The organism is Halomonas campaniensis (assembly GCF_014193375.1).
Lineage (GTDB): Bacteria > Pseudomonadota > Gammaproteobacteria > Pseudomonadales > Halomonadaceae > Halomonas > Halomonas campaniensis.
The window spans coordinates 1-50,834 of the sequence record NZ_JACHZF010000026.1 but is presented as its reverse complement, the minus strand read 5'-3'; the positions used below and the strand labels follow the sequence as shown (position 1 = coordinate 50,834).

Here is a 50,834-nt window from a genome sequence, read left to right as displayed (position 1 = left end):
CGATCCTTGAATGGATGTCTCTTCCATTCTGGCGCATTGCGACGCCGTTAAAGGGGGAGGAGACCATCTCATCATCCCTGGGCGCTACCGACGCCATCTCTGGCGTAGGACCTCCTCTTCGGCTTGTACCCGGCGCTCCTCGCTTCGGCTCGCCATCGGGAAGTTCCAGGTGATCGGCGGCGGCCTCGGCCATGGCCCCGGGAGACTCCCCCGCCAGCCACGGCACCACGCCCAGGCAGGGGGCGGGCAGGTGGTGCGCCAGGGTGGCCAGGTTGTCGCGGTAGAGGGCGTCGTCCGCGGCGAAGGCGGGGTCCACCAGGCTGCCGGCCCAGCCGGCCAGACGCAGACCAGAGGCCGCGACGGCCTCGGCCGTCAGCCGCGCATGGCCGATGCAGCCCAGGCGCAGGCCCACCACCAGGAGCACCGGCAGCCCGAGCCGCACCGCCAGGTCGGCCAGGTCCTCGTCGTCGTTGAGGGGGACTCGCCAGCCGCCGGCGCCCTCGATCAGGGTCAGGTCCCGCCCCGCGGCCAGCGGGGGACGAACCCGCTCGACCAGGGTGTCCAGGCGCAGTGACACCCCGGCCTGTCGGGCCGCCAGGTGCGGGGCGATGGCGGGGGCAAAGGCGACGGGATTGACCGTGGCGTAGTCCACCGCGGGGTGGCTTTCGCCCTGGAGCGCCAGGGCATCGGCGTTGCGCAGGCCCTCGGGAGTGGTCGCGCTGCCCGAGGCCACGGGCTTGAGGCCCAGGGTGGTGAGGCCGGCGCGGCGGGCGCGGGCCAGCAGGCCGGCGGTGACCAGGGTCTTGCCGGCGTCGGTGTCGGTACCGGTGACGAAGAAGGCACTCATCTCAGGCGTGAAGCTCCAGGGTCAGCAGGCGATAGGTCACGGGCAGGCCGTCGGGTTCGCGCAGGGCTTCATAGCGACGTGCGGCGCGGGCCAGGTCGGTGCGGGTCAGGCGGGCGCCGGGACGCGCGGCCTGGGCGCCGATCCCCTTGATGGAGGCCATCACCGCGGCCAGGTCGGGGTAGTGGAAGCGCTGGGTGCTGGCCTCGACCAGGACGCGGGAGAAGCCCGCCAGGCGTGCCGCGCGCCGGTGGCGGTCGCGCCCCTGGAAGCCCAGCAGGGCGGCGGGGCGGCCGGGTCGCGACCAGGCATGGTTCACCTCCGCCAGGGTGCCGAGGGCCAGGGTATTGATCAGCGCGCGGCCCCCGGGGCGGAGCACCCGGCGCAGCTCCGCGAGCGTTCCTTCCAGGTCCGGGCACCACTGCAGGGCCAGGTTGGAGAACACCAGGTCCAGGGCGGCATCGGGCAGCGGCAGGGCGGCGGCATCGGCGCAGAGCCAGCGGACCCGGTCGCCGTGGCGCCGCCGGGCCTCCTCGAGCATGCCCGGTGCCAGGTCGAGGCCGGTGACCGCGCCGCCCTCGCCGATGCGGCCGGCCAGCCGCGCACTCCAGTGGCCCGGGCCGCAGCCCAGGTCGAGGACCGACGAGGCGCGTTCGGGCAGTCGGGCCCAGAGGCGCTCGCCCATGACGCGCTGGGCCCCGGCGAGGCGCGCGTAGTCCGGGGCCGCCCGGGAGAAGGCCCGCGCCACGCGGCGCTGCCAGTCGGCCGCTGGCGCCGGATCATGGGCACGGGGCAGGGCGGTGGCGGCGGTCATGCCGGCGCCTCCTCGGCTCGCGCCGAACGGGCGGCCCGCATGTCGGTGGCGAGCGCCACCAGGGCCTCGGCCAGGGCCGCCGGCCGCGACAGCATCGGGCAGTGGCCGGCGTGGTCGAGGACCCGGTCGGCCCCGGCGATGGCGGCCGGGGGCAGCAGCGGGTCGTGGCGGCCGGCGAGGCGCTTCACCGGGCAGGGGGTGTCGGCCAGCACGCGCGATACATCCAGCGCGGCGAGCTGGTTGAGGCCCGCGGCCAGGGTGGCGGGGTCGACGTCGTCGTCGATCAGGTCGAGCAGGCGGCGATGGGCCCCCCGGGGGTCGGGCTCACCGCCGAGCTGCCAGCGCAGGAAGTGGCGACGGGTCGCCGCCGGGTCCCGGGCGAAGGCGCGGCGGAAGGCGGTCAGCTCCGCGCGGGTGACGCCTTCGGGGTCGCAGAAGCGTGTGCCCATGCCGAGCAGGATCAGCGTACGGGGAGGGGACAGCCTGGCGAGCAGCGCCCCAGCCAGCAGCCCGCCCAGCGACCAGCCGACCCAGACGGCATCGGCGGGCAGGTCCACCGCCATGGCCTCGGCCAGTCCGGCCAGGCTGCCCGGCGCCGCCAGCGGGGTGCGGACCCCGTACCCGGGCCAGTCCGGCGCGGTGACCGTCACGCCACCCGGCCAGTGGCCGGCCAGCGGCCGCCAGATCCGCGAGTCGACGCCCCAGCCGGAGAGCAGCACCAGCCGCGTCATGTCGTGACCTCCTGCCGGTCGGCGTCATGGGCCTGGCAGGCCGCCAGCCCCTCGAGCAGGGCATCGAGGTCGGCCTCGGTGTGGGCGGCGGAGAGGGTGATGCGCAGCCGTGCCTGGCCCCGGGGCACCGTGGGCTCGCGGATGGCGCCGACCAACAGCCCGCGCTCGGCCAGCCGGGCCGCCCAGGCCATCACCCGGTGGCTCTCGCCCAGTACCAGCGGCTGGATCGGCGTGTGGCTTTCCGCCAGCGGCAGTCCCAGGGTTGCCGCCTCGCGGCGGAAGCAGGCGATCCGCGCGCCCAGCCGGGCGCGGCGCTCGGGCTCGGCGGCGAGGAGCTCCAGGGCCCTGAGGGTCGCCGCCGCCACCCCGGGCGGCTGGGCGGAGGTGTAGACGTAGGGGCGGGCGAACTGGATCAGGTGCTCGATCAGCTCATGGCTGCCCGCCACGAAGGCGCCCGCGGTGCCCAGCGCCTTGCCCAGGGTGCCCACCAGCACCGGTACGGCGTCGATGCCGTGGGCGCGGCCCACGCAGCCGTCGCCGACCTCGCCGAGCACGCCCAGGCCGTGGGCGTCGTCGACCATCAGCCAGGCGCCATGTCGGCGCGCCGTCTCGGCCAGCCCGGCGATATCGGCCACGTCGCCGTCCATGCTGAACACGCCGTCGCTTACCACCAGGCGGGGGGCGTCGGCCGGGCTGCGGGCCAGCAGGCGGTCGAGGTCGGCCAGGTCGCCATGGTGGAAGCGCCGCGAGGGGGCCCCGGCCAGGGCCGCGCCATCGAGCAGCGAGGCGTGGTTGAGGCGGTCCTGGAAGACCCGGGTCTCGCCATCGCAGAGCGCCTGGAGGGTGCCCAGGTTGGCCATGTAGCCGGTGGAGAAGAGCAGCGCCCGGGGCCGACCGGTGAGCGCGGCCAGCCGCGCTTCCAGTGCCTCGTGGACCGCCAGGTGGCCGCTGACCAGGTGCGAGGCCCGGGCGCCGGCGCCGTGGCACCGCGCGCCTTCCGCCATGGCCTCGGCCAGCCGCGGGTCCCGGGCCAGGCCCAGGTAGTCGTTGCCGGCGAAGTCGCGTACCGCATCCGTCGGTTGCACGGTGCGGCGACGCCACAGGCCGGCCGTCCGGCGGCCCTGGGCCCGGGCGGCGAGGCGAGTGGGCCAGTCGGTGCTCATGCTCGGGGGCATGGTCAGTCGCCGCTGGCGCGGGTGGCGTCGTAGGCGAGCGCCTCTGCCCGGGCGGCGGCCTGTCGGGCCGCCCGGCGGGCGAGGTCGGCCTCGAGCGCATCCTCCACCCGGGCCCGGGCGTCATCGGCACAGGTCTGGCGCACGCCTTCTTCCTTCACTTCTGGATGCAGGCCCAGCCGGGCGAACAGTGCCCGGTCCCGTTCCGCCCGGGGGTTGGCGGTGGTCAGCAGCTGGTCGCCGTAGAAGATCGAGTTGGCCCCGGCCAGGAAGGCCAGCGCCTGGGTGGCATCGTCCATCTGCTCGCGCCCGGCGGAGAGGCGCACGTGGCTGGCCGGCATCAGGATCCGCGCCACGGCGATGGCGCGGATGAAGGCGATGGGGTCCAGGTCCTCCACGTCTTCCAGGGGCGTGCCCGGCACCTTGACCAGCATGTTGATCGGCACCGACTCCGGGTGCGGCTCCAGGCGCGTGAGCTGCTGGAGCAGGGCGGCGCGGTCGCGGGGCGCCTCGCCCATGCCCAGGATCCCGCCCGAACAGACCTTCATGCCGGCGTCGCGTACGTGGCCCAGGGTCGCCAGGCGGTCGGCGTAGGTGCGGGTGGTGATGATCTCGCCATAGAACTCGGGCGAGGTGTCCAGGTTGTGGTTGTAGTAGTCGAGCCCGGCCGCGGCCAGGCGGCCGGCCTGGTCGCCGTCCACCATCCCCAGGGTCATGCAGGTCTCGAGCCCCAGCGCCTTGACCCGGGCGACCATCTCCAGCACCACGTCCAGGTCCTTCTCGCGTGGGCTCTTCCAGGCCGCGCCCATGCAGAAGCGGCTGGCGCCGGCGTCTTTGGCCGCCCGGGCCTGCTCGACCACCTTCTCGACCTCCAGCAGCTTCTCCCTGCCCAGGCCGGTGTTGTAGTGGCCCGACTGGGGGCAGTACTTGCAGTCTTCGGGGCAGGCCCCGGTCTTGATCGAGAGCAGGGTCGAGACCTGCACGGCGTTGGGGTCGAAGTGGGCGCGGTGCACCCGCTGGGCGCGGAACAGCAGGTCGTTGAAGGGCAGCGCGAACAGCGCCTCGATCTCGTCGAGGGGCCAGTCGTGGCGAATCGCCGCCGGGCTGGCTAGGGTCTGGGTATCGGTGCCGGTGGGCGCGTCGTGGGGCGCAGGAGTCATGGGAGGCTCGCCTATGGTCAACTTGTCTGAGGGTATGAAGTTGACGGACAGCTTAAGGCGGCTGCGACACTTGTCAACCTCAGGAATTCATAAGGTTGACGAAGCGCTGCGGCGCGCCCTGCCGGGCCGCTGCGCCTTCTGCCTGGCGCCCGCCCTGGGCGAGCGCCCCTGGTGCGCGGCCTGCCACGAGGCGCTGCCCTGGAACCTGCCGGCCTGTCCGCACTGTGCCGAGCCGCAGCCGGGGGCCCTGGCCGGGCGCCCCTGCGGGGCCTGCCTGCGTCGGCCGCCGGCCTTCGACCGGGCCCGGGTGCCGCTGCGCTACGAGGGCGAGGTGAGCGGGCTGGTGCAGCGCTTCAAGTTCCATGCCTCGCCGCGGGCCGGGGCGATCCTGCTGGCCCTGCTGGAGGAGGCCCTGCCGGCCTCGGTACGGGCCTTTCCCGGGGCGCTGATGGGGGTGCCGCTGCATCCCGCCCGGGCGCGGGAGCGGGGTTTCGACCAGGCCGACTGGCTGGCGCGGCGGCTGGCCCGCCGCCTGGGGGTCGCGCACCGCGTCGCCCGCCGTCGGCGCGACACCCGCAGCCAGCGTGGCCTGGACCGGGGCGAGCGGCGCGCCAACCTGCGCGGGGCCTTCGCGGTGGCGGGGCGACTGCCGCCCCGCCTGGTGCTGCTGGACGACGTGATGACCACCGGTGCGACCCTGGATGCCCTGGCGCGAGCCTGCCGGCGGGCCGGGGCCGAGGAGATCGAGGTGTGGGTCCCGGCGCGAACGCCGCTCCACGCCCCCTGATCGCGCCGGCTCTGTTAGGATGCCCCCTTTGGCCCTGCCCGGAGTCACGCCATGGAACGCACCCCCCATCCCTTCGCCGAGCTGTCGCCTGCCCGGGTGGTGGCCGCCGTGGAGTCGCTGGGCTTCTGGCTGCCTGGCGAGCCCTTCGCACTCAACAGCTACGAGAACCGGGTCTACCTGATCCACGACGACGAGCGGCGGCGCTGGGTGGTGAAGTTCTACCGCCCGGAGCGCTGGACGGATGCCCAGATCCAGGAGGAGCACGACTTCCTGGCCGAGCTGGTCGCCGAGGAGGTGGCGGTGGCCGCGCCGTGGCGCGACGCGGCGAGGACGAGCCTGCACCGGGCCGAGGGCTTCCGCTTCGCGCTCTTCCCCCAGCTGCCAGGCCAGGCGCCGGAGCTGGAGAATCCCGCCCACCTGTTCGTGCTCGGTGAGCTGATCGGGGCGGTGCATGCGGTGGGGGAGCGCTCGCGCTTCGTCCACCGCACCACCCAGGACCTGGACCGGATGGTGCTGGAGGCCCGCGAGGGCGTGCTGGACAGCCCCTGGCTGGATCGGCGCCAGCGCGAGGCCTACGGCCGGATCACCCTGGCCCTGCATGAGCGCCTGGCAGGCCACGCCTGGCGCCCGGAGCGGGCGATCCGCGTGCACGGGGATTGCCACATCGGCAACATCCTGGGGCGCGACGAGGCCTTCGCGCTGGTCGACTTCGACGACTGCCTGATGGCCCCGGCGGTGCAGGACCTGTGGATGCTGCTCACCGCCGAGCAGGACGAGGAGCGCCACATGCAGCTCTCCGAGGTGATCGAGGGCTACGAGCAGCATCGTGAGTTCGACCGCCACGAGCTCTCGCTCGTCGAGCCGCTGCGCACCCTGCGGCTGCTGCGCCACAGCGCCTGGCTGGTGGCGCGCTGGGAGGACCCGGCCTTCCCCAGCGCCTTCCCCTGGCTGGCGGATGCCGGCTACTGGGACGGCCATATCCGCCTGCTGGAGCAGCAGCGCCAGGTGCTGGAACGCGCCCCGCGCTGGCTGGCCTGACGCGCCGCCCGAAACGCGAGACGCACCCCGTGGGGTGCGTCTGCATCATGCCGTGGCGCTGCCGCGGTTACCGGTCGGGGTCGGGCTACTCGGAAAGCGGGTTGGTCGCGCCGGCGCCGTCGGCCTGGCGGCGCTGCTCGTTGATCTGGGCGGAGGGGTTCTCCTGCTCCTCTATCACCAGGTCGCTGGCCAGGCGCAGCTCGAAGCCGTGGTCGGGGGCCAGCTCGCAGCGGCCATCCTGGCAGACCGCCACGCCGTAGCTGCCGTCGGCCTCGTAGGCGGCGGAGGACATCTCGCCGCTGTAGATGTCGCTGTCGGCGCCGTCGGTGGCGATGCAGGTGACGGCCTTGGTGGTCACGCGCAGGCGTTCGCCTTCCAGGCGGGCGTCGCCGATCATCACGCAGTGGTCCGGCAGCTGGTGGGAGCCGCGGCCATCGGCCACCGGGCGCATCAGGATGTCGTCACGGCGCGGTTCGTCCCGGTCCAGCGTCAGGCTGTCGATGGCCTGCACCTCGATCCGGGCATCGGCGGGCAGCTCGAGGCTCGCGCCGAAGGCCAGGGAGGGCATCAGCAGGGCGGCCAGCAGCAGTGTCTTGGGGGTCTTGATCATGTCGGGCTCTCGAGAAGAGGTGACGTGGCACAGCATGAGAGGCTCCGATTCTAGCACAGCGGAGTGAGCTTCAGGCAGCGCAGGGGGCGGGGGAGTGCGGCAGGTTGTCACGTGGTGGGGCCCGGCCTGTCCATCCTGCGGCGCGGGTGGCGGCCGCGGAGGGGGCCTGCGCCGGCGGGAGCCATGCGCTAGAATGCAGGGTTCCCGAGGATTGATATTGTACAAGGTCAATTTCTTGTATATCTTCTGTACATGAATGGCCGTTGCGACGGTCCGATACCCGGCCATGTCGGCTCCGCCGACCCGACAGGGCCATGCCGCATGACGACAACCGATGGGGCCCCCACGATGACCGAAGAACTCGCCAACCACTACCGGCAGATCATCCTCGCCCTGGGCGAGGACCCGGAGCGTGAGGGCCTGCGCGACACGCCGAAGCGCGCCGCCAAGGCGATGCAGTTCCTCAATCGCGGCTACGTGCAGTCGCTGGAGGAGATCGTCAACGGGGCAGTCTTCGAGTCCGAGACCGACGAGATGGTGCTGGTCAAGGACATCGAGCTCTACTCCATGTGCGAGCACCACCTGCTGCCCTTCATCGGCCGCTGCCACATCGCCTACCTGCCCCGCGGCAGGGTGCTGGGTCTCTCCAAGTTCGCCCGCATCGTCGACATGTACGCCCGGCGCATGCAGATCCAGGAGAACCTCACCCGCCAGATCGCCGAGGCGGTGCAGCGGGTCACCGAGGCCCGCGGCGTGGCGGTGGTGATCGAGGCCAAGCACATGTGCATGATGATGCGCGGGGTCGAGAAGCAGAACTCGAGCATGACCTCCTCGGTGATGCTGGGGGCCTTCCGGGAGAACCAGTCGACCCGCCAGGAGTTCCTGACCCTGATCAACGGGCGCTGAGTCACGCCATCCAAGGAGATCGCCATGCCGCTGCATGCCATCGACGACCAGCACTTCGACCACGACCTGGCGACCATTCGCATCAAGAACCTCCGCCTGCGCACCTACATCGGCATCAAGGAGGAGGAGATCAAGAACCGCCAGGACGTGGTGATCAACGCGGTCATCCGCTACCGGGCCGACAAGGCCGTGGCCTTCAACCATATCGAGCAGGCGCTGAACTATCGCACCATCACCAAGCAGGTGATCGCCCACGTGGAGGAGAACCGCTTCCTGCTGCTGGAGCGCATGACCCGCGAGGTGCTCGACCTGGTGATGGCCCACGAGCCGGTGCTCACCGCCCAGGTGGAGATCGACAAGCCCCACGCCCTGCGCTTCGCCGATTCCGTCTCGGTCACCCTCTCCGCCACGCGGGAGCCTCGCCGCTAGCCCCTGTCGCGGAAAAGCGCGCGATACCCGACCCCGGTGCTTGGAGCATCGGGGTCTTTGCGCTTAGCATGGGGGGCAGCTTCGAAGCCCACTGATATCGGGAGCCTTGCTTGGACGGCGACAACGCCACTCGTTCCCCCGCACGCCGACGCTATTCCCCGTGGGCCATGGCCGCCATCGTCACGGCACTCTTCGCCCTGCTGCTGCAGGGAAGCCTGGTGCCGCTGAACCTGGCCGCCGCGCTGATGGCCCTGGTGGGACTGCGACAGATTCGCCGCGAGCCCGAACGCTACATCGGGCGCGCCTTCTGCTGGCTGGCCATCGCCCTGGTGCTGGTGCTGGCGCTCCTCACGGCCATGGTCGAGCCGATGGCCCCCGCCGTGCTCGATGACGTCATGGTGCCCGACGACGGGGCCGGCAGCCGATGACCCGGCCCCGCCACGCTCTTGCTTGCCTATCCCCATAACAACACCGCATTGCGGTCAGGAGACCCTCATGGAAGCCCTCAAGGAAACGCAGCTCTACTGTCCCTTCGCCTACATCGACGGCAGCTGGGTCGCCGCCGACAGCGGCGAGCAGATCAAGGTCGTCAACCCGGCCACCGGTGAGCCCATGGGCGACGTGCCGCGCCTGGGCCGCGCCGAAAGCGAGCGCGCCATCGAGGCCGCCCACGCGGCCCTGCCGGCCTGGAAGGCGCTGACTGCCCAGGAGCGCGCCGACATCCTGATGAAGTGGCACGACCTGATGCTCGAACACCAGGACGACCTGGCGATGATCATGACCTTCGAGCAGGGCAAGCCGCTCAAGGAGGCCGCCGGCGAGATCGCCTACGCGGCGAGCTTCCTGCGCTGGTTCGCCGAGGAGGCGCGGCGCGTCTACGGCGAGACCATTCCCCCCGCCAAGGCCAACCAGCGCATCGTGGTCACCAAGCAGCCGGTGGGCGTGGTCGGCGCCATCACCCCGTGGAACTTCCCGGCGGCGATGATCACCCGCAAGGCGGGCGCGGCCCTGGCCGCCGGCTGCACCATCGTCTGCAAGCCGGCCAGCCAGACCCCGTTCTCGGCCACCGCGCTGGCGCTGCTGGCCGAGCGTGCCGGCGTGCCGCGCGGGGTGTTCAACGTGGTGCCGGGCCGGGCCAGCGAGATCGCCGCGGCCATGACCGAGTCGCCGCTGGTCCGCAAGATCACCTTCACCGGTTCCACCGAGGTGGGCCGCGAGCTGATGGCCAATGCCGCCCGGCACATCCAGAAGATCTCCCTGGAACTTGGCGGCAACGCGCCGTTCATCGTCTTCGAGGACGCCGACCTCGACGCCGCGGTGGAGGGCGCCATGGCCGCCAAGTTCCGCAACGCCGGCCAGACCTGCGTCTGCACCAACCGCTTCCTGGTGCAGTCCAGCGTGGTCAACGCCTTCTGCGAGAAGCTCGCCGTGGCCATGAACAGCGAGCTGAAGGTGGGCGACGGCACCCAGGCCGGCATCAACATCGGCCCGCTGATCGACGAGAACGCGGTGGCCAAGGTCAGCGAGCACGTCCAGGATGCCGTGAACCACGGCGCCGAGCTGCTGCTGGGCGGCCACCCGCACCCGCTGGGCGGCAACTTCTTCTCGCCGACCCTGGTCAGCTTCGCCAACGCCAGCATGAAGGTGGCCCACGAGGAGACCTTCGGTCCGCTGGCCGCGGTGTTCCCCTTCGATGACGAGGAGAGCGCGGTGGAGATGGCCAACGACACCGAGTACGGCCTCGCCGCCTACTTCTACTCCCGCGACCTGGGCCGCGTGTGGCGCGTCGCCGACGCCCTGGAGTACGGCATGGTGGGCATCAACACCGGCCTGATCTCCAACGCCGCCGCCCCCTTCGGCGGGGTCAAGGCGTCCGGCCTCGGCCGCGAGGGCGGCCACCAGGGGCTCGAGGAGTTTCTCGAGACCAAGTACCTCTGCATCGATCTGGGCTGATAGCGCAGAGCTGATGCGGTAGGAGGGCAACTTGTTGCGCGACTGGCGCCGTCAGGCGCCCGATGGTTTGGATATGCATCGATTGACTGCCGCAGGGAGGCCTTCGGCCTCCTGTCGCCCGGCAGAGCCGGCCTCCTACATCTAGCTAGACCCCAAGGCCCACAACCGAAGAACCCCACCGCGCCCGAGGCCCGGTGGGGTTCTTGCTTGTGGCGTGCCGCTTGTGCCTTGCGGCTCGCCGCAGGCGTCAGTGGCGGAAGTGGCGCATGCCGGTAAACACCATGGCGATGCCCGCCTCGTTGGCGGCGTCGATCACCTCCTGATCGCGCATGGAGCCGCCGGGCTGGATCACCGCGGCGATGCCGGCGGCGGCGGCGGCGTCGATGCCGTCACGGAAGGGGAAGAAGGCGTCACTGGCCATCACCGAGCCGGGCACCGAGAGGCCCTCGTCGGCGGCCTTGATGCCGGCGATCTTCGCCGAGTAGACGCGGCTCATCTGGCCGGCGCCGACGCCGATGGTCTGGCCATCCTTGGCGTAGACGATGGCGTTGGACTTGACGTACTTGGCCACCTTCCAGGCGAAGGCCAGGTCGCGCATCTCCTGCTCGGTGGGCACCCGTTCGGTGACCACGGTGAGCTCGTCGCGGCCGACCATGCCCAGGTCGCGATCCTGCACCAGCAGGCCGCCGGTGACGCGCTTGAGGTCGTGGGCGTGCTGGCGCTCGCCGGGCCAGTGCTGGCCCACGTCGAGCAGGCGCACGTTCTGCTTCTCGGCGACGATCTCGGCGGCCTCGGCCGCCACCCCGGGGGCGATGATCACCTCCACGAACTGGCGGTCGATGATGGCGCGGGCGGTCTCGGCATCCAGCGGCACATTGAAGGCGATGATGCCGCCGAAGGCGCTGGTGGGGTCGGTGGCGAAGGCCTTGTCGTAGGCCTCGACGGCCGTGGCACCTACCGCCACGCCGCAGGGGTTGGCGTGCTTGACGATCACGCAGGCGGTATCGGTGAACGCCTTGACGCACTCGAAGGCGGCATCGGTGTCGGCGACGTTGTTGAAGGAGAGCGCCTTGCCGTTGAGCTGTACGGCGGTGGCCACGCTGGGCTCGCTGGCATCGGCCTCGACGTAGAAGGCGGCGCTCTGGTGCGGGTTCTCGCCGTAGCGCATGGCCTGCTTCTTCTCGAACTGCAGGTTGTAGGTGCGCGGGAAGCCGTCCTCGCCGCCGGGCACCCGCTGGCCCAGGTAGTCGGCGATGGCGGCGTCGTAGCCGGCGGTATGCTCGAAGGCCTTCACCGCCAGGTCGAAGCGGGTGGCGTCACTCACCGCACCGTCCTGGGCGGCGATCTCGCCCAGCACCCGGGCGTAGTCGCCGGCGTCCACCACGATGGTGGTGTGGGCGTGGTTCTTGGCGCAGGCGCGCACCATGGTGGGGCCGCCGATGTCGATGTTCTCGATAGCATCCGTGAGGGTGCAGTCCGGCTTCGCCACGGTCTGGGCGAAGGGGTAGAGGTTGACCACCACCATGTCGATGGGCGCTATGTCGTGCTCGGCCATCACCGCGTCGTCCTGGCCGCGGCGCCCCAGGATGCCGCCGTGGATCTTCGGGTGCAGGGTCTTGACCCGGCCGTCCATGATCTCGGGGAAGCCGGTGTGCTCGGAGACCTCGGTGACCGCGATGCCGTTCTCCTGGAGCAGGCGGAAGGTACCGCCGGTGGAGAGTAGCTCGACGCCGCGCTCGGACAGCCCGCGGGCGAAGTCGACGATGCCGGTCTTGTCGGAGACGCTGATCAGCGCGCGGCGGACCGGGGTGGGGGAGGCTTGGGCCATGGGATCACTCTCTGCTGGCATGAAGGAACGGGGCGGGGATCGGTGCCGTGCCGGGCATGGGCCGACACGCGGAAGGGAGCCCTCGGGCTCCCTTCGCTGGATTCGGGTCAGATCAGGTCATACTGCTTGAGCTTCTTGCGCAGGGTGCCGCGGTTGAGGCCGAGCATCTCGGCGGCGCGGGTCTGGTTGCCCTGGGTGTGGTCGAGGACGGCGGCGAGCAGCGGCGCCTCGACCTCGGCCATCACCATGGCGTAGAGCCCGGTGACCTCCCCGCCGTCCAGGTGGGCGAAGTAGCGGCGCATGGCGCCATCCACCGCCTCGCGCAGCGGCTGCTGCCCGGACGTGCCCGCCAGGGGACGCTCCTGGCCCTCGCCGGCCAGGTCGCGACGGCTGCCCGACAGGTCGGGATGCTGGGGGAAGGCTTGGCTGGTCATGCGGCTCGGGTTCCTTTCGACGTCACGCGGGCCGCCACGGGCTCGGTGGCCTCGGCGGGGGCATGACGAAACAGTTCGTCAATGAAGCGCTGCTGGGCGTTCGGGCATTCCAGGCCGTTGAAGGTGCCCCTGAGGGCACGCCTGGCGGCCTCGTCCAGGCGGCCGTCGCCGGCCAGGTACCAGCCGACGTGCTTGCGCGCGATGCGCACGCCCATGTGCTCGCCATAGAAATCGTGCAGGGCCGCGAGATGGGCGCGCAGCACGGCGGCGCGCTCCTCGTCGGCCGGGGGAGCGAGGGGCTCCCCGTGGCGCAGGTAGTGGTCGATCTCGCGGAAGATCCAGGGGTTGCCCTGGGCGCCGCGGCCGACCATCACCGCATCCGCCCCAGTATAGTCGAGGACGCGGGCGGCCTTCTCGGCAGAATCGATATCGCCGTTGGCGAACACCGGAATCGACACCGCGGCCTTGATGGCGGCGATGGTGTCGTACTCGGCGTGGCCGGTGTAGCGCTGCTGGCGGTGGCGGCCATGGACCGCCAGCGCCTGGATGCCGGCGGCTTCGGCCAGCCGTGCCACGCGCACCCCGTTGTTGCTGTCGGCACACCAGCCGGTGCGGATCTTCAGGGTCACCGGCACCTTTACCGCGGCCACCACCGCCTCGAGGATCTCGGCCACCAGCGCCTCGTCGCGCAGCAGGGCGGAGCCGGCGGCCTTGTTGCACACCTTCTTGGCGGGACAGCCCATGTTGATGTCGATGATCTCGGCGCCCTGGGCGGCGTTGAGTCGCGCCGCCTCGGCGAGCATCTCGGCATCTCCGCCGGCGATCTGCACCGCCCGGGGGCCGGGCTCGCCGCGATGGTCCATGCGCAGCCGTGACTTGCGGGTATGCCACAGGCTGGGGTCCGAGGTGACCATCTCGCCCACCACCAGGCCCGCGCCCAGCCGCCGGCAGAGCTGGCGGAAGGGGCGATCGGTGACGCCGGCCATGGGCGCCAGGATCACCCGGTTGGGCAGTTCATGGCGACCGATCCGGGGCAGGGGACGAGAGTCGGGCATGGCGCTGTCTGGTGGCTGGAAAGGGGGCCATATCATACGCCCCCCGCGGGTCCGATTGAAGTGGCAGGACGAGGTTGCCGACGCGGCCCCCTCCCGGGGCCCGCGCTCACGTTTGCCCGCGCTCACGCTCAACTGGGCCGGCGGCCGCTGAGGCGCACCCAGCCCTCGCGCGTCACCGGCTCGTCCATGCGCAGTCTCTGGGCGCGGTAGGCCTCCAGCACCTCCTCGGCCTGGGCCTCGAGGATGCCGGAGAGTGCCAGCCGGCCGCCGGGGGCGACGTGGCCGGCGATCATCGGTGCCAGCTCCACCAGGGGGCCAGCGAGGATATTGGCCACCACGATGGGAAAGCGCTCGGCATCGTCGAGCTGCTCGGGATAGCAGACCCGGAAGGCCGCCTCGTCCACCGCGTTGCGCTCGGCGTTGTCGCGGCTCGCCTGCAGCGCCTGGGGGTCGATATCGGTGCCGGTGGCCCGTTGTGCCCCGAGCCTGAGGGCGGCGATGGCCAGTATCCCCGAGCCGCAGCCGACGTCGAGCACCGCCTGGCCGTCGAGGGCGTCGCTGATGGCGAGACCATCCAGCCAGGCCAGGCAGAGCGCCGTGGTGGGGTGGGTGCCGGTGCCGAAGGCCAGCCCCGGGTCCAGGTGCAGGTTGACGGCGCCGGGCTCCGGCGGCTCGTGCCAGCTCGGCACGATCCACAGCCGCTCGCCCATCTGCAGCGGCTGGAAGTCATCCATCCACTCGCGTTCCCAGTCGCGGTCGGCCAGCAGCTCGACCTCGATCTCGGGGCAGGGCTCCTCGGGCGTCTCGACGGCCCAGGCCTGGCGCACCCGCTCGAGCATGGCGTCGACCCCCTCGAGGTCGTCGTAGAGGCCGGTGAGCACCGTCTCGTGCCACAGCGGGGTGGTGCCGCGCTCGGGCTCGAAGACCGGGTCGTCGTGGGCGTCCTGCAGGGTGATGGCGGTGGCGCCCTCGGCGAGCAGCAGCTCCTCGAGGGTCTCGGCCTGTTCCGGGGCGATCCGGGCCTTGAGTTGCAGCCAGGGCATAAGGGTTCCCGTGGTGGCTCAGGAATGAAAAGGCCGCACGGCAGTGTCGATGCGGCCTGGAATAATGGCTTGGCTCGGCGGTGAGGGGCGCCGGGGGCAGGCTTGGAGGGGGTCCTACGCCAGGGATGGCGTCGGTAGCGCCCAGGGAGGGGTTCACAGCGCCCCCGAACAGGCCTGCCGCCGGATCAGCCCCGAGCCATGCGGCACTCCGGGCCGACCAGTATCGGCGATCCAGGGCTCAGAGCCCCAGCTTCTTCTCCAGGTAGTGGATATTGACCCCACCCTGCTGGAAGTAGCCGTCGCGGACCAGGTCCTTGTGCAGGTCGGTGTTGGTCTTGATGCCCTCCACCAGCAGCTCGTCCAGGGCCACGCGCATGCGGGTCAGCGCGGTCTCGCGGTCGGCGCCCCAGGTGATCAGCTTGCCGATCAGCGAATCGTAGTGGGGCGGCACCGTGTAGCCGGTGTAGACGTGGGAGTCCATGCGCACACCCAGGCCGCCGGGCGGGTGGTAGAGGGTCACCTTGCCGGGGGAGGGCATGAAGGTGCGGGCATCCTCGGCGTTGATGCGGCACTCGAAGGCGTGGCCGGCGAGCTTGACCTCGTCCTGGGAGATCGACAGCGGCAGGCCGGAGGCGATGCGCAGCTGCTCGCGGACGATGTCGACGCCGGTGACCATCTCGGTGACCGGGTGCTCCACCTGGACGCGGGTGTTCATCTCGATGAAGAAGAACTCGCCATCCTCGTAGAGGAACTCGAAGGTGCCGGCGCCGCGGTAGCCGATGGTGATGCAGGCCTGGCGACACGCCTCGAGCACCTCGGCGCGGGCGGTCTCGTCGATGCCCGGGGCGGGGGCCTCCTCGATCACCTTCTGGTGGCGGCGCTGCAGCGAGCAGTCGCGGTCATAGAGGTGGATGGCGTTGCCCTGGCCGTCGGCCAGCACCTGGACCTCCACGTGGCGCGGGTTCTCGAGGAACTTCTCCATGTAGACGGTGCCGTCGCCGAAGGCTGAGTGGGCCTCGGTGCGGGTCACGTTAACCGCCGAGAGCAGGTGGGCCTCGGTGTGCACCACGCGCATGCCGCGCCCGCCGCCGCCGGCAGCGGCCTTGATGATCACCGGGTAGCCGATGCGCCGGGCGATGGCGACGATCTCGCCCTCGTCATCCTCCGGCAGCGGTCCGTCGGAGCCCGGCACCGTGGGAACGCCGGCCTTCTTCATCGACTCGATGGCGCTGACCTTGTCGCCCATCAGGCGAATGGTCTCGGCGCGGGGGCCGATGAAGGTGAAGCCCGAACGCTCGACCTGCTCGGCGAAGTTGGCGTTCTCGGAGAGGAAGCCGTAGCCGGGGTGGATGGCGCTGGAGTCGGTGACCTCGGCGGCACTGATCAGCGCCGGGATGTTGAGGTAGGACTGCGCCGAGGGCGCCGGGCCGATGCACACGGCCTCGTCGGCCAGGCGCACGTGCATCAGCTCGCGGTCGGCCTTGGAGTGGACCGCCACCGTCTTGATGCCCAGCTCCTTGCAGGCGCGCAGGATACGCAGGGCGATCTCGCCGCGATTGGCGATGAGTACCTTGTCCAGCATGATGAATCCGCCAGTGTCGGGTGAATGGGGAGGACAGCGGTGATCAGGCGATCACGATCATCGGCTGGTCATATTCGACCGGCTCGCCATCCTCGACCAGGATCGCCTCGACCACGCCGTCGCGGTCGGCCTCGATCTGGTTCATCATCTTCATCGCCTCGACGATGCACACGGTATCGCCCTTCTTGACGCTGGAGCCCACCTCGATGAAGGGCTTGGAGCCCGGGGCCGGGGAGCGATAGAAGGTGCCGACCATTGGCGAGGTCACCGCCTGGCCACGGAAGGTGGGGGCGTCGTCGGCGGCCGGCTCGGCGGCAGCGGCGGGTGCCGGGGCGGCCTGGGCCTGGGGCGCCGGTGCGGCATAGCCCTGGGGCATGGCGGGCTGCCAGCTGCCGCCGTTGGGGTGACGGCTGATGCGCACCGACTCCTCGCCTTCCTGGATCTCGATTTCGCTGATGTTCGACTCTTCGAGCAGCTCGATCAGCTTCTTGACCTTGCGGATATCCATGACGTTGTCCCGATCGCTTGGGTTCGGTGGTTGGCGGTTGGCCCGGGACGCTGTCAACCCGAGCCAACTTTCAATAGATCGCGGCAAGATAGCGTCTCTTGGCGCGTCTATCGGCCTCTGAAAAGGGGTTGACGCCGGAGTTTGCCGAAAATCATGGAGGATGTCCAGCCTCGCGGAGAACGCCGTTCGAACCCCGCAGTTAAACGTGCGTTTGACGACGTTCGCGGCATCTCGGCGGGGGCTCAGCCCCGGCGACCACCCAGCCAGTCAAGCACGCCATCGAGGTGGCTGGCCAGTCCGGCGGCACGCACCTCGCCCTGGATGCGGGCATCGCGGAGCTCCTGCTGGCCGTCGAAGAACAGCAGGCTGGGGGGGCCGAAGAGGCCGAAGTGGTCCAGCAGTTCGCGGCTGATGTCGTTGGTCGCGGTGACATCGACATTGATGCGGGCGAAGGCCGACAGCGGCTCGGCCACCTGCGGGGAGGGATAGACCTGGCGCTCCATCTGCTTGCACGAGATGCACCAGTCGGCGGTGAAGTGCACGAAGGCGGGGCGGCCGTCACTGACCGAGGCCAGGGCCCGCTGGAGCCCATCGAGGCTCTCCACGGTGGTGACCTCGGCGGGTTCGGCCGTGGCCCCGCCGCCGCTGCCGAGGTGGGCCAGCGGGCGCAGCAGGTCCGTGGCGCCGCCGGCGGCGCCCAGCACCAGGGCGACGCCCCAGGCGAGCAGCAGCAGGCCGGCGGCCTGGCGCACCCGCGGCCAGCCCTGTGCCTGGTTGACGGTCATGGCGCCCAGCGCCAGGGCGCTGCCGATGGCCAGTGCGGCCCACAGCAGCAGGGCCACGCTGGCGGGCAGCAGGCGCTCGACCAGCCAGATGGCCACCCCCAGCATCAGGATGCCGAAGGCGATCTTGACGCCGTTCATCCAGGCCCCGGTGCGCGGCAGCAGGGTGGTGCCGAAGGTGCCCACCAGCAGCAGCGGCACGCCCATGCCGAGCCCGAGGGCGAGCAGGGCGGCCCCGCCCATCAGGGCGTCGCCGGTGGTGGAGATGAACACCAGGGCGCCGGCCAGGGGCGCCGAGACGCAGGGGGAGACCACCAGCACCGAGAGCGCGCCGGCCAGCGCCAGCCCGCCCGGGCCGCTGCGCTGGGCGCGGGCCTGCCAGGCATCGATGCGTCCGGAGAGCCGCGACGACATGCGCAGCTCGAAGGCGCCGAACATCGCCAGGGCGAAGAGGGCGAAGAGTACCGCGAAGGTGATCAGCACCGGGGCCGACTGCAGGCGGGCCTGCAGGTTGAGCCCGGCGCCGAACAGGCCCATCAGCACCCCCACCGCCGCGTAGGTGAGGGCCATGCCGCCCACGTAGCTGGCGGAGAGCGCGAAGGCGCGGGGCCGGGTGGGGTTCTGGCCGACGATGATCGAGGAGAGGATCGGCACCATGGGCAGCACGCAGGGCGTGAAGGTCAGGCCCAGGCCGGCGAGGAAGAACAGGCCCAGCGCCAGGGGCAGGCTGGCGTCGGCCATGAGGGCGCTGAAGCGGCCATCGTCGCTCTGGGGCGCGAGGGACGAGGAGGCGCTGTCCGTCCCCGCGGCGTCGCCTCCCGCGCTGCCGTCGCCGCCATCGGCCCGCCAGCCGGCGAAGGCGGCCGGCGCCGAGCGCTCGGCGGCCTCGAGGTCGACCCGCTCGGGCGGGTAGCAGAGGCCGGCATCGGCGCAGCCCTGGAAGGTCATCGTCACCGGCAGCACGCCGCTGGCGCCCCCCTCGATGGGTACCTCGAAGACCACGGTCTCGCGGAACACGTAGACGTCGCCGAGGAACTCGTCGCTGGTGAACTCCCCCTGGGGGATCTCGGGCTCGCCGAGGGTCGCGTCGTCGGACGCCACCGCGAACTGGTGGCGATAGAGGTAGTGCTCGGGCGTGACCTCGACCCCCACGTAGAGGGTCTCGCCGTCGTGCCAGGCGTCGGGCTGGAAGGCCTCCAGCACCGGCAGGAATTCGGAGCTGTTGGAGGAGGAGAACCACTGCGCCTGGCCGGTGAGCGGCAGCAGCATCAGGCAGAACAGCATGGCGAGGCGTCTGGCGGTCAACACGGGCATCCGTTTCCTTGGTCCATGGGCGGGTCTCGATGTCTGACCCGTCGCGTCGGTGCGCGGTTCCGCTTCGGGGGTGGCCGAGCCGGGTGACCGACGGGCGAGGGTCAGTGCTAGGATATCGCAGGAAGCGAAGGCATTTTACCGCCGCCGGGTGATGGCGCTGCGCTACATTGTCGCACTCCTTCACTCCGCTGGCCACGGACAGGGAAACATCGACATGGCTTGGATGGGCAAGGCCGGCGCCAGGCGCCGCAGGAGCAACGAGGTGCTGGAGCGTCCCCAGTACGGCTGGATCTGGAAGCCGCTGCTGACCCTGCTGGGGCTCTACCTGGTGGTCACCGTGGGGCTGGGGATCTGGTGGAGCCAGGCGCCGGCCCCCTTCGACGTGGAGCAGGCCACCCTGGAGCGGCGCGGCGAGGCTGCCCTCGAGCCCGCGGCCCGGGGCGCCGTGACCACCGCGACCCTGGCGGCCACGGTCGCCACCCTGCTCGACAAGCCGGGGGGCTACCTGCGCAACGACATCGCCCCACCGGGGCTGTGGCTCGACAACATGCCCCACTGGGAGCTGGGCGTGCTGAACCAGGCCCGCGACCTGGCCCGTGCCCTGCCGGGCATGACGGCGGGCTCCCCGGACGCCCTGGAGGTCGCCTCCGAGCGTCTGATGGGCGACGACCGCGACTGGTTCTACCCGTCTACCGAGCAGCGCCTCGAGGAGGCCGTGGAGGCCCTCGACGCCTACCTGGCCACCCTGGGCGAGCCCGACCCGGCGGGCCTGGTCGCGGGCCTGGGGCTGGCCGCCTGGCTGGCCGGCGTCGCCGAGCGCCTCGACGACCTGGGGCTGCGGCTCTCGGCGAGCGTGGGGCAGCGCGGCGCCCTGCGCGGGCTCGACGTGGATGCCGATGCATTGCCGCCGCGCACGCCCTGGCATCGGGTCGACGATATCTTCTTCGAGGCCCGCGGCACCGGCTGGGGCCTGCTGCACCTGCTGGAAGGGGTGCACCGCGACCAGGCGGACGTGCTGGCCGAGGCGGGCGCCGATGCGGCCTGGGAGCGGCTGATCGCCGAGCTGGCGATGACCCAGCGGCGGCTGTGGAGCCCGCTGGTGCTCAACGGCTCGGGCTTCGGCCCGTTCGCCAACCACTCCCTGGTGATGGCCCACCACGTGATCCGCGCCCGTGACGCGGCCTCGGCGCTGGCCGAGCGGCTGGAGGCGCTGCCGTCGCCACCCGCCGCTCCCGACGAGGCGCCGCCGGCGCCGGTCGAGCCGCCGGTGGTGGAGGTGGAGCAGAGCGACGATGCGGACGTGGCGCCACCGCCCGAGGCGCTGGCCGAGCCGGACGCGGCCCCGGAGGCCCTGGCCGACGAGGTGGCGGAGGAGGCCGCCACGACCGAGTGACCCGCCCCCATCGAAAACGCGACGGGCCGCCCCTGGGGCGGCCCGTCGTCATTGGCTGACCCCGCCCCGTAGGGCGGCCCGGTCAGGCCTTCTCGTGGGCGGCGACCGCCTTCTCGATGGCCTTGCGGGCGGCCTCGGCGCCTTCCCAGGACTCCACCTTCACCCACTTGCCCTTCTCGAGATCCTTGTAGTTCTCGAAGAAGTGGGCGATCTGCTGGCGAAGCAGCTCGGGCAGGTCGGTGACCTCCTGGACGTCATCGTAGAGGCTGGAGAGCTTGGAGTGGGGCACGCAGACCAGCTTGGCGTCCTCGCCGGCCTCGTCGGTCATGTTGAGGATACCGACCGGGCGGGCGCGGATGATGCTGCCGGGGGCCACCGGGTAGGGGGTGACCACCAGGGCGTCCAGCGCATCGCCATCGTCGGCCAGGGTGTGCGGGATGAAGCCGTAGTTGGCCGGGTAGAACATCGGGGTGGCCATGAAACGGTCGACCAGCAGCGCCCCCATGTCCTTGTCGATCTCGTACTTGATCGGGGCGTGGTTGGCCGGGATCTCGATCGCCACGTAGACGTCGTTGGGGAGGTCCTTGCCGGCGGGGATGTTGTCGAAGTTCATCGTCGCTTCCTTGGGTTGGCAAAAAGTCAGGCCTGGCGAATCGGATTGCCGAAAAAATCCGCCGAATTATACGGAGCCGCCGAGGGGATTACCAATGCGACATAGGTGCCGAGGGGCGTCGGCCGCCTCTGCGTCTTTCGTTGACACCCCGGCATCGCGCCACGAGTGTATCATGGGCCGCCACGGGAACGGTCGGCGCCCGCAGGCCGGGGGCGTGGCGATCGTCGAGGCTTCGGATCGAGGAGAACGACTTGGCATCTGCGCAGCTTTCATTGAGTTACGGTCAGGCCTTCGTGGCCCCGGATCGGCGCCACCACCGCAGTTCCATGTCGGTGCGCTTTCCGGAGCCGGCGCTGCTCAATGCCAAGGGCGCCAGCGCCCTGATCAGTGACTCCACCTCGCGCAACGCCATCGCCAAGCAGGCCGGCGACCTCAGCGTGCGGGGCTTCCTGGCCGACTACTACTCGACCCCCGACCACTGGGACGTCAAGACCTCGGCCACCCGGGTGCTGCGCGCCCTCAACGGCTGGTGCTACAGCCAGAGCCAGTTCGTGGCCGAGGGCAGCTTCGTCTCGTCGCTCTCCGCCATGGTCTATCGCTGCCGCGAGGCCCACCTCTTCCACCTGGGCGATACCCTGGTGTTTCGCCTGCGCGGCGCCGAGTTCGAGCAGCTGACCCGCGACCACGTCACGGACCTGGGCGGCTACCGCTACCCCTCCCGGGCGCTGGGCATGGACGTCAGCATCGACATCGACTACGTGCAGGTGCCGCTCAAGCAGGGCGACATCTTCCTGTTCACCACGCAGGCGGTGCTCGGCACCCTGATGCCGTCGGAGTACGTGCAGCTGATCCGCCAGGATGCCAGCGACCTCAACGCCGCCTGCGACCGCCTGGCCGAGGCGGCGGTGCAGCGCGCCCAGTCCCGCGGCTACGGCGCCGAGCAGTTCTGCTTCCAGCTGGTGCGCATCGACGAGCTGCCCGACGAGCAGCCCGACATGCCGGGACGCCCCTACGGCGACCTGCCGATCCCGCCCGAGCTCTCGCCGGGGGATCGCCTGGATGGTCTCGAGGTGCAGGCGGTGCTGTCGCGCACCGCCCAGTCGCGGGTCTACCGGGTCCGCGATGCCCATACCGAGCGCGAGATGGTGATGAAGGCGCCGAGCCCGGAGCTCTCCACCCGCAACGCCTACCTGGAGCACTTCCTGCTGCAGCAGTGGGTGGTGGAGCGGGTCAAGTCGCCCTTCGTGGTGCGCATCATGGAGCCGTCACGGCCGCGCCGCTATCTCTACTACCTGATGGCCTACGTCGAGGGGGAGACCCTGGCCGAGTGGGCGCGGCGGCATCCCCAGGCCAGCCTGGTGCAGCGGCTGGACATCGCCAACCAGCTCGGCAAGGCGGTCCAGGCGCTGCACCACCGCGACCTGCTCCACCAGCAGATCCATCCCGGCAACGTGCTGATCGACCGCCACGGCCAGGTGGTGCTGACCGACTTCAGCGCCTGCCGGATGCGCGACGGCAGCAACCACAAGGCCGCCCGGGAGCTCGCCCGGCAGGTGGGACTCACCGAGCACAGCGCGCCGGAGTATGCCCTGGACGACGAGATCGGCCGGCGCAGCGACCAGTACTCCCTGGCGTCCACCGTCTACTGGCTGCTGACCGGGGAGCTGCCCTACGAGCTGACCCCCAACCGGCTGCGCAGCCATACCGACCTGGAGCAGCTGGTCTACCGCAGTGCGCGGACCCGCAACCCGGAGGTGACCCCGGCGATGGACGAGGCCCTGCGCCGCGCCCTGGATCCCCAGCGTTCGCTGCGCTTCCGGCGCATGTCGGAATTCCGCCATGCCCTGCGCCAGCCGGCCGGCGCCGCACGCGGCGACGCGCAGGGTGGCCGGCGGCGTGACACGGCCCACTTCTGGCAGGGGGTGGCGGGCATCCTGCTGCTGCTGCTGGTGCTCTCCTGGTTATTGAGATAGGGCAGCGCCCAGCTGCGAGCGCCTAGCGCCAAGCTGCTTGGTGACGGGCGACAGGTGTTCAGGAAGAAAGTGAGAAGCCCCGTCGGATCGAGAATCCAGCGGGGCTTCTTGTAGACGTCTACTGTGCGGCGAATACCATCCTGCTCGGCGCTCGGCGCCTAGATCTTGAACTCCGGCAGCTTGCGCTCGACCCGGGCCAGCTTGAGGTGCGCCACCTTGGGCAGGCCGTTCTCGAAGGGCGGGAAGTCCTCGCCCTGGATCAGCGGCGAGAGGTACTGGCGGCAGGCCTCGGTGATGCCGAAGCCATCCTCGCGGATGTACTCGCGGGGCATGAACTTCTCGCGGTTGGCGACCTCGGCCAGCGGGGCCGGCTCGATGGTCCAGCTGTAGGGATTGTCGGAGACCCGCTTGATCGCCGGCATCATGGAGTTCTTGCCCTCGATGGCCAGCTCCACGGCCTTCTCGCCCACGGCGTAGGCCTGCTCCACGTCGGTCCGGGACGCCAGGTGGCGGGCGGCCCGCTGCAGGTAGTCGGCCACGGCCCAGTGGTACTTGTAGCCCAGGTCCTGCTTGACCATGCCGGCCAGGGTCGGGGCCACGCCGCCCAGCTGGCGGTGGCCGAAGGCATCGGTGTTGCCGGAGTCGGCCAGGAAGGTGCCGTCCTCGTAGCGGGCGCCCTCGGAGACCACGATCACGCAGTAGCCGTAGTTCTTGACCGCCTCATCGACCCGCGCCATCACCGCCTCGCGGTTGAAGGCCACCTCGGGGAAGATCACCAGGTGGGGCGGCTCGCCCTCGCCCCGGCCGGCCAGGGCGCCGGCGGCGGCGATCCAGCCGGCGTGGCGGCCCATCACCTCGAGCACGAACACCTTGGTGGAGGTGGCGCACATGGAGGCGATGTCCAGGGAGGCCTCCAGGGTGGAGGTGGCGATGTACTTGGCCACGCTGCCGAAGCCCGGGGAGTTGTCGGTGATCGGCAGGTCGTTGTCCACGGTCTTGGGCACGTGGATGGCGGTCAGCGGGTAGCCGAGCTTCTCGGAGAGCTGCGAGACCTTGAGGCAGGTGTCGGCGCTGTCGCCGCCGCCGTTGTAGAAGAAGTAGCGGATATCGTGGGCGCGGAACACCTCGATCAGCCGCTCGTACTGGGCGCGGTGGGACTCGATGTCCTTGAGCTTGTAGCGGCAGGAGCCGAAGGCACCGCCCGGCGTGTGGCGCAGCGCGGCGATGGCCTCGTCGGATTCCTGGCTGACGTCGATCAGGTCCTCGGTGAGGGCGCCGATGATGCCGTTGTGGCCGGCATAGACCTTGCCGATCTGGTCCGGGTGGCGGCGGCAGGCCTCGATCACGCCGCAGGCGCTGGCATTGATCACGGCGGTGACGCCGCCGGACTGGGCGTAGAAGGCATTGTGCTTGGCCATGGGGCTTTCCTGCTCCTGGTCGCGTCTGGTCGGGGGATGGGGGGACGAAAGTCGTGGGATTCTAGCCGAAAGCGCCTGGGGCTGCATCTGCGCGGGCCGCCGGCCCAAGCCTCCCTGTGGCCGGGCAGCGACGCCGCCGGCTGGAGCGCCGCGGTGGCGCCATGCTAGTCTCGCCACACCCCGCAGCCGCGCCCCGCGGCGTCACGACGCAGTCGGAGAGACTCCATGCACCTTCATATCCTCGGCATCTGCGGCACCTTCATGGGCAGCCTGGCGCTGCTGGCCCGCGAGCTGGGCCACACGGTCAGCGGCTCGGATGCCAATGTCTATCCGCCCATGAGCACCCAGCTCGAGGAGGCCGGCATCAGCCTGTGCGAGGGGTACTCGGCGGACAACCTCGTGCCGCGCCCGGACCGGGTGGTGATCGGCAATGCGCTGTCGCGGGGCAACCCCGAGGTGGAGGCGGTGCTGGACCTGGGGCTGCCCTACGTCTCCGGCCCCCAGTGGCTGGCCGAGGCGGTGCTTCCCGGGCGGCGGGTGATCGCCGTGGCCGGCACCCACGGCAAGACCACCACGGCCAGCATGACCGCCTGGCTGCTGGAGTCGGCGGGACTCTCGCCGGGCTTCCTGATCGGCGGGGTGCCGCGCAACTTCGGCGTCTCGGCGCGCCTCGGCGCCCACGACGCCCCCTTCGTGGTGGAGGCCGACGAGTACGACACCGCCTTCTTCGACAAGCGCTCCAAGTTCGTGCACTACCGCCCCGAGATCGCGGTGCTGGGCAACCTCGAGTTCGACCACGCCGACATCTTCGATGACCTGGCCGCCATCGAGCGGCAGTTTCACCACCTGGTGCGCACCGTGCCCGGCCGGGGGCGGCTGCTGGTGGCCGACGGCGAGCCGGCCCTCGACCGGGTGCTGGCCATGGGGGCCTGGACACCGGTGGCGCGCTTCGGCAGCGCCGCGGAGAGCCCCTGGCGGCTCGAGCTCGAGCGCGACGACGCCTCGCGCTTCCGGGTGATCCATCAGGAGGGTGAGGGCGCGGGGAGCGTCGACGAGGATGCCGTGGTCGACTGGCCGCTGACCGGTGCCTACAACGCCCGTAACGGCCTGGCGGCCCTGGCCGCCGCCCACGCCTGCGGGGTCGACCTGGCCCGCGGCGCGGCGGCCCTGGCCCGCTTCGAGACCCCGCGTCGCCGCCAGGAGCTGCGCGGCGAGGTGGCCGGCATCCAGGTGATCGACGACTTCGCCCACCACCCCACGGCCATCGCCGCCACCCTGGAGGGGCTGCGTGCCGCCACCGCCCGCGGGCGGCTGCTGGCGGTGATCGAGCCGCGCTCCAACACCATGCGCCTGGGTACCCTGCGCGACCGGCTGGCCGCGAGCGTGGCCGCCGCGGACGCGGCCTTCTGGTACCAGCCGCCGGGGCTGGACTGGTCGCTGGCGCCGCTGCTGGAGGCGAGCCCGGTGCCGGCGCGTCTCGAGCAGGACCTCGAGGCCCTGGTGGCCGCGCTGGTCGAGGAGGCGCGGCCCCTCGACCGCATCGTGGTGATGTCCAACGGCGGCTTCGGCGGCATCCACGACAAGCTGATCGCCGCCCTGGAGGTGGCCCATGGCTGAGGTACGGCAGGCGGCGCGCTTCCATCCCCCGGTGACTGTGGCGCTGACCGGGGCCTCCGGTGCCCAGTACGGCCTGCGGCTGATCGAGGCGCTGGTGGCGGCGGGCCATGAGGTCTGGGTGATGATCTCCAAGGCGGCCCACCTGGTGATCGCCACCGAGACCGACGTCGCGCTGCCGGCCCGGCCCGAACGGCTCGCCGAGGCGCTCATCCGGCGCAGCGGCGCCCGCCCCGGCCAGGTCCGCTGCTTCGGCCGCGAGGACTGGATGGCGCCGGTGGCCTCCGGCTCCGGGGCGCCATCCTCCATGGTGATCTGCCCCTGCTCCACCGGGACCCTCTCCGCGGTGGCCACGGGGGCCAGCAACAACCTGATCGAGCGCGCCGCCGACGTGGCCCTCAAGGAGCGCCGCCGGCTGATCCTGGTGCCCCGCGAGACCCCCTTCTCGGCGATCCACCTGGAGCACATGCTGGCGCTGACGCGCATGGGGGCGGTGATCCTGCCCGCCGCGCCGGGCTTCTACCACCAGCCGCGCTCGGTCGAGGACCTGGTCGACTTCATCGTGGCGCGCATCCTCAACCAGCTGGGCATCGAGCACCGGCTCATGCCGCGCTGGGGGGAGTGAGCCCCGGGCTTCCTGCCGTTCCACCCTGCCGATGACTCACGGATGAGGCCGTGCCGATGATCAAGCTGTCCCTGCTGTCGGTGTTCGTGCCGACCTTCCTGTTCGTGTCGCTGACCCCGGGCATGTGCATGACCCTCTCCATGGTGCTGGGCATGACCCAGGGCGTTCGGCGCACCCTGTGGATGATGGCCGGCGAGCTGGTCGGGGTGGGGCTGGTGGCCGCCGCCGCGGGGGCCGGGGTGGCCACCCTGATGCTGCGCCAGCCGGAGCTGTTCGCGCTCTTCAAGTGGGTCGGTGGCGGCTACCTGGGCTATCTCGGCGTGATGATGTGGCGCTCCCGGGGGCGCATGGCGATTCCCCTGGAGCGGGTCGAGCTGGCCCCGGCCGGCCGCGGCCAGCTGGCCCTGCAGGGCTTCGTCACGGCGGTGGCCAACCCCAAGGGCTGGGCCTTCTTCGTCGCGCTGCTGCCCCCCTTCCTCGAGGCCTCGCGGCCCCTCGCCGGCCAGCTGGGGGTGCTGATCACGATCATCCTGGCCATCGAGTTTCTCTGCCTGCTGCTCTACGCCGCCGGCGGGCGCGGCCTGCGCCGGGTGCTGGGCGAGGACGGCAACGTGCGCCTGCTCAACCGCATCGCCGGCACCCTGATGGTCGGCGTCGGGATCTGGCTGGCCCTGGGATGATAGGTGGCGGCGCTAGACGGGCGGCAGCCAGGCGATGCGCGCGGCCACCAGCGCCAGCGAGCCGGCGGTCAGCCAGGCCCAGGGGCAGGGCGCCAGCCGGCCCCGGGGCCTGGCCTGCCAGGCGAGCTGCACCAGGGCGCAGACCACCAGGCCCAGCAGGGCGCCGCCCACCAGGTCGCTGAGCCAGTGGACCCCGATCACCAGCCGGGAGAGTGCCATGGGCACCACCAGCAGGATCCCCCCCCAGTAGACCCAGTGGCGCTGCGCGTGGGGCAGCTCCCGGGCAACGAAGGCCGCCGCCATGCCGGCCAGCACCACCATGGTCGAGGTATGGCCGCTGGGGTAGGCCAGCGAGCCGGCGAGGTACTCCGGGGTGTCGGGACGGGCGCGCCCGACCAGCACCTTGCCCAGCGTGTTCAGGGCGGCGATGCCGCCCAGGCCCGCGGCGAGATGGGCGAAGGCGGCCAGGTGGCGACGCCACAGCAGCCAGCCCGCCCAGGGCAGCACCAGCGCCAGCACGCCGAGCCGGTCGCCCGCCCGGGCCAGCGCCTCGCCGAGGTGGGTCAGCCAGGGGGTGGCCAGCGCGGCGAACAGCGCCTGCAGGCGCAGGTCCATGGGCAGCGGCCCGTGCTGGTGGATCACCAGCAGGGTCCAGCCCGAGAGGCCGCCCAGGGTGAGGACCAGCAGCAGCCAGCTGGCCAGCGGGACCTCGCCCTGGCCGCGGGCGCTCTGGGCCAGCCACAGGCGCCGCATCACCGGATGGCGCCGCGCGCCGATGGCCAGCAGCCGGTAGACGCGCCCGGTGCGGGTGACCTGCTGGCGCAGCCAGGAGAACACCACCGCCAGCGCCACCAGCAGGCCGGCCAGCGCCACCAGCCAGGCCTGCACGCCGGGCGGCACGTCCAGCAGCTGCTGCCAGGTGCGGCCCAGTAGGTAGCCCGGCAGCACGTAGGCGGGCGCCCACAGGGCCGCCGACGCCAGGTTGGCCCAGGTGAAGGCCCGGGGGGACATCCTGAGCATGCCGGCGATCATCGGCACCACCGGACGCACCGGCCCGACGAAGCGCCCGAAGAACACCGACAGGGTGCCGTAGCGCTGGAAGAAGCGCGCGCCCCGGGCCAGCCACTCCGGGTGGCGGGAGAGCGGCCACAGCCGGGTGACGCGTTCGTGCTGGGTATAGCCGAGCAGGAAGCTGGCGCCGTCGCCGATCACCGCGCCCAGGAAGGCGGCGAGGATGATGGCCGGCAGCGCCAGCTCCTGGTGGCCGGCCAGGGAGGCGGCGGCGGTGATCAGCAGCACCCCCGGCACCAGCAGCCCCACCAGGGCCAGGGACTCGACCAGGGCGATGGCGGCGATGATCAGCAGCAGCAGGGTGGGGGAGGGCGTCAGCTGGTAGAGGGCGTCGGCAAGGTTCAAGACGGGGCTCCGGTGTCGGTGTCGGGTCTCAGGCGTCGCCGAGGCGCTGGGTGCGGGCCTGCAGCCGCTGGAGGAAGTGGTCGGGCGTCTCCCCGGGCCGCAGGTGGCTGATCATCATGCGCGTCTCCACCACGCCGGTATCCAGCAGGACCGTGCGGTGCAGGGCCTCCTCGATGCGCTGGCGGACCAGCAGGGCACCGTTGTCGCTGGTGTCGGGCAGCACCAGCCAGAAGTCGGCCTCGCCCTGACGGCCGAGCAGGTCGTGGTCTCGGCTGTGCTGTTCCACGATGCGACACAGGGCGGCGAGCAGGGCCTGGCGGGCGCGCGGCCCGAACTGCTCGCCGGCCATCTCCAGCTGGGGCAGGTGGATCACCAGCACCGCCAGCCGCTGGCCCAGCAGCTCGGCGCGCTCGCACTCGCTCAGCAGCCGGGCCTCCAGCGGGGCGCGCTTGAGGGCCGAGCACTCGGCGTCGACGGGGTCGGTGGCCTGCAGCAGGGCCCGCTGATGGAGGATCTCCCAGGGAGCCAGGCCCGCCACCACGACCAGGGCGAGGTAGGCCAGTACCAGGTCGAGGCCGAGCTGGCTGTCGCCCAGCAGCAGCCAGATCGGGGTGAGGGTGACGTTGAGCAGCATCGCCGGCCCCAGCGGCAGCAGCAGCAGGGTCAGCAGCGGCGGCAGCCCCAGCCAGAGCGCCGCCTGGTCCGGCTGCTGCGGCAGCTCCACGGCGATCATCAGGTAGCCGCCGATCAGCACCAGGTAGGCCGACAGCCGGGCGGTCTCCGGCTGGCCCAGGCGCATCAGGGCGGCGGTGACCATCAGCGGGGCCAGCAGGGCCGGCAGCAGGATACGGGCGAAGTCGCCCATCAGGTAGCTCCACAGCGCCAGGCCGAGCAGCAGCAGGGCGCCCATGAGATAGATCAGGGCATGGAGCCGGGCGTGGCGGAACTCATCCATGGTCCACCTCGTGCACCACGGTCATCGGTTCGGGCTGGCGCTGCAGGGCGCGGCACTCCTCGCCCAGGGAGGCGATCCGGCCGAGCGGAACGGCGCGCAGGCGGTCGCAGGGCCCCAGCCCGTCGAGCAGCGCCCGCCGCCGCTGGACGGCCTGGGCGGGGTCACGGCTGAGCAGCAGTGCGCCGAGGGTGCGGCCGTCGAGGCGATAGCAGTGCTCGAAGCTGCGCGTCAGTTCGCAGAGGCGCTGGGCCCGGGGCCAGAGGTCCTGGCGCGAGGTGCGCAGCAGCAGCAGCTCGCAGTGCACGCCGTCGCGCTGGGCCCGGGCCCGCTCGCGGGTGAGGTCGCGGGCCAGCTGGGCCCGGGGCCACAGCCGCAGCCCGGGGATCAGGTGCAGGCGCCGCCGGGCCAGGCCGCGCAGCGGCTGCAGGTCGCGGGCGCGGGACAGCCCGAGCAGCATCATGGCCGCCAGCAGCAGCCCCGAGACCACCGCGTGCTCCAGCGGCATCGTCCGGGCCAGCCAGCTCCAGGTCAGGCCGGCCAGCAGGGCGTTGAGCGCCGCCATCCAGGCCGGCTGGGGCAGCATGATCAGCGCGGCCCAGGCCCACAGCCACAGCGGGTGGCGCTCCGGCGCGCTCCACAGCAGGGCGGCCAGCAGCACGCTCGGCAGCAGCTGCCAGGGCACCAGCGCCGGCCGGCGGTGGCTGAACTCCACCAGCGCCGCGCTGATGCCCAGCCAGCCGGCCGCCAGCCACAGCAGCAGGGCCTCGGTCAGGGTGGACGAGGCGGGGGCCATCAGGGCCGGCAGCAGGGCCGCGACCATCAGGTTGAGGCGCAGCAGGCCGACTTTGTACTTGCTCTGCATGATGGCTTACTATGACTCCCTTCCCGACATCCGCTGGTCCCGACCCCACCCAGTATAACGCCCTGGCCGCCGTCGGCGGCCACGCCCACAGGAGACACCCTTCGGCATGACAGCTCAAGTCACCCGAACCGGCGCCGAGGCCGTCGGCGCTGTCGACACCCGCGACATCGAGGCCTACATGACCCGGCTGGGGCAGGCCGCCCGCGCCGCCGCGACGGCGATGCGTCGCGCCCCGACCGCGGCCAAGAACGCCGCCCTGCTGGCCATGGCCGAGCGGCTCCAGGCGGCCCGCGCCGAGGTGCTGGCCGCCAACGAGCGTGACCTGGCCCGCGGCCGCGAGAGCGGGCTGGACGCCGCACTGCTCGACCGCCTGGCGCTCAACGAGGCGCGCCTCGACGCCATGGTCGAGGGGCTCTCCCAGGTGGCCTCGCTGCCGGACCCGGTGGGCGAGATCGACGGGCTGCGCGCGCGGCCCAGCGGCATCCAGGTGGGGCAGATGCGGGTGCCGCTCGGGGTGATCGGCATCATCTACGAGTCACGGCCCAACGTGACCCTGGAGGCGGCCAGCCTCTGCCTCAAGTCCGGCAATGCGGCGATCCTGCGCGGCGGCTCCGAGGCGCGAGAGTCCAACGCCGCCATCGCCGCCTGCATCCGCGCCGGCCTCGCCGATGCGGGCCTGCCCGAGGCCGCGGTGCAGGTGGTGGCCACCACCGACCGGGCCGCGGTCGGCCGGCTGATCGCCATGCCCGAGTATGTCGACGTGATCATCCCCCGCGGCGGCAAGTCCCTGATCGAGCGCATCGCCCGGGAGGCCCGGGTGCCGGTGATCAAGCACCTCGACGGGGTCTGCCATGTCTACGTGGACGCCACCGCGGACCTCGACAAGGCCCTGGCCATCGCGGTCAATGCCAAGACCCACCGCTACGGCACCTGCAACACCATGGAGACCCTGCTGATCGACGCCCCGGTGGCCGAGGCCCTGCTGCCGCGGCTGGCCGCCGCCTATGGCGAGCACGGCGTGGAGCTGCGCGGCTGCGAGCGTACCCGGGCGATCCTGCCCGGGTGTGCCGTGGCCACCGAGGAGGACTGGGACGCCGAGTACCTCGCGCCGGTGCTGGCGATCCGCGTGGTCGACGGCATGGACGCGGCCATCGCGCATATCGAGCGCCACGGCTCCCACCATACCGATGCCATCGTCACCGAGAGCTATGGCCTGGCGCGGCGCTTCCTGGCCGAGGTGGACTCCAGCTCGGTGATGGTCAACGCCTCCACCCGCTTCGCCGACGGCTTCGAGTACGGCCTGGGCGCCGAGATCGGCATCTCCACCGACAAGCTCCACGCCCGCGGGCCGGTGGGCCTCGAGGGGCTGACCACCCGCAAGTACGTGGTGCTCGGCGACGGCCAGGTCCGCCAGTGACCCCGCACGCCCCGGGCCTGCCGGCCCGGGTCGAGGATCCGCCCGCCGCGCCGCGCATCGCCATGCTCGGCGGGACCTTCGACCCGGTGCATCTCGGCCACCTGCGCAGCGCCGTGGAGCTCCGCGAGGCCCTGGCACTGGATCGCGTGCACATGATCCCCGCCAGCGTGCCGCCGCTGCGCGGCGAGCCGCGGGTCTCCCCGGAGACCCGCCTGACCCTGTTGCGCCTGGGCATCGGCGATACGCCGGGCCTGGTGGCGGACCCCCGTGAGCTGCACCGCGAGGGCCCCTCCTGGAGCGCCGACACCCTTGCCTCGCTGCGGGAGGAGTTCGGGGCCGAGGCGCGCCTGGTGATGGCGCTGGGCCACGATGCCTTCCTGCGCCTGGCGGAGTGGCGCGACCCCGAGCGGCTGTTTGCCCTGGCCCACCTGGTGGTGGTCGACCGCCCCGACTTCGAGGCGCCGCTGCCCGCCGAACTGGACGCCCTGATCGCCGGGCGCGAGGTCGGCGATGCCGACACGCTCATGGCGAGCCCCGCCGGCGGGCTGCTGCGCCTCAGCCTGCCCTCGCGCATGGCGATCTCCGCCACCGAGGTGCGCCGCCGCCTGGCCGAGGGCCGCAGCGTGCGCTACCTGCTGCCCGAGGCCGTGGAGCGCCACCTGCTCGACCACGGGCTCTATCGAGACTGATCATGGCCCTGCTCCCCTTCGGGACAGCCCGAGCCGAGTGGCGATGGCAGAAAGGCCGGGAACGAGCGCTGCCAGCCGGCGGTCAAGGCGTTACAATGGCGGTTCAACGACATTCAGACAGAAGACCCTATGCATATTGACGCACTCAAGACTCTGGTGGTGGACGCCCTGGAGGATCTCAAGGCCAAGGACATCGCCCAGCTGGATGTCTCGACGCTGACCAGCGTGACCGACCTGATGGTGGTCGCCAGCGGTACCTCCACCCGCCACGTGGCGGCCCTGGCGGCCAGCGTGGTCGAGAAGGCCAAGCAGGCCGGCCTGCAGCCGCTGGGCGTCGAGGGCGAGAACGGCGCCGACTGGGTGCTGGTGGACCTGGGGGATGTCGTGGTGCATGTGATGCTGCCCGAGACCCGCCAGCTCTACGACCTGGAGCGCCTGTGGGCCGACCTGCCCAGCGATGCCGACCGCGCCGCCCGGCGCGACGGGGGCGAGGTCCGCGGGGCATGAGAGTCCGCCTGCTGGCGGTGGGGACCCGCATGCCGGCCTGGGTGACCCAGGGGGTCGAGGAGTACCGCAAGCGGCTCCCCCGGGACTTCGCCCTGGAGGTGGAGGAGATCGCCCCGGGCCAGCGTGGCAAGAATGCCGATATCCCGCGGGCCATGGCCCTGGAGGCCGAGCGGATACGGGCCCGCCTGCGCGGCGACGAGCAGGTGGTGGCGCTTGAGGTGGGCGGCAAGGCCTGGAGCACCGAGCAGCTCGCCGAGCAGGCCGAGGCCTGGCGCCTGGAAGGCCGGGACGTGGCGCTGCTGGTGGGCGGCCCCGATGGCCTCGAGCCGGGGCTCTCCGCCGCCGCCGACCAGCGCTGGTCGCTCTCGCCGCTGACCCTGCCCCACCCGCTGGTGCGCATCCTGCTGGCCGAACAGCTCTATCGCGCCTGGACGCTGATGGTCGGCCACCCCTATCACCGCTGATGAGCCAGCCGCCTGGTGCCGAGTCCCATGCGCAAGACCCGCCAAAACCTGAAGAGCCCCGAACAGGAGCTGCGCATCTTCCGCATGCGCGCGCTGCTGGCCGTGGTGCTCGTCTTCGCCCTCACCGGGCTGCTGATGGGCCGGCTGGCCTATCTGCAGGTGGTCCAGCATGAGGTCTACAGCACCCGCTCCGAGAAGAACCGCGTGCGGGTCGAGCCGCTGCCGCCGACCCGCGGCCTGATCTACGACCGCAACGGCGTGCTGCTGGCCGAGAACCGGCCCACCTACAACCTGACCCTGGTGCGCGAGCGGGTCGACGACCTGGACGCCACCCTGGCGCTGCTGGTGGAGCTGCTCGAGCTGCCCGACGAGGAGGCCGAGGCCTTCCGGGTGCGCTCCCGCCAGCGCCAGCGCCCCTTCCAGCCGGCACTGCTGATGAGCGACCTGGACGAGGCGCAGATCGCCCGGCTGGCGGTCAACCGCCACCTGCTCCCCGGGGTCGAGGTGGAGGCCCAGCTGCTGCGCTACTATCCCGATGCCGAGGTGATGGCCCATGCCCTGGGCTACGTGGGGCGCATCAACGCCGAGGAACTGCAGACCCTGGATGCCGGCCGCTACGCCGGAACCCACTTCATCGGCAAGACCGGGGTGGAGCGCTACTACGAGGATGCCCTGCATGGCCAGGCGGGGCTGCGCAAGGTCGAGACCAATGCCCGCGGCCGGGTGCTGCGCGAGCTGGGGCGCACCGACCCGGTGCCCGGCCAGAACCTGACCCTGACCCTCGACAAGCAGCTCCAGACCCTGGCCTACGAGCTGCTCGACGGTCGCCGCGGCTCCATCGTCGCCATCGTGCCGGCCACCGGCGAGATCCTCGCCATGGTCTCGGCCCCGGGGTTCGACAGCAACCAGTTCGTCACCGGCATCGACGTCGCCTCCTACCGCGCGCTGCAGGAGGACCTCGACCTGCCGCTCTACAACCGGGCGATCCGCGGCCACTACCCGCCAGGCTCCACCATCAAGCCCTTCCTGGCCCTGGCGGGGCTGGCCGAGGGGGTGATCACCCCGGACAAGACCGTCTTCGATCCGGGCTACTACCAGCTGCCCAACGACTCCCGCCGCTACCGCAACTGGCTGCGCTGGGGGCATGGCCGGGTCGACATGGAGCGCTCCATCGCCGTCTCCAACAACACCTACTACTACTCCCTGGCCCACGACCTGGGTATCGACCGGCTCCACGAGAACATGGACGCCTTCGGCTTCGGTCAGCGGGTGGGGCACGACGTGTTCGGCGAGAGCACCGCGCTGATGCCCTCCCGGGACTGGAAGCGCGGGCGCTTCAACCAGCCCTGGTATCCCGGCGAGACCCTCTCGGTAGGCATCGGCCAGGGCTACTGGCAGGTCACGCCGCTGCAGCTGGCCACCGCCACGGCGGTACTGGCCAACCGCGGGGAGTGGGTCAAGCCGCGCCTGGCGAGCCGCATCGGCGATGAGCCGGTCCCCCTCGACCTGCCCGAGACCCCGGAGGACATCACCCTGAGCAACGACGCCTGGTGGGACCGCATCTACGCCGGCATGGAGAAGGTGCTGACCGGCAGCGAGGGCACGGCGCGGCGCACCGGGGTCGGCCTGGAGTACCGCATGGGGGGCAAGTCGGGCACCGCCCAGGTCTTCTCGCTGGGCCAGGACCAGAAGTACAACGCCGAGGAGCTGGCCGAACGGCTGCGCGACCACGCCCTGTTCATGGCCTTCGCGCCGCTGGAGGAGCCGCAGATCGCCGTCTCGGTGATCGTCGAGAACGCCGGCGGCGGCAGCACCCATGCCGCCCACCTGGCCCGGGCCATGACCGATGCCTGGCTGCTCGAGGACGAGGAGCCGGATATCGAGGAGCTTCGCGAGGTGCTCGAGAATGACGACGGCAGCGTGGCGGGGAACTGACCCATGGCGATGATCGATCTCTCGCGGGTGCTGCGCGCCCATCCGGTTCGCCCGCCGGCCAGCGGCATCGCCCGCCGCCGCAGCCTGTGGGAGCGCCTGCACCTGGACCCCTGGCTGCTGGCCATGCTGCTGGTGCTGATGGTCGCGGGCCTGGCGGTGCTCTACAGCGCCAGCGGGCAGCGACCGGCCGCGGTGACCGCCCAGGCCCTGCGCTTCGGGGTGGCGCTGGTCGTGATGTTCCTGATCGCCCAGCTATCGCCCACCACTCTGCTGCGCTGGGCGCTGCCGGTCTACCTGGCCGGGGTGCTGATGCTGGTGGCGGTGGAGCTGGTGGGGGACATGGGCATGGGGGCCCAGCGCTGGCTGGTGATCCCCGGGGTGATCCGCTTCCAGCCCTCCGAGCTGATGAAGCTGGCCATGCCGCTGATGGTGGCCGCCTACCTGAGCCGTCGCGAACTGCCGCCGCGGCTGCGGGACCTGGCGGTCTGCGCGCTGATCATCGGCGTGCCGGTGGCGCTGATCGCCAGGCAACCGGACCTGGGCACCTCGCTGCTGGTGGGGTCGGCCGCGGTCTTCGTGGTGCTGCTGGCGGGGCTCTCCTGGCGCTTCATCCTGGGGCTGGGGGTGCTGGCTGCCGCGGCGCTGCCGCTGCTGTGGATGAACCTGCACAACTACCAGCGCCAGCGGGTGCTGACCTTCCTCGACCCCAACAGTGACCCGCTGGGCTCGGGCTGGAACATCATCCAGTCGACCACCGCCATCGGCAGCGGCGGGGTATTCGGCAAGGGCTGGCTGCAGGGCACCCAGTCCCAGCTGGAGTTCCTGCCGGAACGCCACACCGACTTCATCGTGGCGGTGCTGGGCGAGGAGTTCGGGCTGGTCGGCATGCTGGCGGTGCTGCTGCTCTACCTGCTGATCATCACCCGCGGCCTGTGGCTCGCCGCCGGCGCCCAGGACACCTTCGGGCGCCTGGTGGCCGGCAGCATCATCCTGACCTTCTTCATCTACGTGTTCGTCAACGTGGGCATGGTCAGCGGCATCCTGCCGGTGGTCGGCGTGCCGCTCCCGCTGGTCAGCTACGGGGGGACCTCCAGCGTGACCTTGATGGCCGGTTTCGGTATTCTCATGGCCATCCACGCCCATCGCCGGCTGCTGCCGCGCTAGCGCCGGCAGTTGGCACTTCCAGGGAGAGGCAACAGCATGACGGTGTCCCGTTTTCATGGATCGAGCGCGCTGGCCTGGGCCGTCGGCACCGGCCTGTCGCTGCTGGCGGCCACGGCCGCCGCAGCAACGGCCGCCGCAGCGGACTTCGACCCCCGCCGGCACGACGCCACCCGCGCCCTGGTCGGCGAGCTGGCCGAGAAGGGCATCGAGCGCGACTGGCTGGAGCGGGTGATGGGCGAGGCCGCCTTCCAGCAGGGCGTGCTGGATGCCATGGCCGGCGCCGCCGAGCGCCGCCTGCGCTGGGACGAATACCGCCGGATCTTCCTGCAGCCTGAACGCATCCATCGCGGAGTGACCTTCATCGAGGCGCACCGCGACGCCTTCCGTCGCGCCGAGGCCGAGTACGGGGTGCCCCCCGAGGTGATCGCCGCCATCATCGGCGTCGAGACCAGCTATGGCCGCTTCACCGGTCGCCATCGGGTGCTCGACTCCCTGGCGACCCTGGCCTTCCACCACCCGACGCGGGGCGACTTCTTCCGCGGCGAGCTGGGCGCCTTCCTGGAGATCACCCACGAGCAGGGGGTCGAGCCCGGCGAGCTGCAGGGCTCCTATGCCGGCGCCATGGGCTACCCCCAGTTCATCCCCACCAGCTACCGCGCCTATGCGGTCGACTTCGACGACGACGGCATCCGCGACCTCTGGACCAACCCGGTGGATGCCATCGGCAGCGTGGGCAACTACTTCGCCGAGCACGGCTGGCGCGCCGGCGAGCCCCTCTACCACGAGGCCGAGGGCCCCGCCCCGCCGCCGGCCGACATCGACTTCAACCGGGCCGCCCGCCCGCCCGCCGTGCCGGCGGCCGCGCTCGCCGACGCGGGCCTCGAGGTTCCCGAGGGGCTGGCAGAGGAGCATCGCCTGCTGCCGGTGTCGCTGGAGGACGGGGAGCAGAACTGGCGCTACGTGCTGGGCGAGCACAATTTCTACGTGATCACCCGTTACAATCACAGCCACCTGTATGCCATGGCGGTGATCGAGCTTGCCGAGGCGATCGCCGACGCCCGGGCGCTGGACGCCCACTGGCTCGAGGCGGTGAGCCGCGTTGCCGAGGAGGCCCCATGAACCCCTTGCCGATGCTGATGGTGGTGGCCCTGCTGGCCGGCTGCGCCGGTGGGGGAGGCAGTGCCCCTTCCGGCCCGCGGGATAGCGGTGCCGCGCCGGCCGCCACGCCCGCTGGCGGCGGAGGGCGCTACGCCATGACCGGCGACGCCTACCCCATGGAACCGCCGGATGTCAGCCGGGTGCCGGATGCGGTGCCGCGCCTCGAGGCGCCCTCCCGGGGCGGCAACCGGCCCACCTACGAGGTGTGGGGCAAGACCTACCAGGTACTGCCCGATGCCCGCGGCTATGCCCGCCAGGGCACCGCCTCCTGGTACGGCGAGAAGTTCCACGGCTACGCGACCTCCAACGGCGAGATCTATGACATGTACAAGATGTCCGCCGCCCACCGGTCGCTGCCGCTGCCGACCTATGCCCGGGTGACCAGCCTGGACAGCGGCAACTCGGTGATCGTGCGGGTCAACGATCGCGGCCCCTTCCACAACGACCGCGAAATCGACCTCTCCTACGCCGCCGCGGCGCGTCTGGACATCCTCGACCGGGGCACCGGGCGCGTGAAGGTGGAGGCGATCGACGTGGAGCGGTGGCTGGCCGAGAACGGCGGGGCGCGCAGCAACGGCACCGCCGCCGCGGTCGCGCCGCCTGCCCGCCAGGCGGCCAGCCAGGTGGTCTCTGCCCCTGCGCCGCAGGCCGCTCCTGTGGCGCAGGCCGCACCGTCCGCCAACGGGGCTGCCGCCTCTGGCGGCAGACCCGCAGAGGGCCGCCCGGCTGACGGCAGCCCCACGGATGGCCGCCCCGCGGATGGCCGCCCCGCGGATGGCCGCCCCATCTACCTGCAGATCGCCGCCCTGGGCTCCGCCGAGAGCGCCCAGGCCCTGAAGTCGCGCCTGCAGGCCGAGCTCTCCCACCCGGTGCGGGTGGAGGCGGCCACCGGCATGCATCGTGTCCAGGTGGGCCCGCTGGCCCATGCCGGCCAGGTGGATCCCGTGCGCGACGAGCTGCGTCGCGCCGGCTTCGACCAGGCCTTTATCGTCAACGGCGCCCCGTGAGGGCGCCCGACCCCTTACCGCAATCCCCGATGAGATCCGTCCCCATGAGAGAGCTGTTTTCCCCACGTCGTTTCCGGGCGGTGCTGCTGGGCCTGCTGCTGGTGGTGCCCCTGGCGCTGGCCCAGGGCGTTCCGGTGCCCCAGCAGCCACAGCCCCAGACCATGATCCCGTCGCCGCCCCAGCTGGCCGCCAGCTCCTGGATCCTGATGGATGCCGACAGCGGCCGGGTACTGGTCGAGCACAATGCCGACGAGCGCCTGCCCCCGGCGAGCCTCACCAAGCTGATGACCGCCTACCTGGTGGAGCGCGAGCTCGACCGCGGCAATATCGCCCTGGACGACATGGTGCGGGTCAGCGAGAACGCCTGGCGCACCGGCGGCTCCAAGATGTTCATCGAGGTGGATACCCAGGTGGCCATCCGCGACCTGCTGTACGGGATCATCATCGCCTCGGGCAACGATGCCAGCGTCGCGGTGGCCGAGCACCTCTCGGGCGGCGAGGCCCCCTTCGCCGATCTGATGAACCAGCACGCCACCCGGCTGGGGCTGCACAACACCAACTTCCAGAACGCCACCGGCCTGCCCGGGGAGAATCACTACTCCTCGGCCCGCGACATGGCGCTGCTCTCCCAGTACATCATCAACGACTACCCCGAGCACTACGCCATCTACGCGGAGAAGTACTTCACCTACAACGATATCCGCCAGCCCAACCGCAACCGCCTGCTGTGGCGCGACCCCACCGTCGATGGCCTCAAGACGGGGTGGACCACCGAGGCGGGCTATGGCCTGGTGGCCTCCGCCAAGCGCGACGACATGCGCCTGATCTCGGTGGTCATGGGCACCAGCTCCGAGGAGGCCCGGGCCCAGGAGACCCAGAAGCTGCTCAGCTTCGGCTTTCGCTACTTCGAGACCCTGAAGCTCTACGACCGCGGCTCGGTGCTCAACACCCCGCGGATCTGGGGGGGCGACAGCAATGAGCTGCGCGTCGGCGTCGACCGCGACGTGGTGATGACCGTGCCCCGGGCCCGCAACGAGGAGCTCACCGCGCGCCTCGATATCCGCGCCGACCTGGCCGCCCCGATCCAGGCCGGCGAGCGCGTCGGCACCCTGGAGGTGCGCCTCGGCGAGGAGGTGGTCGGCGAGCAGCCGCTGGTGGCCCTGGAGACCGTCGAGGAGGGCGGCCTGGTCAAGCGGCTCATCGACCAGGTGCGGCGCTTCTTCAGCAACCTGATCGGCGGCTGGTTCGGCTAGTCCATCGGCCCGTCACCAGGGGGCAAGGAACAGGGCGTCCTGGCCCCCTTGATCCTTGCCAACTGGCCGCTGGCCGCCGGCTTGCGTAAAATGGCGGGATATTCACGACTCGCCGGAAGGCTCCATGAACGACAAGTCACTGCGTGATCTGCGCGCCCCCGGCCGCCCGGCGGGCGGCAAGCCGCCGAAGATCACCTTCCCCTGCCGCTACCCCCTCAAGGTGGTGGGCGATGCCGCCGAGGATTTCGCCGCCAGCGTCTGCCAGATCGTCTCCCGCCACGATCCCGAGTTCGACCCCACCGTGATCGAGGTGGTGCCGAGCCGCAACGGGCGCTTCCAGTCGGTGCGCCTGACCATCCGCGCCACCGGCGAGGCTCAGCTGCAGGCGCTGTTCGTCGAGCTCAAGGCCACCGGCCGCGTGCACATGGTGGTGTGATGGCGGCCGCTCCTGTCCTGCCCCCCGTCGAGCTGCATCGGCTGGGCCGTCGCCCCTACGAGCCGGTGTGGCAGGCGATGCGCGATCTCACCGACGCCCGCGATGCCGGGACCCCGGACCAGTTCTGGCTGGTCGAGCACGACCCGGTGTTCACCCAGGGGCGCGCCGGCAAGCCCGAGCACCTGCTGATGCCCGGCGACATCCCCGTGGTGGCGACCGACCGCGGCGGCCAGGTGACCTACCACGGCCCCGGCCAGGTGGTGCTCTATCCGCTGATCGACGTGCGCCGGGCGGGGCTCGGCGTGCGCGAGCTGGTCAGCGCCCTGGAGAATGCGGTGATCGACCTGCTGGCGGAGCACGGGGTCGAGGCCCGGGCGCGCCCCGATGCGCCGGGCGTCTACGTGGGGGAGGCCAAGATCGCCTCGCTGGGGCTGCGCATCCGCCGCGGCGGCAGCTTCCACGGGGTGGCCCTCAACGTCGACGGCGACCTCTCGCCGTTCCAGCGCATCAACCCCTGCGGCTACGCCGGCATGGCGATGACGCGCCTGGCGGACCTGGTGGACGACTGTCCGGATGTGGCGGCGGTGGGGGAGCGCCTGGCGGCGTGCCTGGCGCTCGAGCTGGGCAGGACCCTGGGACAAGCGTCAAGGCACAAGCTACAAGCAAACCCCTTGTAGCTCGGTACCTCGGTTGGATACTGCTCCTGAAGCTTTAGCCGACGTTGACCGCGTCGATGCGGTCGGGATCGGGCTGCTGGCCGGGGACCTCGGCCGGGGCGGCCAGGCCCAGGTTGTTCTTCTCGAAGACCCGGTCGGCGCGGTAGCTGGAGCGCACCAGCGGGCCCGAGGCCACCTCCATGAAGCCCTTCTCCAGGCCGATGCGGCGAAAGCGCTCGAACTCCTCGGGGGTGACGTAGCGCTCCACCGGCAGGTGGTTGCGGGTCGGGCGCAGGTACTGGCCCAGGGTGACGATATCCACGCCGATCTCGCGCAGGTCGTGGAAGGTGGCCAGTATCTCCTCCTCGGTCTCCCCCAGGCCCAGCATCAGGCTGGTCTTGGTCAGCACCTCCGGCTTGTGCCGCTTGGCGTGGGCCAGCACGTCCAGGGTCTTGCGGTAGCCGGCGCGGGGGTCGCGCACCCGGCGGGTGAGGCGCTCCACGGTCTCCACGTTCTGGGCGAAGACCTCCAGGCCCGAGTCCACCACTGCCTCGATGGCGGCAGGCACGCCGTCGAAGTCCGGGGTCAGCGCCTCGACCACCACCTCGGGGGTGTTGGCCTTGATGGCGCGGATGCAGGCCGCGTAGTGGCCGGCGCCGCCGTCGTCGAGGTCGTCGCGGTCCACCGAGGTCAGTACCACGTAGCGCAGGCCCATCAGCTCCACCGACCTCGCGGTATTGGCCGGCTCCTCGGCGTCCAGCCACCCCTTCGGGTTGCCGGTGTCCACGGCGCAGAAGCGGCAGGCGCGGGTGCAGACCGAGCCCATCAGCATGATGGTGGCCGTGCCGTTGCTCCAGCACTCGCCCATGTTGGGGCAGTGGGACTCGGCGCAGACGGTGCTCAGGCGATGGGCGCTGACGTTGCGCTTGACGGCCTCGAAACGCTCGCCGCCGGGAATCTGGGCGCGCAGCCACTTCGGCTTGCGCCCCAGGTCGGGGCCATCGCCCTCCTGGCGGCGCTGTTTCATGCCGTCCTTGATGGCGGCGAAGCCCTGCTCGGTGCGGAACTTCTCTCCGCTGGGGATCGGTTTCGAGGTGTTGTCGCTCATAGGGTGGGAACCCCTCCGCTCGGCGGCTGCGAGGGCCATGGGTGGCGAGACGATGCCGACCGGGGGCGTTGCCCGGGTGAGCCCCGCATGGCGCGCAGACTGTTACGTGGGTTGCAGGCGGCTAATCTACCACAGCCGCGCCGGGCGGGGACAGACACCCGGCGGCGCGTGGCACCGCCACCCGGCCTCGCCATGATGCCGGTCAGGAACCGATCGGCAGGCAGATCACGCCGTGGTTGGGCATGGGGCGAGGCGGGGCGTTGAAGTGGTCGTGGAAGTCCGCCAGGTGCTGGCGCACGAAGCGCAGGAAGAGCTTGGTGACCGGGGTGGGGAGGCGCTCCCGGGGGTAGACGGTGCACCAGGAGTGGCGCAGCGGGAAGCCCGGCAGCGCGAGCGTCTCGAGCAGGCCGGCCTCGATCTCCAGGCGGACCGCCAGGCGCGGCAGCACCGCCACCCCCAGCTGGGCCATGACGCCCTGCTTGACCGCCTCGTTGGTGCCCAGCTCGATGCAGTGGGCCAGGTGCACATCCTGGTCGGCCGCCACCTCCTCGAAGGCGCTGCGCACGCCGGAGCCGGGCTCGCGCATCAGCACATAGTGGCGGGCGAAGTCCTCCAGGGTCGCGGACGGGGCGGAGAGCAGCGGGTGGCCGGGCCACACCACCGGCACCATCTCGTTGTCGAGGATCGGCATGAACACCAGGCCGCGGTCCTCGGGGACCCGCGCCATGATCACCAGGTCGTCGCGCTGATCGGCCAGGCGTTCCAGGGCCTGGCTGCGGTTGCAGACGCGCAGCCGCACCCGCACGTTGGGATAGTGGGCGCGGAAGCGCGCCAGCAGGTGGGGGACCACGTACTGGGCGGTGGAGACCGCGGCCAGGTTGAGCTCCCCGCTGATGGTGCCCGACATGTCGGAGAGGGTCATCTGCAGGCGCGAGACCTGGCCGAAGATCGCCCGTGCCGAGGCGGCCAGGGCATCGGCGGCCGGCAGCACGTGCAGGGTCTTGCCGGCATACTTGAACAGCGGCTGGCCCAGCGCCTGCTCGAGCTGGCGGATCTGGGCACTGACCGCCGGCTGGGTCAGGCCCAGGCGCTCCGCCGCCCGGGAGTAGGACTGCCGGTCGTAGACGGCCTGGAAGACCTGAAGCTGGCGGAAGGTCAGCCTGTTGAGCAGCTTGGGCGTGGTCATGGTCGGGGCGGCGCCGTGGGGCCTCTTGCCTGTCTTGCTGTCATGCTAGCACCGCAGGCCGTGCGGCGGCCACGGCGCGACACCGGCTCCGTCCGGCGAGATTATCGGATATCCTTGGCGCTTGTGCCTCTCGACCCGGATCGACCATGTGCCCGTCGCCCCTTCGCCTGCCGACGCCAGAAGACACCGAGCCCGCCCCCGGGGTGGCGCTGGTGGCCACCGGGCAGGCGGGGCTGCGGGTGCGCCAGGCCTGCGAGGAGCTGGGCCTGGCCTGCCTGGTTGCCCCGCCGGCGCCGGCCGAGGCCGTGGTGGAGCAGGCCCTGGCGGCGGGCTGCCGGGCGCTGCATCCGGGGGAGAACGGTGCCGGGTCCCAGCTCGCGCTGGCCCGTGCCTGCGGGCGGGCCGGGCTCGCCTTCGTGGGCCCCAGGCCGGCGTTGATCGAGGCGATGCACGACGGCGAGGCGATCCGCCTGCTGATGCGCGAGGCCGGGGTGCCGCTGGCCGAGGAGGGTGCGACCGGGCCGCGGGTACGAGTGCCGGTGCTGGCCGACCGCCTGGGGGGCCTGCGTTTCCTGCCGGCGCGGGACCGGGTCCATCCCGGGCTCGTTCGGGCGCCGGTGGCCTGGCTGACCCCGGAACAGCGCGCCTACCTGGGGCAGCTTGCGCTGCAGGGGCTGGCCGGCCTCGGGCTCGTCGGCCTGGTCTCCCTCGACTTCCGGGTCAGCGGCAATCGGCTCGGTTTTGCGGCCATGCAGCCGGGGCTGGACGGCAGCGAGGCGCTGGACGAGGCGCTGACCGGCGTGGACCCGGTGGTCGAGCAGCTACGGCTGGCGGCCGGCGAGCGGCTGCGGGATCGCCAGGCGGCCCTGGCCCCTCGCGGCCATGCCCTGCAGTGGCGGCTCTTCCCGGAGGCGGGCGCCGGCTTCTCGGGCGGCCCGGGGCTGCGCCTCGACCGCCCCCTCGAGGCCCCCGGCGAGGCCCGCCTGCTGGCCTGGGGCCGCCGCCCCGAGGAGGCGATTCGCCGGGGGCGACGCGGCCTGCGGGAGCTGCTGGGCGAGGCGCCGGCGGAGGCGATGCTGACGGGACTCGCCCCTCGCTGACATGCAGTCGTCACCGACCTATTTCTCGCGTGAGCGCAGGATCTGCGCTATATTGCAATGCAGCAAAGCTCCTCGTCGACAGGCCTGGAGCCACTTTCCCCTGATTCCGCAACGCCAGGAGCTCGTGATGAACCTTCCGATGCCGACACCCCCGGCAGCCGCGCTGTCCTTCCTGGATCCGTTCGGCTTTGGACGCGCCGCCGGTCGCTACTGGCTGGATGCCTTCGAGCGAAGCGTGCTCTACATGGACGTGATGCGCGTTCGTGGCAACCAGTACCTCGAGCATATCGAGAAGACCAAGCCCAGCGTGCTGGGCTTCGATGCCGAGGTGCTGATCGACGGTCGCGACCTTGCGCGGCCGGTCAACTACGAACTGCTGCGTATCCTGCCCCCCGAGGGGCTGGAGACCGATCCCCAGATGCGCCCCTTCGTGGTGGTGGACCCGCGTGCCGGCCACGGCCCGGGTATCGGCGGCTTCAAGCCCGACAGCGAGATCGGCGTGGCGCTGCGCGCCGGCCATCCCTGCTACTTCATCGGCTTTCTCCCCTATCCGGTGGATGGCCAGACCGTCGAGGACGTGGTCGAGGCCGAGGTCACCTTCCTGCGCCACGTCAACGAGCGCCACTCCCAGAGCGACGCTGAGAAGCCGATGGTGGTGGGCAACTGCCAGGCGGGTTGGCAGATCATGATGGCGGCGTCCCTGGAGCCCGACCTGTTCGGCCCCATCCTGATCGCCGGGGCGCCGCTCTCCTACTGGGCGGGCGAGCGTGGCCGCGCGCCCATGCGCTACACCGGCGGCATGACCGGTGGCAGCTGGGTGACCTCGCTGGTCAGCGACCTGGGCGACGGCCACTTCGACGGCGCCTGGCTGGTGCAGAACTTCGAGAACATGAACCCGGCCAACACCTACTGGGCCAAGCAGTATCGCCTCTACGCCAACGTGGACACCGAGGCCAGCCGCTATCTGGAGTTCGAGCGCTGGTGGGGCGGCCACGTGGTGCTGGGCGGCGACGAGATCCAGTACATCGTCGACAACCTGTTCGTCGGCAACCGTCTCTCCACGGCCCAGATGGTGACCTCCGACGGCCGGCGCATCGACCTGCGCAACGTCCGCTCGCCGGTGGTGGTGTTCTGCTCCCAGGGCGACGACATCACGCCGCCGCCCCAGGCGCTGGGCTGGGTGCGCGACCTCTACGAGGGCACCGAGGACATCATTGCCAACGAGCAGACCATCGTCTACTGCGTGCATGACTCCACCGGCCACCTGGGCATCTTCGTCTCGGGCAGCGTGTCCCGCAAGGAGCACGCCGAGTTCACCGCCAACATGGACTACATCGACGTGCTGCCGCCGGGGCTCTACGAGACCACCGTCTCCACCGCCGCCGAGCGCGAGGATGCCGAGCTGATCGAGCGGGACTTCCTGCTGGAGTTCTCGCCGCGCACCATCGAGGAGCTCGACCACTACGTCCAGCACGCCCCGGAAGACGATACCCGGTTCGCCACCGTGGCCCGCATCTCGGAGATCAACCTGGGCCTCTACCGGCTCTTCGTGCAGCCCTGGGTGCGCGCCCTGGCCACGCCGGAATCGGCGAAGTGGCTGCGCCGCATGCACCCCAACCGCCTGGGCTACCGCCTGCTCTCGGATCGCAATCCGCTGATGACCGCGGTGCCGGTGCTGGCCGAGCGGATCCGCGCCGACCGCCACCTGGTGGACGAGGACAACCTGTTCCGTGTGCTGGAGACGATCGCCTCCGACCAGATCACCGGCAGCCTCAACGCCTGGCGCGACCTGCGTGACGGCGCCATCGAGCGGATGTTCCTCGACCTCTACGGCCAGCCGCTGCTGCAGTCGCTGGTGGGCCTGGGCGGTGACGCCCATGTGCATCGCCGTCGCCCCGGCGCCGAGCCGGAGCACCGCCGCTTCATCGCCCGTCGCCAGGCCGAGCTGCGCGAGCACATTGCCGAGGGGGGCAGCCACGAGGCCGTCATCCGTGCGCTGATCTTCGTGCTGGGCGGCGCGCCCTCCACCGACGAGCGCAACTTCAAGCGCCTGCGCGCCTCCCACGCGGAGCTCGAGCCGCAGCTCTCCGTGGCCGACTTCAAGCGCCTGATGCGCGAGCAGTTCTTCATTCTCAAGCTGGACCGCGAGGCGGCCGTCGAGGGGCTGCCCGAGCTGCTCAAGGGCCAGTCCGCCGAGCAGATCGCCGGGCACCTCGAACATATCGAGCACGTGCTGGCGGCCAGCGGGGAGCTCTCCGAGCATTCCGCCGACCGGATGGCGCGGGTCAAGGGGCTGTTCGAGCAGGCCATCGACCAGGCGCCCCTCATCGAGGCCGAGTCGCGCGCCGAGGCCGAGGCCTGGGTCGGCAGCCAGGCGGAGGCCCAGCGCCTGGCGTTCAGCAGCGTGGAGGACCTGATGGAGTCGCAGCTGGTGGCCGCCAAGGCCGAGCCGGTGGCAGCCGACACGCCTGCCGCGACGGTAGCGACGAAGGTCGAGCCCGCCGCCAAGGCAGAAGCGTCGGACGAGTCTGCGGCCAAGGCCGAGCCGACGGCCAAGGCAGAAGCGTCGGACAAGCCCGCCGCCTCGCCCGTGCCGAAGGCCGAGGCAGCGCCTGCCGCCAAGCCGGCCACCTCGCGGCGGCGCACCACCACCCCGCGCCGCAAGCCTGGAGGCGGCAAGCGCTGATCGCGCCTTGCCACCGGGCCATTCTCGCCCCCGCCGCTCGCCGCGGCGGGGGCGATGTCGTTGTGGCGGGTGCCTTGCCCAGAGCGCCCTCGGCGGTCTAGGGTCAGAAGGCCGCCACGGCCCTCGCGCCGAGGCGTGACTGGCGTGATGCACGGCGCTGGGGTAGGGTAAGCGCATTTTTCACCCGCCGCGGATGGGCGGGAAGGCATCGTCAGGTGCGCCCTCGCGGGGCGCGCCATGCACATATCGTGGAGCACTATGGGCAAGTCACTGGTCATCGTCGAGTCGCCGGCCAAGGCCAAGACGATCAACAAGTATCTCGGCAACGACTTCATCGTGAAGTCGAGCGTGGGTCATATCCGCGACCTGCCGACCAGCGGCTCGGGCAAGGCGGCTTCGGATCCCAAGGAGCGTGCGCGGCAGGCCGCGGCGACCCGCAAGATGTCGCCGGACGAGAAGGCCGAGTACCGGAAGCGCAAGGCCCAGGAGCAGCTGATCCGGCGCATGGGGATCGACCCCGAGCACGACTGGGAGGCCCACTACGAGATCCTGCCGGGCAAGGAGAAGGTGGTCGCCGAGCTCCAGAAGCTTGCCCAGAAGGCCGACACCGTCTATCTCGCCACCGACCTCGACCGCGAGGGGGAGGCCATCGCCTGGCACCTTCGCGAGACTATCGGCGGCGACGATGCCCGCTACAAGCGCGTGGTCTTCAACGAGATCACCAAGAACGCCATCCAGGAGGCCTTCCAGGACCCCGGCACGCTGAACATCCCGCGGGTCGAGGCACAGCAGGCGCGGCGCTTCCTGGATCGGGTGGTGGGCTTCATGCTCTCGCCGCTGCTGTGGGCCAAGATCGCCCGGGGCCTCTCGGCCGGGCGGGTGCAGTCGGTGGCCATGCGCCTGATCGTCGAGCGCGAGCGCGAGATCCGTGCCTTCGTGCCCGAGGAATTCTGGGACGTCCACGCCGACCTGGTCCCGCAGGTCGACGGGGCCGGCGGCGAGCCGGTGCGCTTCGAGCTGGTGCGCCAGGACGGCAAGGCCTTTCGCCCCACCTCGGAAGCCGAGACCCAGGAGCGCATCGCCGCGCTGCGCAAGGCGAGCCTTGCGATCACCGCCAGGGAGGATAAACCGACGCGTTCCAAGCCGAACGCGCCCTTTATCACCTCGACCCTGCAGCAGGCCGCCAGTGGCCGGCTGGGCTTCTCGGTGAAGAAGACCATGACCCTGGCCCAGCGCCTCTACGAGGCGGGCTACATCACCTATATGCGTACCGACTCCACCAACCTGTCGAAGGATGCGGTGGAGAGCGTGCGCGAGTTCATCGGCGAGGAGTTCGGGCCGCGCTACCTGCCCGAGGCCCCCAACCGCTACTCCAGCAAGGAGGGCGCCCAGGAGGCCCACGAGGCGATCCGCCCCTCCGACGTGGGCCGCCGCGCCACCGACCTGGCCGGCATGGAGCGCGACGCCGAGCGGCTCTACGAGCTGATCTGGCGCCAGTTCGTGGCCTGCCAGATGACCCCGGCCGAGTACCTCTCCAGCACCCTGACCGTGGAGGCCGATGGCTACGAGCTCAAGGCCAAGGGGCGCGTGCTCAAGTTCGACGGCTATACCCGGGTGATGAAGCCCGCCGGCAGGAACGAGGACCAGTCGCTGCCGGACCTCGCCGAGGGCACCCCGATGACCCTGGCCTCCCTGAACCCGCTGCAGCACTTCACCAAGCCGCCGGCCCGCTACACCGAGGCGAGCCTGGTCAAGGAGCTGGAGAAGCGCGGCATCGGTCGGCCCTCCACCTACGCCTCGATCATCTCGACCATCCAGGATCGCGGCTACGTCAAGCTGGAGAACCGGCGCTTCTACGCCGAGAAACTCGGCGACATCGTCACCGAGCGCCTCAAGGAGTCCTTCCCCGACCTGATGGACTTCTCCTTCACGGCGCGCATGGAGGACAGCCTCGACGAGGTGGCCGAGGGCGAGCGCAACTGGCGCGCGCTGCTCGACGCCTTCTATGCCGAGTTCAGGAAGGAGCTCCAGGAGGCCGAGAGCGAGGCGGGGATGCGCCCCAACCAGCCGGTGCCCACCGACATCGACTGCCCCAGCTGCGGGCGCAAGATGCAGATCCGCACCGCCTCCACCGGGGTCTTCCTGGGCTGCTCGGGCTACAACCTGCCGCCCAAGGAGCGCTGCAAGACCACCATCGACCTTCTGCCCGGCGAGGAGGCGGTGGCCGCCGACGCCGACGAGGAGGCCGAGACCGATGCCCTGCGGGCCAAGCACCGCTGCGGAAAGTGCGGCACCGCCATGGACAGCTACCTGATCGACGAGACCCGCAAGCTTCACATCTGCGGCAACAGCCCGGACTGCGACGGCTACGAGGTGGAGCAGGGCAAGTTCCGCATCAAGGGCTACGACGGCCCCACCATCGAGTGCGACAAGTGCGGCAGCGAGATGCAGCTCAAGTCCGGCCGCTTCGGCAAGTATTTCGGCTGCACCAGCAGCGAGTGCAAGAACACCCGCAAGCTGTTGCGCAATGGCGAGGTGGCGCCGCCCAAGATGGACCCGATCGACATGCCGGAACTCGAGTGCCAGAAGGTCGAGGATCACTACGTGCTGCGCGACGGGGCCAGCGGCCTGTTCCTAGCGGCGAGCAAGTTCCCCAGGAACCGCGAGACCCGCCCGCCGCTGGTCAAGGAGCTCAAGGCCCACGCCGAGGAGCTCCCCGAGAAGTACCGCTACCTGCTCGACGCGCCCACGGAGGACCCGGACGGCCGCCCGGCCCAGATCCGCTTCTCGCGCAAGGCCAAGGAGCAGTTCGTGATGACCGACGAGGGGGGCAAGGCCACCGGCTGGAAGGCCACCTTCGATGGTAACCGCTGGCAGGTGGAGGACAAGCGCAAGTGACTCCGCGATCCCGCACCAACCAGCTGCTCTACCAGGCCGAGCTGCTGCTCGACACCCCGCCGGGCGACGACGAGCACGCCGAGGCGCGGCGCATGGCGGCCGAGGAGGGGGCCCTGGCGCTCGCCGAGCTGGCGCTGCAGTCGCTGCTGCGCGAGGTGACCGAGCACGCTCGCCTGGAGCGCCACGCCTGGCGCGAGCTGCTCGGCACCGAGGGGGCCGGCATCGCCGAGCTGCACCGCCTGCGCGAGCTGGCCGCCCGCCCCGACAGCTGGCTGGCCTGGCTGGTCGGCAGGCTCGAGGCGCTGCACTCGAGCGACGGCGTGGCTCGCCGCCGCAGCGGGGCCGCCGCCGGGCTGATCGCCGTGGGCAGCGGGGCGGCGCTGGGCGACGAACTGCGCTGGTGCCTCGCCGAGGCCAAGGCCGAGATCGCGGCCCTGCGCGAAACCAGCGAGGAGTGGTAGCTCTCCGACGATTGCGAGTACAGCATGGCGAGGAGCGCCGCGGGCAGGCCGGAAAGTGGGTCCTATGCCAGGGAAGGCATCGGTAGCGCCCAGGGATGATGAGATGGTCTCCTCCCCCTTTAACGGCGTCGCAATGCGCCAGAATGGAAGAGACATCCATTCAAGGATCG

General features: G+C 71.2%; 45 protein-coding genes and 1 pseudogene. 26 read left to right on the top strand and 20 right to left on the bottom strand.

What is annotated here, in order from left to right; all coding sequences use genetic code 11:
• Positions 1-160: 160 nt before the first annotated feature.
• From bioD to bioB, 5 genes and pseudogenes are all read right to left on the bottom strand, one after another.
• A pseudogene (gene bioD / locus BDK63_RS15560) lies at positions 161-847 on the bottom strand (dethiobiotin synthase); the annotation flags it as partial.
• 1 nt (position 848) lies between these two features.
• On the bottom strand, positions 849-1,658 hold the full coding sequence (locus BDK63_RS15555) for a methyltransferase domain-containing protein (protein WP_183333592.1): 810 nt from the start codon (positions 1,656-1,658) through the stop codon (positions 849-851).
• On the bottom strand, positions 1,655-2,389 hold the full coding sequence (locus BDK63_RS15550) for an alpha/beta fold hydrolase (protein WP_183333590.1): 735 nt from the start codon (positions 2,387-2,389) through the stop codon (positions 1,655-1,657). The genes BDK63_RS15555 and BDK63_RS15550 overlap by 4 nt, the downstream gene beginning before the upstream one ends.
• Positions 2,386-3,564: an 8-amino-7-oxononanoate synthase gene (bioF, locus tag BDK63_RS15545; RefSeq protein WP_183333588.1), complete on the bottom strand. Its 1,179-nt coding sequence runs from the start codon at positions 3,562-3,564 to the stop codon at positions 2,386-2,388. Before bioF ends, BDK63_RS15550 begins: the two co-directional genes overlap by 4 nt.
• A 2-nt stretch (positions 3,565-3,566) precedes the next feature.
• Entirely contained in the window at positions 3,567-4,721 is a 1,155-nt protein-coding gene (gene bioB / locus BDK63_RS15540; protein ID WP_183333586.1) for a biotin synthase BioB, read from the bottom strand.
• A 70-nt stretch (positions 4,722-4,791) separates the two neighbouring features.
• On the opposite strand from bioB, the gene BDK63_RS15535 reads away from it, so the two are divergent.
• Both BDK63_RS15535 and BDK63_RS15530 read left to right on the top strand, forming a co-directional pair.
• Positions 4,792-5,508: a ComFC family protein gene (locus BDK63_RS15535; protein WP_246386201.1), complete on the top strand. Its 717-nt coding sequence runs from the start codon at positions 4,792-4,794 to the stop codon at positions 5,506-5,508.
• Between the two features lie 51 nt (positions 5,509-5,559).
• Entirely contained in the window at positions 5,560-6,546 is a 987-nt protein-coding gene (locus BDK63_RS15530) for a serine/threonine protein kinase (RefSeq protein WP_183333584.1), read from the top strand.
• Positions 6,547-6,631: 85 nt separating this feature from the next.
• Here the strand turns inward: BDK63_RS15530 and BDK63_RS15525 are convergent, their stop codons facing one another.
• Positions 6,632-7,156: a hypothetical protein gene (locus BDK63_RS15525; protein WP_183333582.1), complete on the bottom strand. Its 525-nt coding sequence runs from the start codon at positions 7,154-7,156 to the stop codon at positions 6,632-6,634.
• 348 nt (positions 7,157-7,504) lie between these two features.
• On the opposite strand from BDK63_RS15525, the gene folE reads away from it, so the two are divergent.
• The 4 genes from folE (at position 7,505) to BDK63_RS15505 (ending at position 10,444) form a co-directional block, all read left to right on the top strand.
• Positions 7,505-8,062 (top strand): GTP cyclohydrolase I FolE, encoded by a 558-nt coding sequence (gene folE / locus BDK63_RS15520; RefSeq protein ID WP_183333580.1) that lies wholly within the window; start codon positions 7,505-7,507, stop codon positions 8,060-8,062.
• Between the two features lie 24 nt (positions 8,063-8,086).
• Positions 8,087-8,491 carry a dihydroneopterin triphosphate 2'-epimerase gene (gene folX, locus BDK63_RS15515; RefSeq protein ID WP_183333578.1) on the top strand — a complete coding sequence of 135 codons (405 nt, stop codon included), beginning with the start codon at positions 8,087-8,089 and terminating at the stop codon, positions 8,489-8,491.
• Between the two features lie 110 nt (positions 8,492-8,601).
• The gene (locus tag BDK63_RS15510; RefSeq protein ID WP_183333576.1) at positions 8,602-8,919 is read left to right on the top strand and encodes a hypothetical protein; all 318 of its coding nucleotides are present in this window, start codon (positions 8,602-8,604) and stop codon (positions 8,917-8,919) included.
• 67 nt (positions 8,920-8,986) lie between these two features.
• Positions 8,987-10,444 (top strand): NAD-dependent succinate-semialdehyde dehydrogenase, encoded by a 1,458-nt coding sequence (locus BDK63_RS15505; RefSeq protein WP_183333574.1) that lies wholly within the window; start codon positions 8,987-8,989, stop codon positions 10,442-10,444.
• A 247-nt stretch (positions 10,445-10,691) separates the two neighbouring features.
• On the opposite strand, the gene purH is transcribed toward BDK63_RS15505, so the two are convergent.
• From purH to dsbD, 7 genes are all read right to left on the bottom strand, one after another.
• Positions 10,692-12,272: a bifunctional phosphoribosylaminoimidazolecarboxamide formyltransferase/IMP cyclohydrolase gene (gene purH / locus BDK63_RS15500; RefSeq protein WP_183333572.1), complete on the bottom strand. Its 1,581-nt coding sequence runs from the start codon at positions 12,270-12,272 to the stop codon at positions 10,692-10,694.
• 107 nt (positions 12,273-12,379) lie between these two features.
• Positions 12,380-12,706, bottom strand: a complete 327-nt coding sequence (fis, locus tag BDK63_RS15495) for a DNA-binding transcriptional regulator Fis (protein ID WP_183333570.1) — start codon at positions 12,704-12,706, stop codon at positions 12,380-12,382.
• Entirely contained in the window at positions 12,703-13,761 is a 1,059-nt protein-coding gene (gene dusB, locus BDK63_RS15490; RefSeq protein ID WP_183333568.1) for a tRNA dihydrouridine synthase DusB, read from the bottom strand. Before dusB ends, fis begins: the two co-directional genes overlap by 4 nt.
• A 128-nt stretch (positions 13,762-13,889) precedes the next feature.
• Complete coding sequence (prmA, locus tag BDK63_RS15485; RefSeq protein ID WP_183333566.1) at positions 13,890-14,804, bottom strand: 50S ribosomal protein L11 methyltransferase; 915 nt, start codon at positions 14,802-14,804, stop codon at positions 13,890-13,892.
• Between the two features lie 238 nt (positions 14,805-15,042).
• Positions 15,043-16,386, bottom strand: coding sequence for an acetyl-CoA carboxylase biotin carboxylase subunit (gene accC / locus BDK63_RS15480; protein ID WP_183333564.1), 1,344 nt, complete (start codon positions 16,384-16,386; stop codon positions 15,043-15,045).
• A 43-nt stretch (positions 16,387-16,429) separates the two neighbouring features.
• A complete protein-coding gene (gene accB / locus BDK63_RS15475; protein WP_183333562.1) occupies positions 16,430-16,894 on the bottom strand; it encodes an acetyl-CoA carboxylase biotin carboxyl carrier protein in 465 nt (154 codons plus the stop codon).
• 242 nt (positions 16,895-17,136) lie between these two features.
• The gene (gene dsbD / locus BDK63_RS15470; RefSeq protein ID WP_183333560.1) at positions 17,137-18,984 is read right to left on the bottom strand and encodes a protein-disulfide reductase DsbD; all 1,848 of its coding nucleotides are present in this window, start codon (positions 18,982-18,984) and stop codon (positions 17,137-17,139) included.
• A 220-nt stretch (positions 18,985-19,204) separates the two neighbouring features.
• On the opposite strand from dsbD, the gene BDK63_RS15465 reads away from it, so the two are divergent.
• Entirely contained in the window at positions 19,205-20,383 is a 1,179-nt protein-coding gene (locus tag BDK63_RS15465; protein WP_221202650.1) for a DUF2333 family protein, read from the top strand.
• A gap of 82 nt (positions 20,384-20,465) precedes the next feature.
• Here BDK63_RS15465 and ppa read toward each other — a convergent pair whose 3' ends face one another.
• Positions 20,466-20,996, bottom strand: coding sequence for an inorganic diphosphatase (gene ppa, locus BDK63_RS15460; protein WP_183333557.1), 531 nt, complete (start codon positions 20,994-20,996; stop codon positions 20,466-20,468).
• A 251-nt stretch (positions 20,997-21,247) separates the two neighbouring features.
• On the opposite strand from ppa, the gene BDK63_RS15455 reads away from it, so the two are divergent.
• The gene (locus tag BDK63_RS15455) at positions 21,248-22,969 is read left to right on the top strand and encodes a bifunctional protein-serine/threonine kinase/phosphatase (protein ID WP_183333555.1); all 1,722 of its coding nucleotides are present in this window, start codon (positions 21,248-21,250) and stop codon (positions 22,967-22,969) included.
• A gap of 158 nt (positions 22,970-23,127) precedes the next feature.
• On the opposite strand, the gene BDK63_RS15450 is transcribed toward BDK63_RS15455, so the two are convergent.
• Positions 23,128-24,387: a 6-phosphofructokinase gene (locus tag BDK63_RS15450; RefSeq protein ID WP_183333553.1), complete on the bottom strand. Its 1,260-nt coding sequence runs from the start codon at positions 24,385-24,387 to the stop codon at positions 23,128-23,130.
• A 225-nt stretch (positions 24,388-24,612) separates the two neighbouring features.
• Here BDK63_RS15450 and mpl point away from each other — a divergent pair, with 225 nt between their 5' ends.
• From mpl to BDK63_RS15435, 3 genes are read left to right on the top strand one after another with little or no spacing between them, the layout of a single operon-like run.
• Positions 24,613-26,004 (top strand): UDP-N-acetylmuramate:L-alanyl-gamma-D-glutamyl-meso-diaminopimelate ligase, encoded by a 1,392-nt coding sequence (gene mpl, locus BDK63_RS15445; RefSeq protein ID WP_183333551.1) that lies wholly within the window; start codon positions 24,613-24,615, stop codon positions 26,002-26,004.
• Positions 25,997-26,626: a flavin prenyltransferase UbiX gene (locus tag BDK63_RS15440; RefSeq protein ID WP_183333549.1), complete on the top strand. Its 630-nt coding sequence runs from the start codon at positions 25,997-25,999 to the stop codon at positions 26,624-26,626. The genes mpl and BDK63_RS15440 overlap by 8 nt, the downstream gene beginning before the upstream one ends.
• 56 nt (positions 26,627-26,682) lie before the next feature.
• Positions 26,683-27,306, top strand: a complete 624-nt coding sequence (locus BDK63_RS15435) for a LysE family translocator (RefSeq protein WP_183333547.1) — start codon at positions 26,683-26,685, stop codon at positions 27,304-27,306.
• 12 nt (positions 27,307-27,318) lie between these two features.
• On the opposite strand, the gene BDK63_RS15430 is transcribed toward BDK63_RS15435, so the two are convergent.
• Genes BDK63_RS15430 through BDK63_RS15420 form a run of 3 tightly spaced genes read right to left on the bottom strand, consistent with a single transcriptional unit; the run spans position 27,319 to position 30,539 of the window.
• Positions 27,319-28,722, bottom strand: a complete 1,404-nt coding sequence (locus BDK63_RS15430) for a bifunctional DedA family/phosphatase PAP2 family protein (RefSeq protein WP_183333545.1) — start codon at positions 28,720-28,722, stop codon at positions 27,319-27,321.
• A gap of 28 nt (positions 28,723-28,750) precedes the next feature.
• Positions 28,751-29,677, bottom strand: coding sequence for a GGDEF domain-containing protein (locus BDK63_RS15425; protein ID WP_183333543.1), 927 nt, complete (start codon positions 29,675-29,677; stop codon positions 28,751-28,753).
• Entirely contained in the window at positions 29,670-30,539 is an 870-nt protein-coding gene (locus BDK63_RS15420) for a hypothetical protein (protein WP_183333541.1), read from the bottom strand. Before BDK63_RS15420 ends, BDK63_RS15425 begins: the two co-directional genes overlap by 8 nt.
• A gap of 106 nt (positions 30,540-30,645) precedes the next feature.
• On the opposite strand from BDK63_RS15420, the gene BDK63_RS15415 reads away from it, so the two are divergent.
• From BDK63_RS15415 to lipB, 11 genes are all read left to right on the top strand, one after another.
• Positions 30,646-31,956: a glutamate-5-semialdehyde dehydrogenase gene (locus BDK63_RS15415; RefSeq protein WP_183333538.1), complete on the top strand. Its 1,311-nt coding sequence runs from the start codon at positions 30,646-30,648 to the stop codon at positions 31,954-31,956.
• Positions 31,957-32,018: 62 nt separating this feature from the next.
• Positions 32,019-32,645 (top strand): nicotinate-nucleotide adenylyltransferase, encoded by a 627-nt coding sequence (gene nadD / locus BDK63_RS15410; protein WP_183333597.1) that lies wholly within the window; start codon positions 32,019-32,021, stop codon positions 32,643-32,645.
• A 129-nt stretch (positions 32,646-32,774) separates the two neighbouring features.
• Positions 32,775-33,152, top strand: a complete 378-nt coding sequence (gene rsfS, locus BDK63_RS15405; RefSeq protein WP_183333536.1) for a ribosome silencing factor — start codon at positions 32,775-32,777, stop codon at positions 33,150-33,152.
• Positions 33,149-33,616: a 23S rRNA (pseudouridine(1915)-N(3))-methyltransferase RlmH gene (gene rlmH, locus BDK63_RS15400; RefSeq protein WP_183333534.1), complete on the top strand. Its 468-nt coding sequence runs from the start codon at positions 33,149-33,151 to the stop codon at positions 33,614-33,616. Before rsfS ends, rlmH begins: the two co-directional genes overlap by 4 nt.
• A gap of 27 nt (positions 33,617-33,643) precedes the next feature.
• Positions 33,644-35,551, top strand: coding sequence for a penicillin-binding protein 2 (mrdA, locus tag BDK63_RS15395; RefSeq protein ID WP_183333532.1), 1,908 nt, complete (start codon positions 33,644-33,646; stop codon positions 35,549-35,551).
• A gap of 3 nt (positions 35,552-35,554) precedes the next feature.
• Complete coding sequence (gene rodA / locus BDK63_RS15390) at positions 35,555-36,715, top strand: rod shape-determining protein RodA (protein ID WP_183333530.1); 1,161 nt, start codon at positions 35,555-35,557, stop codon at positions 36,713-36,715.
• Between the two features lie 36 nt (positions 36,716-36,751).
• A complete protein-coding gene (gene mltB, locus BDK63_RS15385) occupies positions 36,752-37,834 on the top strand; it encodes a lytic murein transglycosylase B (RefSeq protein WP_183333528.1) in 1,083 nt (360 codons plus the stop codon).
• On the top strand, positions 37,831-38,880 hold the full coding sequence (locus BDK63_RS15380; protein ID WP_183333526.1) for a septal ring lytic transglycosylase RlpA family protein: 1,050 nt from the start codon (positions 37,831-37,833) through the stop codon (positions 38,878-38,880). The genes mltB and BDK63_RS15380 overlap by 4 nt, the downstream gene beginning before the upstream one ends.
• A 44-nt stretch (positions 38,881-38,924) precedes the next feature.
• Complete coding sequence (locus tag BDK63_RS15375; protein ID WP_183333524.1) at positions 38,925-40,133, top strand: D-alanyl-D-alanine carboxypeptidase family protein; 1,209 nt, start codon at positions 38,925-38,927, stop codon at positions 40,131-40,133.
• Between the two features lie 124 nt (positions 40,134-40,257).
• The gene (locus BDK63_RS15370; RefSeq protein WP_183333521.1) at positions 40,258-40,569 is read left to right on the top strand and encodes an HP0495 family protein; all 312 of its coding nucleotides are present in this window, start codon (positions 40,258-40,260) and stop codon (positions 40,567-40,569) included.
• Positions 40,569-41,246, top strand: coding sequence for a lipoyl(octanoyl) transferase LipB (lipB, locus tag BDK63_RS15365; RefSeq protein ID WP_183333519.1), 678 nt, complete (start codon positions 40,569-40,571; stop codon positions 41,244-41,246). The genes BDK63_RS15370 and lipB overlap by 1 nt, the downstream gene beginning before the upstream one ends.
• Positions 41,247-41,280: 34 nt before the next feature.
• On the opposite strand, the gene lipA is transcribed toward lipB, so the two are convergent.
• Both lipA and BDK63_RS15355 read right to left on the bottom strand, forming a co-directional pair.
• A complete protein-coding gene (gene lipA, locus BDK63_RS15360) occupies positions 41,281-42,333 on the bottom strand; it encodes a lipoyl synthase (RefSeq protein WP_183333517.1) in 1,053 nt (350 codons plus the stop codon).
• A 202-nt stretch (positions 42,334-42,535) separates the two neighbouring features.
• Positions 42,536-43,519, bottom strand: coding sequence for a LysR family transcriptional regulator (locus tag BDK63_RS15355; protein ID WP_183333515.1), 984 nt, complete (start codon positions 43,517-43,519; stop codon positions 42,536-42,538).
• 146 nt (positions 43,520-43,665) lie between these two features.
• Between BDK63_RS15355 and BDK63_RS15350 the strand changes: the two genes are divergently transcribed.
• The 4 genes from BDK63_RS15350 (at position 43,666) to BDK63_RS15335 (ending at position 50,664) form a co-directional block, all read left to right on the top strand.
• On the top strand, positions 43,666-44,619 hold the full coding sequence (locus BDK63_RS15350; protein WP_183333513.1) for an ATP-binding protein: 954 nt from the start codon (positions 43,666-43,668) through the stop codon (positions 44,617-44,619).
• A gap of 127 nt (positions 44,620-44,746) precedes the next feature.
• Entirely contained in the window at positions 44,747-47,305 is a 2,559-nt protein-coding gene (locus tag BDK63_RS15345) for a DUF3141 domain-containing protein (RefSeq protein WP_183333511.1), read from the top strand.
• A gap of 258 nt (positions 47,306-47,563) precedes the next feature.
• Positions 47,564-50,203: a type I DNA topoisomerase gene (gene topA, locus BDK63_RS15340; RefSeq protein ID WP_183333509.1), complete on the top strand. Its 2,640-nt coding sequence runs from the start codon at positions 47,564-47,566 to the stop codon at positions 50,201-50,203.
• A complete protein-coding gene (locus BDK63_RS15335) occupies positions 50,200-50,664 on the top strand; it encodes a DUF6586 family protein (protein ID WP_183333508.1) in 465 nt (154 codons plus the stop codon). The genes topA and BDK63_RS15335 overlap by 4 nt, the downstream gene beginning before the upstream one ends.
• Positions 50,665-50,834 lie beyond the last annotated feature (170 nt).

What these genes read in the sequence shown, in the direction of transcription:
- nadD (WP_183333597.1), top strand. Translation starts at nt 32,019, where the DNA reads ATGCTCGGCGGGACCTTCGACCCGGTGCATCTCGGCCACCTGCGCAGC.
- BDK63_RS15555 (WP_183333592.1), bottom strand. Translation starts at nt 1,658, where the DNA reads ATGACCGCCGCCACCGCCCTGCCCCGTGCCCATGATCCGGCGCCAGCG.
- bioB (WP_183333586.1), bottom strand. Translation starts at nt 4,721, where the DNA reads ATGACTCCTGCGCCCCACGACGCGCCCACCGGCACCGATACCCAGACC.
- BDK63_RS15375 (WP_183333524.1), top strand. Translation starts at nt 38,925, where the DNA reads ATGAGAGAGCTGTTTTCCCCACGTCGTTTCCGGGCGGTGCTGCTGGGC.
- ppa (WP_183333557.1), bottom strand. Translation starts at nt 20,996, where the DNA reads ATGAACTTCGACAACATCCCCGCCGGCAAGGACCTCCCCAACGACGTC.
- lipA (WP_183333517.1), bottom strand. Translation starts at nt 42,333, where the DNA reads ATGAGCGACAACACCTCGAAACCGATCCCCAGCGGAGAGAAGTTCCGC.
- BDK63_RS15355 (WP_183333515.1), bottom strand. Translation starts at nt 43,519, where the DNA reads ATGACCACGCCCAAGCTGCTCAACAGGCTGACCTTCCGCCAGCTTCAG.
- BDK63_RS15380 (WP_183333526.1), top strand. Translation starts at nt 37,831, where the DNA reads ATGAACCCCTTGCCGATGCTGATGGTGGTGGCCCTGCTGGCCGGCTGC.
- BDK63_RS15530 (WP_183333584.1), top strand. Translation starts at nt 5,560, where the DNA reads ATGGAACGCACCCCCCATCCCTTCGCCGAGCTGTCGCCTGCCCGGGTG.
- BDK63_RS15450 (WP_183333553.1), bottom strand. Translation starts at nt 24,387, where the DNA reads ATGGCCAAGCACAATGCCTTCTACGCCCAGTCCGGCGGCGTCACCGCC.
- BDK63_RS15425 (WP_183333543.1), bottom strand. Translation starts at nt 29,677, where the DNA reads ATGGATGAGTTCCGCCACGCCCGGCTCCATGCCCTGATCTATCTCATG.
- BDK63_RS15465 (WP_221202650.1), top strand. Translation starts at nt 19,205, where the DNA reads ATGGCTTGGATGGGCAAGGCCGGCGCCAGGCGCCGCAGGAGCAACGAG.
- lipB (WP_183333519.1), top strand. Translation starts at nt 40,569, where the DNA reads ATGGCGGCCGCTCCTGTCCTGCCCCCCGTCGAGCTGCATCGGCTGGGC.
- folX (WP_183333578.1), top strand. Translation starts at nt 8,087, where the DNA reads ATGCCGCTGCATGCCATCGACGACCAGCACTTCGACCACGACCTGGCG.
- purH (WP_183333572.1), bottom strand. Translation starts at nt 12,272, where the DNA reads ATGGCCCAAGCCTCCCCCACCCCGGTCCGCCGCGCGCTGATCAGCGTC.
- mltB (WP_183333528.1), top strand. Translation starts at nt 36,752, where the DNA reads ATGACGGTGTCCCGTTTTCATGGATCGAGCGCGCTGGCCTGGGCCGTC.
- rsfS (WP_183333536.1), top strand. Translation starts at nt 32,775, where the DNA reads ATGCATATTGACGCACTCAAGACTCTGGTGGTGGACGCCCTGGAGGAT.
- accC (WP_183333564.1), bottom strand. Translation starts at nt 16,386, where the DNA reads ATGCTGGACAAGGTACTCATCGCCAATCGCGGCGAGATCGCCCTGCGT.
- BDK63_RS15550 (WP_183333590.1), bottom strand. Translation starts at nt 2,389, where the DNA reads ATGACGCGGCTGGTGCTGCTCTCCGGCTGGGGCGTCGACTCGCGGATC.
- bioF (WP_183333588.1), bottom strand. Translation starts at nt 3,564, where the DNA reads ATGCCCCCGAGCATGAGCACCGACTGGCCCACTCGCCTCGCCGCCCGG.
- BDK63_RS15370 (WP_183333521.1), top strand. Translation starts at nt 40,258, where the DNA reads ATGAACGACAAGTCACTGCGTGATCTGCGCGCCCCCGGCCGCCCGGCG.
- BDK63_RS15345 (WP_183333511.1), top strand. Translation starts at nt 44,747, where the DNA reads ATGAACCTTCCGATGCCGACACCCCCGGCAGCCGCGCTGTCCTTCCTG.
- BDK63_RS15435 (WP_183333547.1), top strand. Translation starts at nt 26,683, where the DNA reads ATGATCAAGCTGTCCCTGCTGTCGGTGTTCGTGCCGACCTTCCTGTTC.
- folE (WP_183333580.1), top strand. Translation starts at nt 7,505, where the DNA reads ATGACCGAAGAACTCGCCAACCACTACCGGCAGATCATCCTCGCCCTG.
- mrdA (WP_183333532.1), top strand. Translation starts at nt 33,644, where the DNA reads ATGCGCAAGACCCGCCAAAACCTGAAGAGCCCCGAACAGGAGCTGCGC.
- topA (WP_183333509.1), top strand. Translation starts at nt 47,564, where the DNA reads ATGGGCAAGTCACTGGTCATCGTCGAGTCGCCGGCCAAGGCCAAGACG.
- prmA (WP_183333566.1), bottom strand. Translation starts at nt 14,804, where the DNA reads ATGCCCTGGCTGCAACTCAAGGCCCGGATCGCCCCGGAACAGGCCGAG.
- BDK63_RS15505 (WP_183333574.1), top strand. Translation starts at nt 8,987, where the DNA reads ATGGAAGCCCTCAAGGAAACGCAGCTCTACTGTCCCTTCGCCTACATC.
- BDK63_RS15440 (WP_183333549.1), top strand. Translation starts at nt 25,997, where the DNA reads ATGGCTGAGGTACGGCAGGCGGCGCGCTTCCATCCCCCGGTGACTGTG.
- fis (WP_183333570.1), bottom strand. Translation starts at nt 12,706, where the DNA reads ATGACCAGCCAAGCCTTCCCCCAGCATCCCGACCTGTCGGGCAGCCGT.
- rodA (WP_183333530.1), top strand. Translation starts at nt 35,555, where the DNA reads ATGGCGATGATCGATCTCTCGCGGGTGCTGCGCGCCCATCCGGTTCGC.
- BDK63_RS15350 (WP_183333513.1), top strand. Translation starts at nt 43,666, where the DNA reads ATGTGCCCGTCGCCCCTTCGCCTGCCGACGCCAGAAGACACCGAGCCC.
- BDK63_RS15415 (WP_183333538.1), top strand. Translation starts at nt 30,646, where the DNA reads ATGACAGCTCAAGTCACCCGAACCGGCGCCGAGGCCGTCGGCGCTGTC.
- rlmH (WP_183333534.1), top strand. Translation starts at nt 33,149, where the DNA reads ATGAGAGTCCGCCTGCTGGCGGTGGGGACCCGCATGCCGGCCTGGGTG.
- dusB (WP_183333568.1), bottom strand. Translation starts at nt 13,761, where the DNA reads ATGCCCGACTCTCGTCCCCTGCCCCGGATCGGTCGCCATGAACTGCCC.
- mpl (WP_183333551.1), top strand. Translation starts at nt 24,613, where the DNA reads ATGCACCTTCATATCCTCGGCATCTGCGGCACCTTCATGGGCAGCCTG.
- BDK63_RS15420 (WP_183333541.1), bottom strand. Translation starts at nt 30,539, where the DNA reads ATGCAGAGCAAGTACAAAGTCGGCCTGCTGCGCCTCAACCTGATGGTC.
- accB (WP_183333562.1), bottom strand. Translation starts at nt 16,894, where the DNA reads ATGGATATCCGCAAGGTCAAGAAGCTGATCGAGCTGCTCGAAGAGTCG.
- BDK63_RS15525 (WP_183333582.1), bottom strand. Translation starts at nt 7,156, where the DNA reads ATGATCAAGACCCCCAAGACACTGCTGCTGGCCGCCCTGCTGATGCCC.